Below are 56,662 nucleotides of genomic sequence, written 5' to 3'. Positions count from 1 at the left end.
ACGTGCATCCGTGGCAGCCCGCCAGCCGCTCGACGCCACATCACCCAGCACACGACTAAACGAAACGAACGAGGCTCACCATGTTGCGCAACCCTGCCGAGAAATATCGCCCCTTCCCCGCCGTCCGTCTGACCGGGCGCAAATGGCCCAGCCGCGCGATCGAGCGCGCGCCCATCTGGATGAGCACCGATCTGCGCGACGGCAACCAGTCGCTGATCGAGCCGATGAGCATCGAGCAAAAGACTGAGTTCTTCGAGATGCTCGTCCAGATCGGCTTCAAGGAAATCGAAGTCGGCTTTCCGTCGGCGTCGCAAACCGATTTCGACTTCGTCCGCCAGCTGATCGACGAAAAGCGCATTCCCGACGACGTGACGATCGAAGTGCTCGTGCAATCGCGCGAAGAGTTGATCGCGCGTACGTTCGAGGCGCTCGAAGGCGTGCCGCGCGCGATCGTCCACCTGTACAACGCGATCTGCCCGTCGTTCCGCAAGATCGTGTTCGACCAGTCGAAGGAAGAGGTCAAGGCGCTGGCCGTCGCGGGCACGCGCATGATCCGCGAGCACGCGGATGCCCGTCCGCAGACGCACTGGACCTATCAGTACTCGCCGGAGACGTTCAGCATGAGCGAGCTGCCGTTCGCGCGCGAAGTCTGCGATGCCGTCGCGCAGACGTGGCGCCCGACGCGCGATCACAAGATGATCGTGAATCTGCCCGCCACCGTCGAAGCCGCGACGCCGAACGTCTTCGCCGATCAGATCGAGTGGATGGACCGCAATCTCGGCTACCGCGACAGCATCGTGTTGTCGGTGCATCCGCATAACGATCGCGGCACGGCCGTCGCGGCGGCCGAGCTCGCGTTGATGGCAGGCGCGGATCGCGTCGAAGGATGCCTGTTCGGCAACGGCGAGCGCACCGGCAACGTCGACATCGTGACGCTCGCGATGAACCTGTACACGCAGGGCGTCGATCCGGGGCTCGACTTCTCGGATATCGACGGAGTGCGGCGCGTCGTCGAGCGCTGCAACCAGATTCCCGTGCATCCGCGCCATCCGTATGCGGGCGATCTCGTCTACACGGCGTTTTCCGGCTCGCATCAGGACGCGATCCGCAAGGGCTTCGCGCAGCAGAAAGCGGGCGCCATCTGGGAAGTGCCGTATCTGCCCGTTGATCCCGCCGACGTCGGACGCAGCTACGACGCGGTGATTCGCGTGAACAGCCAGTCCGGCAAGGGCGGCGCGACGTATCTGCTCGAACGCGGCATGGGCTTCGCGCCGCCGCGCCGCGTGCAGATCGAATTCAGCCACGCCGTGCAGACAGTCGCCGACCAGTCGGGCGAAGAAGTGACGGGCGACGCGATCTGCGCGCTCTTCGCGCGCGAATACTTCCAGACGGAAGGTCCGGCGCAGCGCGTGAACGGATCGACGGTCCGCTGGAACAAGCGCGAGATCGGCGTGCCCGCGACGGCGGCGACCCGCGTCGACGGTCACGAGGCATATGCAAAGGCCGTCGCGCAGCAAATGTCGGTGGCGGCGAAGCAGCCCGTCGACATCACGTCGTTCGAGACCGCACGCACGACGGACGGGCGCACGGCCGTGTTTGTCGGCTGCCGTGTCGGCGAGCAGCCGATGCGGCACGGGGTAGGCGTCGCGGAAGATGAAATGGTGGCAGTAGTCGATGCCGTCGTCAGCGGCGTCAATCGCGCGGTCTGGCCGACGGTGGACCGGCGGGTTGCGGCGTAAAACTGGGGATAAACGCGAGGCCCCGCTGGCAAGACGCGCGGGTAGCAACGCCCAAGCGCCAGCGCCGACGGTTCACATCACCGCGGCGCACACGGCCCGCTCACGAGGCGGCGCCGTCAGTAACAGAGTGATTGCGCGATCCGCGTCACTCGATTGCGCAACGCGTCGCTTGCCAGGCGATCAGCCGCCACCTTCCGTCTTCCTGCGCCTGAATTGCGGTGTAAGCGATCGGAAAGAGCAGCGCGCCGCTGTTGGCCTCCATCTCGATCAGCGCGCGCCCCGTGACCACGCACGTCTCGCGGCCGACGGGCAGCACATCCTGCGACTGGATCTCGATCTGCCGATAGCGGCGGCGTCCGGCCGTGATCGCGTCGATGAACTGCTGCTTCGACTCGCGCTTGCCGTTCGTGTGGACGTAAATGACGTTGTCGGAGAGCAGCGCGTCGAGCTGCTGCCCATTGCCTTCGACCATCGCGCGAAAGCGATCGCGCTCCAGCCCGCGAATCGCCTCGATCACTTTTGCCGCCATTGCGTTCGCCCCCAGGACGACAGGGCCTGCAACGGCGGCCGTCGTCAGAAGTTGTACTGCACGTAAACCTGGTGGAAATTTATACCAGGATTCGGCTCTTTGATACCGCCGTTCGAGACATGCTGAAAACGATAGCCAAGCTCATACTGCTGATGCGAGCCGAATTGCGCGCCCGCGCCCACCATGTCGGCGAACTGGAACGCGGAGCCCAACGAGAAGGTCGAAGAAATTCGCGGACTGGTCAGCACGCGCACGCCGACGCCCGCCTCGACGAACGGCCGGAACGCTCCCGAGCCCTTGATGAACCGCACAATGGGCGTGACGCCGAATTCGCCGATGTTGTTGTGGACGTTGCCTTCGTCCGTATGCCACCACGCGGCGTGCGCCTCGCCGATCAGCGCGAAGTGCCAGCCGCCGATTTCCCACCAGGTCAGATTCGGGTCCCAGACGAAGCCCAGATCGAGCTTGCGCACATGGTGATCGCCGAGGCCGCTTGCAATCTGCATGCCCAACTGGTCCGCCAAAGCGGACTCGCACACGCCCAAAAACGCCACCGCTGCAGCGCACCTAAGTACCAGACCACACCAAGCCTTGTTCTTTTCTTCCATCGTGTGTCCACTGAGATTTCAGGGTTGAGCGGCAAAGCTCGCGCAGCGACATTTTAGAGACGGCAGCAATTATCGGACCCTTTAAAAACAACCGAAAAGTCGCAAATAACTGGTTCCGTTTCTGAAAAAATCTTACTGATGATTGCGATTTCCTGCTTCAGGCGATGGATGCTACGCGTTCGGTAGAGAACTAGCAGACGAGGTACAATACTATTGACATGTGAATTTCGATAGGCGATTGGGAACTTGGATATCCCTATGGGCTCTAAGTATTAGCACTCTGCATACGAGAGTGCTAACATCCATCGTGGTCTGGCTTTGCCATACTTTTGTCTGAATAAAGGAGTTTGCTACGTGAGCAACACATTGACCCTTCCGAGTACTCTGAGCCCGTCGTCGGCCAAGGCCGGTTCGGCAGGTGCGCTGACGCTCTCGCATGCTTCTCTTCTGCCCGGCCAGCTGGGCAATATCGACGCCTACATCCAGGCCGTGAACCGGATTCCGATGCTGACGCCGGCAGAAGAGCGCCAGTTCGCCACCGAATACCGCGAGCACAACAACTTGGACGCCGCGCGCCGGCTCGTCCTGTCGCATTTGCGACTGGTCGTGTCGATCGCGCGCAACTACCTCGGGTATGGTCTGCCGCACTCCGACCTGATCCAGGAAGGCAACATCGGCCTGATGAAGGCCGTGAAGCGCTTCGACCCGGAGCAGAACGTGCGCCTCGTGTCGTACGCGATGCACTGGATCAAGGCTGAGATCCACGAATACATCCTGCGCAACTGGCGCACGGTGAAAGTGGCGACGACCAAGGCGCAACGCAAGCTGTTCTTCAACCTGCGCAGCCACAAGCAAGGGTTGCAGTCGTTCACGCCTGACGAGATCGACGGTCTCGCGAAAGAGCTGAACGTGAAGCGCGAGGAAGTGGCCGAGATGGAAACGCGTCTGTCGGGCGGCGATATCGCGCTCGAAGGACAGGTCGAGGACGGCGAAGAAGCATTCGCCCCGATCGCCTACCTGGCCGATTCGCACAACGAGCCGACAGCCGTGCTGGCTGCGCGCCAGCGCGACCGCCTGCAAAGCGACGGTATCGCGAGCGCGCTGGAGTCGCTCGATCCGCGCAGCCGCCGCATCATCGAAGCGCGCTGGCTGCAAGTGGAAGACGACGGGTCGGGCGGCTCGACGCTGCACGAACTCGCCGACGAATTCGGCGTGTCGGCTGAGCGCATCCGTCAGATCGAAGCAAGCGCGATGAAGAAGATGCGCACCGCGCTAGCCGAGTATGCGTAACGTCGGAGAAACAGTCATAGAAGCATCGGGCGGCTGAAAGCCGCATCGAACCTCCGCCGAGCCCTGCCTTTCGAAAGAAGGCAGGGCTTTTTGTTTGGCATCGTCAGAAGCTGCATCACCGCGAGTCACCGGCGAGCGCTCGCCTTGACCTGATGCGGAAGGTGGCCTATTAGTGGTGAAGCATTGCCGGGCTCGCGACGCGATGACGCGCCTCCAACCGACAGACTATTCCTACAATCGTTATGCATGCGCCAGTGCGGCTGTCTCCGGCGCTGGGTCCTGCCGGAGCATCCGGCGCGGTGTCGTTGCCAATCGATCATGGCCATAACGCTCAATCATAGGAATCCTTCACGCCGCGCGCTCAGCAGCCGCATCGTCGCGTGGGCCCGCGGCCCGACCTTCGCACGCGATATCGCGATCGTCCTCGCCGTCAAATTCGCGCTTCTGCTCGCGCTCAAGCTCGCGTTCTTCGATCATCCGCAGGCGCAGCACATGTCACTGCCGCCCGCGCAGGTCGCCCAGGCACTGCTCTCCGTGCCCGTCTCGCCTCCCTCCCAAGGTGACAACCATGCCCGCTAGCGATGTCGTCGACCTTTCGCGTCTGCAATTCGCCGTTACGGCCCTGTATCACTTTCTCTTCGTACCGTTGACGCTCGGACTGTCGTGGCTGCTCGTCATCATGGAGAGCGTCTACGTGATGACGGCCAAGCCGATCTACAAGGACATGACGCAGTTCTGGGGCAAGCTGTTCGGCATCAACTTCGCGATGGGCGTCACCACAGGGCTCACGCTCGAATTCCAGTTCGGCACCAACTGGTCGTACTACTCGCACTATGTCGGCGACATCTTCGGCGTGCCGCTCGCCGTCGAAGGGCTGATGGCGTTCTTTCTCGAATCGACCTTCGTCGGGCTGTTTTTCTTCGGCTGGAACCGGCTGTCCCGCGTCCAGCATCTGATGGTCACGTTTCTCGTCGCGCTCGGCTCGAATCTGTCCGCGCTCTGGATTCTCATCGCGAACGGCTGGATGAATAATCCCGTCGGCGCCGAGTTCAACTACGAGACGATGCGCATGGAACTGTCGAGTCTCTTCGCCGTGATCTTCAACCCCGTCGCGCAGGTGAAGTTCGTGCACACGGTATCGGCGGGTTATGTGACGGCGTCGATGTTCGTGCTCGGCTTGTCGTCGTGGTATCTGCTCAAGCGCCGCGATACCGAATTTGCGTTGCGCTCGTTCGCAATCGCAGCGGGATTCGGCCTCGCGTCGACACTGTGCGTAATCGTGCTCGGCGACGAATCGGGCTACACGACGGGCGAAGTCCAGCAGATGAAACTCGCCGCGATCGAATCGGAATGGGAAACGGCACCGCCGCCCGCGCCGTTCACGATCTTCGGCATCCCGAATCAGCAGGAAGAACGCACCGACTACGCGCTGCGTGTGCCCTACGCGCTCGGCATCATCGCGACGCGTTCGCTCGACGAACCCGTCGTCGGGCTCAAGGATCTGATGGCGCGCAACGAAGCGCACATCAGGAACGGCATGATCGCGTACGGCGCGCTGCAAAAGATCAAGCAGGGCGATACGAGCGACGAAACGCGCGCGTCGTTCGACGCGCACAAGCAGGACCTCGGCTACGGCCTGATGCTCAAGCAGTTCACGCGGAACGTCACCGACGCCTCGGCTGATCAGATCAAGCAGGCTGCGAAGAAAACGGTCCCGCCCGTCCTGCCCGTGTTCTGGTCGTTCCGGCTGATGGTCGGCCTCGGCCTGCTGTTCCTCGCGACATTCGTGCTCGCGTTCTTCTTCTGCGCGCAGCGCACGCTGCTGCGCGACAACCGTCGCTGGTTCCTGCGCTGGGCCGTGTGGGCGATTCCGCTGCCGTGGCTGGCGGCGGAATTCGGCTGGGTCGTCGCCGAACTGGGACGCCAGCCGTGGACCATCGCGGGCATTCTGCCGACGTCGCTGTCCGCCTCGAGTCTGACGGCCGGCGATCTGTATCTGAGCCTCGCCGGATTCGTCGTGTTCTACACCGCGCTCTTCATCATCGAGATCACGCTGATGTTCAAGTATGCGCGGCTCGGTCCGTCGTCGTTGCACACGGGTCGCTATCACCACGAGCGGACCGAGACGACGACGGTCGGCGCGAACACGGCCGCATGAGCATGAACGGCATCGAGACGCTTGCATCACGGGACATGACGCCATGGATTACGCAACTCTCAAACTGATCTGGTGGGCGCTCATCGGCGTACTGCTGATCGGCTTCGCGCTCACCGATGGCTTCGACATGGGCGCGGGCATGCTGCTGCCGTTCATCGGCAAAACGGACGCGGAGCGGCGCATCGTCGTCAATACCGTCGGCGCGACGTGGGAAGGCAACCAGGTGTGGCTCATCACGGCTGGCGGCGCGATGTTCGCCGCGTGGCCGCTCGTTTATGCCGCGTCGTTCTCGGGCTTCTACTTCGCGATGCTGCTCGTGCTGTTCGCGCTGTTCTTCCGACCCGTCGGCTTCGACTACCGGGGCAAGCGCGACAACCCACGCTGGCGCAGCGCGTGGGACTGGGCGCTGTTCGCGGGCGGCTTCGTGCCCGCGCTGGTCTTCGGCGTCGCGTTCGGCAACCTGCTGCAAGGCGTGCCGTTCGCGTTCGATCAGGAACTGCGCGTCACCTATCACGGCAGCTTCATCGCGCTGCTCAACCCGTTTGCGCTGCTGTGCGGACTGTTGAGCGTGTCGATGCTCGCGGCGCACGGCGCGGCGTTCGTGAAGATGAAAGCGGATGGCATCGTCGCGCGGCGCGCGTCCGTCGCGTTGCGCATCGCGTCGCTCGTCGCCGTCTCGCTGTTTCTGATCGCGGGCGTGCTGATCGCGACGCTGATCGGCGGCTATCAGATCATCGAACCGGCCCCGCTCGATACCGTCGCGAATCCGCTGCTGAAAAACGTAATCGGCGCGCCGGGCCTGTGGCTCATGAACTACTCGCTGTATCCGTGGATGACTGCGGCGCCTTTGGCCGGCATCATCGGTGGCGTGCTCGCGCTGGTGCTCGCAAGCTCGCGCTTCGAGCGCACGGCGTTTCTGTCGACATCACTGATGGTGATCGGCGTGATCCTGACGGCGGGCTTCTCGATGTTTCCGTTCATCATGCCGTCGTCGCTGGATGGACGCAGCAGCCTCACTGTCTGGGATTCGACATCGAGTCAGATGACACTGCAGATCATGCTTATCGCCGTGATCGTGTTTCTGCCCGTCGTGCTCATTTACACAAGCTGGGTGTATCGCGTGATGCGCGGCAAAGTGACGGCCGAAGCAATCGAGCAGAACCATCACTCGATGTACTGACGCACGACTCGAAAAGAGGAGCCGACCATGTGGTACTTCAGCTGGATTCTCGGGATTGGTCTCGCGCTCGCGTTCGGCATCATCAACGTGATGTGGCTCGAAGCGAACCATGCCGTCGATGGCGACGCGAACGAGCGTTGAGCTGGCGGAGCGGCGTGGGTAAAGCCGTAGCTTCCGTTATCGTCTCATGACCTCGACACACTGAAAATCTGGCAGCCTCGCGCACTGCCATAGACGCTCGTTTCATGATCCTTGCCGAGCGTGCGCATGCACACACTGTCGCGAACAGTGTCGAAGCGGCCTATCACCGCCCCGATCTGCTTGAACAGAGACGCGCCATGATGGAAGCGCGGGCACGCTATGTCCGCAACATCCAACGAGATGCAGCCCCAACGGCCAAGCACATCTTGTGTCATAAATTGTCGTGGCGCACTTTTCCTCCCCGCTTCCGTGCTAGGTATACCCGCCCTTCATATAACGAGAGGAGGTCGGATGTCGTTTTATCTTGCCATCGAGCACTGCTCGCGTAGCGAACTGGCCGGTATGCGGTGCTGTGGGCGGATGTATGTCGTATAACTCGCTTCATGTGCCACTGGGCATTGGGACGTGGCAATGCACGCTCGTGCTCGCACGGGAATATTATCGGCATGGTAGTGGCTACTGGGATGCCTTCGCCGACTGGGGCACGCGCCGGGAGCGCGAACGCGAAATCGAAGATGACAGGCGCACCTTCAACCGGTATTTCCGTCCCAATTACGATTTCCGGCGGACGAGTGCCCCGGATATCGACGCAATCCGATCATTCCTGACCGATCACCTGAACGTCGTCCATTGGGACCTGCCGACCGATAACGCGGCTATCGAGCGTGCGCTCAAACGCGCCGTGCGCGACGGAATGATTGTGCCGGTCATCAACCGCGACTGGCGCTCACTTCCGATGACTTTCAGGCCTACGCCCGCGCCGCTGCGCTGGCCGGCGGCGTCAGGCGGTGGCGTGTTCGGCAGCGGTGGCGGCACGACGTGGGCCGTCTTCAGGAATGCGGGGCCGGGACCTTTGGTATGGGACGGCGAGCCAGTCCTGAGGGGACCATATGATCCGTCTACAGTAGAGGCGCAGTTGAAGGCCGCGCGCGCCGCGTTGAGCACTGCGAGCAGGAACGACGACGGCGGCGATGACGGCCTCAGCCTGCCCGGGGCATTCGAAGCTGTGGCCGGGACCGTGCTCGGCGGCGATTCGGGCCCGAATGATGGTGGCGACGGTACATCCGACTTGGCAAAGAGCCTGACCGACGGCTCCGATGCTGACGTCGAAACATCGACGCCGCTCAGCGATGCACAGCCGTTCGAGTACAGCGCCGATCAACTGTCGGGTGACACGACAGAATTGGCCGGAATCCCGTTTGACGGTGTACCCAATACGTGGGTAGAGAATGCGCCCGAGAAAAAGAAGCAATGGCGGATGTATGGCTTAGACGGCACGCCAGCCGTTGACATTGACTTTGACGACCACCACGGCCAACCAGACCCTCACGCCCACAACTGGGACGACCAAGGCCGCGACCACGGCTGGCCGGTTTCCATACTTCCCTAGGACACCTTTCCATGACGATCACAGATGCACTGGAACAGTTCGGCGGCTTTCACGACTGGTACCTGGACGTTATTGCGACGAGCAAGGAGGGCGGAGCCAATACGCCGAACACGCTGATACTTGGGCTATGCGATCAAAGCCGACGGGCGACCGTTACCTTTTGCGGTGTGACGCGCGCGAGCATCGTTGACGGTGGATTGCTGAACATCGTCAATTCTATCGAGGTGTTGACGGTCGGCAACGCGGCATACCCCGCTGCAATCGCGATGCTGAAAAAATCCGCGCATTTCGGGACGCATAGCGCGAACCATATTGCCTACCTCTTTTCAACTGTCGGCGCAGAAATAGCCGTCGAGTTTGACTCGCTCAAAATTGAGCCGTCGTGACACGGAGAACCGACCGCCCTCACGCAGTTGCACTTCGGCGAATTCACGGTAGGACATGCACCCGCGCTGGGCGCACAACGCAAATCGGCGCCCCAAGGGGCGCCGATTATTTACCGCAAGACGCTTAGACTGCCATGAGCATCAAGCCGTAGCCGTCAAACGCGTCGACAGTTGCTGCGCGTAACGCTGCGCCGAATCGCCGACGACGATATGGAACGTATCCGTCGAGACCCAGGCGACGTTCAGCGTATCGAGACGCTGACGATCGACAGCCGACGGATCGCGCACGACGATGCGCAGACGCGTCGCCGCTACTGCTTCGAGCGAGACGATATTCGTCGCGCCGCCGAACACGGCGAGCCAGCGCAGCGGGTCCGGATCGAGCGGACCGTTGCCCGCCGCAGGGAAAGCATCGGCAACCGTAGCCGTGTTGCCCGCCGAAGCAGCCGAAGCAGTCGAAACGACAGTTGTCACCGCTTCGCCGCTCGCGATCGTTGCGCGGATTTCATCGGCGATGATGTCCGCTTCCGGCCCGATGATGACCTGCACTGCGCCCCCGCCGCGCTTCAATACGCCGCGCGCACCGATCGACTTCAGTTCGTTCTCCGACACCTTGTCCGCATGGACAACCGACAGACGCAGACGCGTCGTGCACGCATCGACCACCGACAGATTTGCCGCACCGCCCAGTGCAGCGATATAGCGCTGCGCGCGCGTCGACGACGTTGCCGCTGCGCCTTCGACGGGCGCCACGTAACCGGCCGATGCGTACGATTCGGTGGCAGCATCCGCCGTTTCCGACTCGCGGCCCGGCGTCGCCATGTTGAACTTGCGGATGAAGAAGCGGAACAGACCGTAGTACACGACGGCATACGCAAGGCCGATGGGAATCGCTTCCCAGCCCTTCGTCGACAGGCCGTAGTTCAGCACGTAGTCGATCGCGCCCGCCGAGAACGTGAAGCCGAGCTTGATGCCGAGCGCCGAGCAGATCGCGAGCGACAGGCCCGTCAGCACCGCGTGAATCGCATAGAGCACAGGAGCGAGGAACATGAAGCTGAATTCGATCGGCTCCGTCACGCCCGTGAGGAACGACGTCAGCGCCATCGAGAACAGCAGGCCGCCGACCACCGCGCGGCGCTCCTTCGGCGCTTCATGGAGCATCGCGAGACACGCGGCCGGCAGACCGAACATCATGATCGGGAAGAAGCCCGTCATGAACGTGCCCGCCGTCGGGTCGCCCGCGAAGAAGCGGTGCAGGTCGCCCGTCACAGCCGCGCCGCCCGGCGGCGTGAACGTGCCGAATACGAACCATGCGAGCGAGTTCAGGATGTGATGCAGGCCCGTGACGAGCAGCAGACGGTTCAGCAAACCGAACACGAATGCGCCGATCGCGCCTGCCGTCGTCAGCCAGTGGCCGGCGGCGTCGATTGCACCCTGCACAGGCGCCCACGCGTATCCGAAGACTATGCCCAACACCAGACACGCGACCCCGGTGACGATCGGCACGAAGCGCTTGCCGCCGAAGAACGCGAGGTAGTCGGGCAGCTTGATGTCCTTGTACCGGTTGTACAGCATCCCCGCGACGATGCCGGCGATGATCCCCGACAGCACGCCCATGTTCAGCTTGTCGTTGATGTCCTTCATCACGGCGACTTCGATCAGATAGCCGATCGCGCCCGCCAGCGCCGCAACGCCGTTATTGTCCTTCGCGAAGCCGACAGCGACGCCGATCGCGAACAGAAGCGGCAGGTTGTCGAAGATCGCGCCGCCGGCATCGGCGATCATCTTGATGTTGAACACATCGGGCTGACCGAGGCGCAACAGCAGGCCGGCCACGGGCAGTACCGCAATCGGCAGCATCAGTGCGCGGCCAAGGCGCTGAATCTTCAGAAACGGATTCCCATCCATTGATACCTCCACTCCTTTGTCTCGTGTAATAGAGTCGTTGCTTTATTTGCAGGTTGAAATGTCGAGCCGACGGGCTCTGTCCGAAGACGAATCGCGCTTGCCGCGCGATCAGTCCTGCGGCCAGAGTTCGCGGCTCAGGGCTCTTACCGCTTGTGCCGATTCGAGCGCCAGAGCGTCCTGCGCGCGCTGACGGCACAGCTGATAATCGAGTTTGCGCACACGCGCCTTGATGCCCGGCACGGACACGGGATCGACGGACAACTCAGTCACGCCGAGGCCGACGAGCAGCGGCACCGCGAGCGGATCGCCGGCAAGCGCGCCGCACACGCCGACCCACTTGCCATGCTTCTGCGCGCCCTGCACCGCGACCGAAATGAGGCGCAGCACTGCCGGATGCAAACCGTCCGCTTGGGCGGCGAGATCGGCCTGGCAGCGGTCCATCGCGAGCGTGTATTGCGTGAGATCGTTCGTGCCGATCGACAGGAAATCCGCGTGCTTCGACAGCTGATCGGACAGCAGCGCAGCCGACGGCACTTCGATCATCACGCCGACTTCGATCTTGTCGGTGCGGCCGCTTTCGGCGGCAAGCTCGTCGATCCGCTTGCGCAGACGCACGAGCTCACCCACGTCCGTCACCATCGGAAACATGATGCGCACCTTGCCCGCCGGCTGAACGGCGAGCAGGCCGCGCAGCTGGTCTTCGAGCAGATCGGGACGCACCTGAGCGAGACGGACGCCGCGCAGGCCGAGCGCCGGATTCGGCTCGGGCGGCAGCGTCAGATAATCGACTTCCTTGTCCGCGCCGACGTCGAGCGTGCGGATGATAGCCGTGCGGCCTTGCAGCGCGTCGACGATCGACTGATAGCTCTGACGATGCTCGTCGACGGTCGGCGCCGCCTGGCGATGGATGAACAGCAGTTCCGTGCGCAGCAGGCCGATGGCATCCGCGCCGTTTTCGACTGCGGCCGTCGCATCGTCGAGCGTTGCGATGTTGGCGGCCACTTCGATCGCGCGGCCGTCGCTCGTCGCGGCCGCTTGCTGCGACGTGCGGCGATTCGCTTCGCGCACGCCGGCAAGACGCTGGCGTTCGGTGCGCGCGCGTTCGATATCGAGCGCGCTCGGCGCGTACTCCAGACGGCCCGCCGTCGCATCGACCACGACCTGGGTGCCGTCGGCAATCGTATGCAGCGCGTCGCCCAGTGCCACGATCGCGGGAATACCCGCCTGACGCGCGATGATCGCCGCGTGCGACGTCGCGCCGCCGCGCGCCATCACGAGCGCCGTGACGCGCGTGCGATCCAGCGACGACAGATCCGACGGCGTGAATTCATCTGCGCTCAGCACGGCCTCGTCGGGCAGCGAGCGCGCAGCCGCGTTCGAGTAGCCGAGCGCGCGCAGCACACGCTTCTCGATGTCGCGCAAATCGGCGGCACGCTCGGCGAGCAGCGCATCGTCGACCTTCGACAGCACGTCGATTTGCGCGCGAATGGTCTCGCGCCACGCGAAGCCCGCGCTCTTGCCGAGGCTGATCAGATCGCGCGCCGCGTCGATCAGCGTCGGGTCTTCGAGCAGCACGCGATGCACCGCGAAAATGCCCGCTTCGCCATGCGCGCCGCGTTGCGAAGCATCGCGCACGGTCGTGTTCAGTTCAGCATCGACGGCGGCGAGTGCCTTGTCGAGTTGGCGGCTCTCGGCGGCGGGCGTGTTGCCCGTCGTCTCTGGCGGATCGATGTCGGCGTCGTCCCAGCGCACGAGCTTGCCCACGGCAATGCCGGGCGCCGCGCACACGCCCGCGAGCGTGTCCGGCGCAAGCGGCGCGCCGCCTGCAGCAGGCGCGACCGCGACGGGCACGGGCGACATCTCGCGCGCCGGCTTTTCTTCCGCTTCGCCGTGTGCCTCGCGCGTCAGTTCGCGCGCGACGGCTTCGACGGCGGCCGCAGCCTGCGCGCCGATGCCGACGATCTCGACCGTCGCGCCCTGCCCCGCGCCCAGCCCCAGCAAACCGACGACGCTTTCGATCGCCGCCTTCTTGCCCTCGAAGCGCACTTCGACGCGCGCATCGAGACCGCGCGCCGCTTCGCGCGCACGCGCCGCCGGACGCGCATGCAGGCCGCCCGCATGCGTCAGCACGATCGATTGACGCGCTTCTTCGCTGACGCTCGACGCCTCGCGCGATGCCGCGACCGCATGGCCGTCTCGCGCACGCAGCGTCAGCAGCGGCGATTCGCCTGCCTTCAGCGTGCCGCTTTCGGCGCGCTCGACGATCTCGAACGCATCGGAATTCGCAATCGCAACAACCGACACGAGGCTCGGCGCATTGCGCGCGACCGTATCCTGGTCAAACTCGATCAGCACGTCGCCCTTGCGCACCTTCGCACCCTGTTCGACCATCGGCGCGAAACCGTTGCCGTTCAGCTCGACGGTGTCAATGCCGATATGCAGCAGCACTTCGGCGCCTTCTTCCGTCGTGATCGTGACGGCATGACCCGTGCGCGCGAGATGCATCACGACGCCGTCGCACGGCGCGACGAGCTTGCCTTCCAGTGGATCAATGCCGATTCCATCGCCGAACATGCCGCCTGAAAACACGGGATCTGGCACGCTCGCGAGCGGGACGACGGGCCCCGTCATCGGCGCTAGCAGAACAATTTGGCCTTCGGAATGGCTCTTCAAAACGGACTCCTCGACACGTCGCATCTGCATCTCTCGCTCAGTGAGTTTCGGTGACTTTCATCAGATGGCGCGGCGCATCGGGATCGCGTCCGCGGGCGGCGGCAAGACCGGCAGCCATCACGTAGAAAGAAAGGATTGCGGCAATCGGATCGAGCGCGGCATGCTCCGTCGATACGAGCGGCAATGCGGCTTCGGGCACGTCGCCGGGCGCGGAGAGCAGTACGCGCGCGCCGCGCGCCTGCATGTCGCGCGCGAGCTGCAGCAGGCCCGCCTGCTCCGGTCCGCGCGGCGCGAACATGAGCAGCGGATAGTCACGGTCGATCAGTTCCATCGGACCGTGACGCACTTCGGCGCTCGAAAACGCCTCGGCCTGAATGCCCGACGTTTCCTTCAGCTTCAGCGCCGCTTCCTGCGCAATCGCGAGACCGAGGCCGCGGCCGATCACGATCATCCGTTCTACATCGCGCAGTTCTTCGACAGCCTTCGACCAGTCGAGCGCGCCCGCGCGCGCGAGCGCATCGGGCAGCGACTTCAGTGCGCCGAGCAGCGCTTCGTCCTTTTGCCAGTGCGCGACGAGTTGCGCGGAGACGGACAGCATCGCGATGTAGCTCTTCGTGGCCGCGACGCTCAGTTCGGGACCGGCGACGAGGGGCAGATAGAACTCGCATGCTGCTTCGAGCGGCGAGCCGGGGACGTTGACGGCGGCCACGGTCAGCGCGCCCGCGTCGCGCAGCGCCTGCATCGTGCCGACGAGATCGGGGCTCTTGCCCGATTGCGAAAAACCGAGCGCAAGCTGGCCGCGCACTTTCAGCGGCGCCTGCTGGAGCGTCGCGACCGACATCGGCAGCGACGCGACGGGCAGACCGATGCGGCTCATCGTCAGCGATGCGAAGTAACTCGCTGCGTGATCCGAACTGCCGCGCGCGACCGTCAGCGCGACGTGGCGCGGCTCTTGCACGAGCCGTGCCGCGAGCGCTTCCACACGCGACGTATCGTTGAGTTGCGCGGCGACCACGTCGGCGGACGCCAGCGCTTCCTTAAGCATATTCGACAATCGATTCTCCTTCGACGTAGGTCGCCGTCAGCGCCAGCTCACGGTCGAACACGACGACATCGGCCCACGCGCCACGCGTGAGTCGGCCGCGGTCTTCGAGGCCGAGATAGTCGGCGGCGTAACGCGACATACGGTTTGAAACGTCGGCCATCGGCAGGCCGAGCGATACGAGGTTGCGCAGCGCCTGATCCATCGTCAGCGTGCTGCCGGCGAGCGTGCCGTCGGCAAGGCGCACGCCGCCGAGACATTTCGTGACGTGCTGGCTGCCGAGGCGGTATTCGCCATCGGGCATGCCCGTCGCCGACGTGCTGTCCGTCACCACGTAGAGACGCGGAATCGCGCGCATCGCGGCGCGGATCGCGCCCGGATGGACGTGCAGCAGGTCGGGAATGATTTCCGCGTATTCGGCATGCGCCAGCGCTGCACCGACCATGCCCGGATTGCGGTGATGCAGCGGCGACATCGCGTTAAACAGGTGCGTGAAGCTGCGCGCGCCGTGTTTCATCGCGGCGACGGCGTCGTCGTAGGTGCCGAGCGAGTGGCCGAGCTGCACGCGCACGCCGCGCGCGGCGATCTCCGAGATGATGTCCATGTGGCCGGAGATTTCCGGCGCGATCGTGACGACGCGGATCGGCGCAATCGACAGATACTTCAGCACTTCGTCGAGCACCGCCGACACGGCCGCGTCAGGCTGCGCGCCGAGCTTGCCGGGATTGATGTACGGTCCTTCGAGATGCACGCCGAGCACGCGCGAGCCGCCCGGCACGCGATTGCGCGCGACGTCGCCGAGGCCGGCCACGACGCTCATCAGTTCGTCGCGCGGCGCGGTCATCGTCGTCGCGAGCAGGCTCGTCGTGCCGCAGCGCGCGTGCGTGCGCGTGATCGCCTCGATCGCGTTGCCCGCTTCCATCACGTCGGCGCCGCCGCCGCCATGCACGTGCAGGTCGATGAAGCCTGGCAGGATGTACGGCGCGTCGTTCGTCGACGGATCGACGGCGTTGCCGTTGATCGCCTTGATGCGGCCGTTTTCGAATTCGATCGTGCCGTGGATCCAGCCTTCGGGGGTAAGTATGTTTCCGGTCAGCATGAGTCTCTCTGATGTTGCGTTATCCAGTGCGTGACTGATTCGTGCCGCGTGGGTTTCGTGCGTCCTGCTCTTTTGTACGTCGTGCATCAAGCCCGCTTCCTTTGCATGCGCGGTTCACAGCCGCAGTTCGGCGACGAAGTCGTAGTAGTCGTCCAGGCAATAGGTGTCCGTGAGTTCGATTGCGCGCTGGTCGGCGCTATAGCCGACGCGCGTGATCAGCAGAAGCGCGCAGCCAGGATCGATGTCCATTAGCGACGCGATTTCGCTCGACGCGTTGACGGCGCGAAAGTGCTGCAGCGCGCGCACGACGGGCGCGCCCCGCTGCTCGAGATAGCTGTAGAGCGAGCCGCCGATCGCCTGAGGGTCGGGCACGATCGAAACGGGCAGCGACGAATGCTCGACGGCCATCACGATGCCGTCGGCGCGCCGCAGACGACGCAGGCTCGCGACGGACGCACCCGGCGACAGGCCCAGGTGCACGATCTCGTCGCGAGTCGCCGTGCGGATGTCGCGCTCGAGCCAGACGGAGTCCGGCCGGAAGCCGCGCTGCTCCATCTTCTTCGTGAAGCCCGTGAGGCGCGACAGCGGATCTTCGACGCGCGGCGTGATGAAGCTGCCCGCGCCGCGCGCCCGCCGGATCAGCCCCTGCTCGACCAGCAGCGCGATCGCCTTGCGCGCAGTGATGCGCGACACGCCGATCGCGTCGGACAACGTGCGCTCCGACGGCAGCGCTTCCCCCGCCGACCATACGCCGCAATGGATCGCCGTCGCCATGTTGCGGGCGAGTTGCAGGTACATCGGGGTGACGTTGTGGACGTCGGGTGTCAGTGCGGACCAACGGGTTTCCATGGGACTCGGTCGGGATCGTGAGGAAGATGACCTACGAAATCGGAGCCCATTATATAACCACAATAATACCAGTCAACGAGCTGGTATCTAGCTGGTCTATCTCGACTAAACCCTTGTCGCAAAAGGCGCTGTGCGAATTAAGCGGATTTCCACTGACACCGATCTGGCATTAGGGCATACCCGGATTTGAGACCAGTTGGCGGATTGGCGTCCGTCAATCGTCTGTCAACTTGCGTGCGTTAAGCCGCAAATGTCATACCTCTTAATTAACAATCTGGTGCAAACTTCGGAATTCGGGCGCTATCACCAATCGACAGAGACACAGCGTGGTGAACAAATGACAGGTCAATACGGGGAACGGACACGGTGAACGATCCCGCTACAGTCCGGGCGGAAGCCGTCCGCCATTTCAATCGCTTTTACACGCAGCACATCGGCGTGTTGCACGAGCATTTGCAGAAAAGCCCTTTTTCGCTGACGGAAGTGCGCGTGATGCATGAGCTTTCGCGCGGCCAGCATCAGACGGCTGCCGCGCTCGCGCGCAACCTCGGCATCGATAGCGGCTATCTGAGCCGTCTGCTCGCGAGCTTCGAACGGCGCAACCTGATCAGGCGACGCCCGTCCGAGGTCGACGCGCGCCAGTCGCTAGTCTCGTTCACCGATGAAGGCCTCGCCGCCTGGCGGCCGCTCGATGCCGCAGCCGTCGACGAAGTCTCCGCCGTGCTGGCCCGGATCGCGCCGCAATCGCAGGAGCAGCTGATCGGCGCGATGAAGCTGATCGAGCGGCTGCTCGACGAGCGGCCGCGACGCAGCATCGTTACGCTGCGCGCGCCGCGAGCAGGCGATTACGGCTTGCTGATCTCCCGGCAGGCGCAGCTGTTCGCGGCCAGCCACGGCTGGGATCACACGTTCGAGGCGCTCATCGCGCAGCAGATCGGGCGATTCGCGCAGCGCCACGATGCACGGCGCGAGAACTGCTGGGTCGCCGAACAGGACGGGCTGATCGTCGGGTCGGCGCTGGTCGCGGCTGCGTCGGATGCGCAGGCTCAGGTGCGCATGCTGTATGTCGAGCCGGACGTGCGGCGGCTCGGCATCGGCACGCAGCTGATCGACGAGTCTTTGCGCTTTGCGAGGCGCGCCGGTTATCGCGCGCTATGCATCGAAAGCGAAAGCACGCTCGACGATGCGCGCCGCCTCTTCATTCAGACGGGCTTCTCGCTCGCGTCGGCGGCACCCGAGCGGCGCTTCGGGCGCGATCTCGTGATCGAGCGATGGGAGCGCGTGCTGTAAGTTCTCGCGTTCTGGCCTTTTCCGAGAGCGCAAAAAAAGCGCCACGGTTGCCCGTGGCGCTTCGCACATCGACAGGTCGACTGACGCCGCTCAGAACGACGGCACGACCGATCCCTTGAACTCGGTCTTGATGAACTGGCGCACGTCTTCCGACTGGTAAGCGGCGACCAGCTTCTTCACCCACGGCTGATCCTTGTCCTTCGTGCGCACGGCGATCAGGTTCGCGTACGGGCTGTGCACGTCTTCGAGCGCGATCGCGTCCTTCGTCGGCTGCAGGCCCGCGGCCAGCGCGAAATTCGTGTTGATGGCGGCGGCATCGACGTCGGCGAGCGAGCGCGGCAGTTGCGCGGCATCGAGTTCGACGAGCTTCACCTTTTTCGGATTGTCAGCGACATCGAGCGGCGTCGCGTTGCTGCCGTTCGTGCCCGCGCCCGCCTTCAGCTTGATCACGCCTTGCGACTGCAACAGCAGCAGCGCGCGGTTTTCATTCGACGGATCGTTCGGCACCGCGACCTTTGCGCCCTGCGGCAGATCCTTCACCGACTTCAGCTTCTTCGAATAGATGCCGAGCGGCGAGATGTACGTGAGGCCGGCGTTGACGATCTTGTAGCCGCGCTGCTTGATCTGGCTGTCGAGATACGGCTGATGCTGGAAGCTGTTCGCGTCGAGATCGCCGGCGTCGAGCGCGGCATTCGGCTGCACGTAATCGTTGAACTCGACGACCTTGACGTTCAGACCTTCGCGCTTCGCGACCTTTTGCACAACCGACCAGATTTGCGCGTCGGGGCCGCTGATGGTGCCGACCTTGATGACCTTGTCGTCGGCGCGCGCGCCGAAGCTGGTGACGAGTGCCGCCGAAGCGAGCGCTGCGGAAAAAACCTTGATGAGTGTTCTGCGCTGCATGTGATTCTCTCTTGACTGCCTTGTTTCAGATTCGTGTCCGACGGCGGGCGAACGGGTGTTGCCCACGGTCCGTCGAGCCCGAAATGGTCTCACAGGCATGCAGCGATGTGAAATACAGGGATCGCATATGGGTATGCGCATGCAGCGCGCCCGGCCGCGCGCGAAGAGTCCGCTGCGTGACAAGAGCGCGTAAAGGCGTGTTCACGAAGAATCACAGCAGCGCGATCGTCGATCGCAAGCACTGCCGCCTGCAATTCTGCGACGATGATTGCGATCGACGGATGCGCAACTGGTCAGAACGTCGTCCAGTCGTCGTCGGAAGACTGGACCTTCGCCGGACGCGCCGGCTCGGCGGACTTTGCGACGGGCTTCGTCGCGACGCGCGGCGTGGCGTCCGGCGTGGCCTTCATCATGGGAGCAGCCGGCGCGGACGGCGCCTTCGCGACGGCAGGCGCGGACTTCTTCGCCGCCGATGCAACCGTCTTCGATGCAACGGCGGCTTCGCTGCCGTTCACCCGGAACATGCCGATCGCCTGTCGCAGTCGCGCCGCCTGATCCTGCAACGACGAGGCTGCGGCGGCAGCCTGCTCGACGAGCGCGGCGTTCTGCTGCGTCACTTCGTCCATCTGCGTGACCGCGCGGCCCACTTGCGAAATACCGCCGCTCTGCTCTTCCGATGCCGCCGCGATTTCGCCCATGATGTCCGTCACGCGACGCACGGCCTGCATGATGTCGCCCATCGTCGTGCCTGCCTGCTCGACGAGCGTATAGCCGTTGTTGACGCGCTCGACGGATGCGCCGATCAGTTGCTTGATCTCCTTCGCGGCCGTCGCCGAACGTTGCGCAAGGCTGCGCACTTCGCCCGCGACGACTGCGAAGCCGCGCCCCTGCTCGCCCGCGCGCGCCGCTTCGACGGCGGCGTTCAGCGCGAGAATGTTCGTCTGAAACGCGATGCCCTCGATCACGCCGATGATTTCCGAAATCTGACGCGAGCTATCGTTGATCTCCGTCATCGTGCTGATCACGCGATTCACGACCTCGTTGCCCTTCGTCGCAATCTCCGATGCGTTGTTCGCGAGCCCGCTCGCCTGACGCGCGTTGTCGGCGTTCTGCTTGACGGTCGCCGTCAGCTCTTCCATGCTCGCTGCCGTTTCCTGCAGCGAGGCCGCCTGCTGCTCGGTGCGCTGCGACAGATCGCCGTTGCCTGCCGCGATCTGCTGCGTCGCCGTTGCGATCGATTCCGCCGATTGCCGGATTTCGCCGATCGCGCGCTGCAAGCGGCTTTGCATCTCGTTCATCGCGGCCATCATGCTCGACGAATCGTCGGCGCGCACGGACACGAGTTGCGTGAGGTCGCCTGTCGCGATATGCGACGCGAGCCGCGCCGCATCCTGCGGTTCGCCGCCGAGGCTGGCGCGCACGTTGCGGATGATCAGCAGCATCGCGAGCGAAATCACCGCGCCGATCACCAGTACGACGATGAAATGCTCGACGAGGTTCGCGTAGTAAGCGGTGTCGATGTCGCGCACGAACACGCCGCTCGTGATGTTCCAGTCCCACGGCGTGAAATGCACGACATAGCTGATCTTGGGCACGGCCTCTTCGCTGTGCGGCAGACGTCCGCGATAGGCGGCGAAGCCGTTGCCCGTCGCTTTCGCCGCATCGACGATCGTCACGTACAGCAGCTTGCCGTCCGGGTCCTTGAAGTCGCCGACCTGCTTGCCGACCATCTGCGGCAACGTCGGATGCATCAGCACGACGGGCTTCGAATCCATCACGAAGAGGTAGCCGGATTCACCGTAGCGCATCGTCGCGAGACGCGCGAGCGCGTCGCGCTGCGCATCGGCCTCGCTCATCTTGCCGGCCTGCGCGAGCGCGTGATAACCGCTGACGACGCCTTGCGCCGCTTCGACGAGATTCACCATGCCGGCCTTGCGCTCGGCGAGCATCGTCGAGCGCGTTTCGATCGCGCTCCACAAGCCGACACCCAGCAAACCCAGCCATACGAGCGCAAGCGACAGCCACAGCTTGCGGTTCAGACTCATCCTGCTCATTGTGTAGGTCTCTTTGATGTGGTCACTTCTTCGGCAGATCGCCGGCGCGCGGCTTTGGATGCGCCGCGATCGCAAACGATTGCCTTTCTGGATAACGGCAGCCTGGCGCACCGACTTGAGATGGCTTGTGAGGGACACAACGGGCCGCCGGGCCGCGTCAGCGGACGAGTCCGGCGCAGAATGAAAAAAGGCCGCACGTCACTGTGCAGCCTTTCATTGTCGAAACGCGAAATGAGGTTTTGCGCCGCTGGTCAGTCCAGCCCTAGCCCAACAACAGCTTGAGATCGTGAACCCACGGCGAGGCGCCCTGGCCGTCACGCGCAAAGAGGCGCAGCTTGCCGTCGGTGTCGAATACGTAGCTGGCGGCCGTATGGTCCATCGTGTAGCTATCGGGCGTCTTGCCCGGCACTTTCGCGTAATACACGCGAAAGTCCTTCGTCACCTTCTCCAGTTGCTGCTGATTGGCGGGGCGCAGGCCGACAAACGTCGGATTGAACGCGGGCACATATTGCGCCATCAGTTCCGGCGTGTCGCGCTCGGGATCGACGGTGACGAATAGCACCTGCACGCGCTTCGCTTCTTCGGGGCCCAACTGCTGAAGCGCTTGCGAGAGTTCGGCCATCGTCGTCGGGCAGACGTCTGGGCAATGCGTATAACCGAAGAACAGCACGACGACCTTGCCCTTGTAGTCTGCAAGCGAGCGCGTCTTGCCGCTCGCGTCGGGCAGCGAGAAATCCGCGCCGAACTGCTTGTTGCCCGTGATGTCGACGTTCGTGAACGCGGGCTGTTCCTTCCCGCATCCCGAGATCAGCGCCGCGCCGCCGAGCGCGCACGCGACAAGTGCAACGCGCGCCGCGCGCGCGAACCGTTTGGTGAGCATGGTATTACGCGCCGATCAAGGCACGCGCATAGTGGTCGATCAACAGCGCCGCGAAGAGCAGCGACAGATAAACGATCGAATAACGGAAGGTCTTACGCGCGAGGTCGTCGGAATATTCCCGATAAATCTTCCACGCGTAGGCGAGGAACACCGCGCCCAGCAGAACCGCCGATGCGAGATAGACGGTTCCGCTCATGCCCGAGATAAACGGCATCAGCGTGACGGCGAACAGAATGACCGTGTACAGGAAGATATGCAGACGCGTGTACTTTTCGCCGTGGGTATTCGGCAGCATCGGCAGACCGGCGTTCTCGTAGTCTTTGCGGCGATACAGCGCAAGCGACCAGAAATGTGGCGGCGTCCACACGAAGATGATGAGCACCAGAATCCACGCGTCGCCGGGCACGTGACCCGTCACGGCTGCCCAGCCAAGCGCCGGCGGCATCGCGCCCGACGCGCCGCCGATCACGATGTTCTGCGGCGTGGCGGGCTTCAGCAACAGCGTGTAGATGATCGCGTAGCCGACGAAGGTGGCGATGGTCAGCCACATCGTGAGCGCATTGGTGAACGTGTAGAGCGTCCACATGCCGAGCCCGCCGAGAATCGCGGAGAACAGCAGAATTTGCGTGGTGGTGATTTCGCCGCGCGCCGACGGACGCCACGCGGTGCGGCGCATCTTCGCGTCGACTTTCTGTTCGACGAGACAGTTGATCGCGAATGCGGCGCCCGCCAGCAGCCAGATGCCAACGGCCCCGCCGATCAGCACCGTCCACGGCACCATGCCGGGCGTGGCCAGGAACATGCCGATTACCGCGCAGAAAACGGCGAGCTGCGTCACGCGCGGCTTCGTCAGCGCAATGTATTGGGAGATCCGGCTACCGGGCGAATGGGGGAGAGTTGTGCTGTCCATGAAGATCACGCTGGCGCGGCATCGCGCGCAGGGAATACGGCGCGGCCGGGACGGCTATAAGCGATTCGAAAGTTTAGCATAACGAGCAGGAGCAGCAGGATTGCGGCCCCGCCGTTATGGGCGACGGCAACGGGCAATGGCCATTGCAAAACGATGTTCGACAGGCCCGTGACGAACTGGATCACGATCACGAGCAGCACGCCGTTCGCGGGCCGCCGCAGCGACTCAAAGCGGCGCATTCTCAGCGCGAACCAGAGGAGATACGCAACAACGACAAAGGCAAACGTGCGGTGCGTCCAGTGGATCGCGACGAGCGCATCCTGCGTGATCACGTCGCCGTCGCCCGTCATGCCGAGCGCGCGCCACAGATGGAAGCCGTGTCCGAAGTCCATCGGCGGAATCCATTGGCCGTTGCAGGTTGGGAAGTCGGTGCAGGCGAGCACCGCGTAGTTCGTGCTGACCCAGCCGCCGAGCGCGATCTGCACGATCAGCAGCGCAAGGCCGAACAGCGCCGCGGTGCGCCAGCGTGCAGTTTCAGGCTCGTATGCGGGCAGCGGCGTCTGACGCGCGGCGAACCAGCCGAGCGTGCCGAGCAGCGCGAGCCCGAGCAGCAGGTGCGTGGTCACGATCACCGGCTGCAGCTTCATCGTCACGGTCCACGCGCCGAACGCGCCTTGCACGCAGATCAGCAGCAGCAGCGACGTCGGCCACCACGGCGACACATGCAGCGGACGGCGCCGGATGCGCGCAACCCACGCGATGATGGTCTGCGCGACGATCAGCACGCCGATCGCCATCGCGAAGTAGCGGTGGATCATCTCGATCCACGCTTTGGTCATGCTGACGGGGCCCGACGGCATGGCCTGATAAGCGGCGCTGATGGCCGCGTGCGCGATGAACGGCGACGACGTGCCGTAGCAGCCCGGCCAGTCGGGACACCCCAGGCCCGAATCGGTCAGGCGCGTGAAGCCGCCGAACATCACGAGATCGAGCGTCAGGAACGTCGTGACCCAGACCAGCTTGCGGAACTTGTTGTCGTCGGCTTTCACCCACACGTACGACATCGGCAGCAGCGCAATGCACAGCCCGATCAGTCCCAGTTGCAATACGAACATCTATCTTTCCTTCTTCCGCCACACAGCGCGATTCAACGTGCCCGGGGCACTTTAGCCGATACCCGAATACTTCAGCAGTTTCGTGACGTCACCCTTGATCTTGCTCGGGTCCGGGTCCTTCGGGAAACGCATCATCAGATTGCCGTTCGGGTCGACCATGTAGATGTAGTCGGTGATCCGCGTGCCGTCGTCGACGGGCAGCCACGCTGTCACGTCCTTCGGATCGGCGATCAGCATCTCGGTGTCCTTGTATGCGTTATCGACGACGTCGGGCACCTTTCCGGCATCGGTGCGCAGAAACACGTTGACGATGCGCTCGCGCTCGGCCCCTTGGGTCGCGCGCACCTGGCGCATGAAGTACAGCTTTGTCACGCAAGCCTTGTCACACGCACTGCTGTCGACGGAAACCATCAGCCAGTGGCCGTGCAGCGACGCGAGTTTCATCGGCTTGCCGTCTTCGCCCGTCACGACCAGCGATTCGGGAATGGGACGCTGCGGCTCGATCAGCTTGCCGTAACTCGTCGTGCCGCCCGTGGGCTTGATGACGAAGTACGCAATGTAAGCGCCGATCGCGGGCGCCGCGCAGACGAACGCGATCAGCAGCATCATCCAGCGGCCGCGCTGCCATGAGCCCTTGCCGGCCGGCTGGCGACCCGTCGTGCCCTGCGCTGCCTTCTGTCCTGCTTGCTCGGAGCGGGGATTCTGCGTCGACACTACTCGATCCTCTTTCAATGATGGTGCTGTCGGCGGCGCCTTCGGATGTCGCCGAAGCGCTCGTCGAGCGTCATGCGTGCGGCGCCTTTTCGTTGCTGGCGCTGCCCTCGGGTCTCGCGTTCTGCGCGAGCTTTTCGTGCTTCGCGGCGCGTCGGGCCGCATACAGGCCGAACGCGACAGCGGCTGCGGCCATGGTCCACCACTGGAACATATAGCCGTAGTTGCGATCGACGCCGGATGTCGGCGCGGGCCAGTCGCGTACGAGCCCGTCGCCATCGTCGCTGATCTGCTGGATCACGAAAGGCTGGAGCGCCAAGCCCGTTTCCGCGGCATACGACGCGACGTCGAGGTTCTGACGAATCGCCTGATGCGCGGCCGAGCCGCCCTCGCCGAGCTCGAATGCGCGCGTCGCGTCGGCGCGCGCGATCCCCTCGATTGCGATCTCGCCGTTCGGCGTGCCGTACGGCGCGATTGTCGTGCGCTCGTTCATGTTGCGCGGCAGCCAGCCGCGATTGACGAGCACATAGCCGCCGTCGCGCAGTTTAAAGGGCATCACGACGTAAAAGCCCGGCTGGTCGTTATACGGGCGATTATCGAGGTACACCACTTGCTGCGGCATAAACTGTCCGACGGCCCGCACGCGGTGGAACTCAATCTGCTTCAACGCAATAGGCGCGGCGCCGATGTTCTGCGCGGGCGCGTTTTCGAACTGCGTAACTTGCGCCTGCAGCGCTTCCTTCTGATGCGCGCGGTCACGCTGCCAGAAGCCGAGCCACACGGTCACGGCGACAACGATCAAAATCAGCAGCGTAGGGATCAGACGAATCTTCATCGTGCAATTTCGGCGGACAGACGAACCATTGCTCGCGGTGCGATAATGAGTCTGTTGCCTTCGCTTTCCTGAATTTCAGTTGCTTCCATGCACATTCTCGTTCCCATCGCTTTCGCTCTGATCATCGCCAGCATGGTGTCTGCGCTGTACTTCATGATGCACGACCGCGGCAGGACGAAGCGCATGGTGTGGTCGCTGGCGACGCGTGTCGGTCTGTCGATTTCGCTGTTCCTGTTCATCCTGTTCGCGCACTGGATGGGTTGGATTCAATCGACGGGCATTCCGTACGGCCGCTGACACACCGCCAGTCCACGACGCGCGCTTCTGCAAACACCGCGACATGTCCCACGACATGCCCTGCACGACGCTTGCGCTACACGCTTGCCAGCGCGTGCCGTCTCAATTTGACGGCGAAGTATGCCACTTATTTTCGCGACGATCCGGCAATCTACCCTTTCGCGATCGCCGAAATTCCCACTCTAGCAAACAAAACGCCGCCCCGACGGAGTCGAGGGCGGCGCTGCTGAAACCCTTGCGTGACTGCTTTCGGTGCCGCGCACTCGACACTCGAGCCGCGTCAACTGCGGGATGCCTTCGGCATCTTCTTGCGTCGATATGACGCACAGCGCGCAGGCCTCCGAAGCTCCGAAAACAACGCTTACAGCCAGTACACGACGACGTACAGACCCAGCCATACGACGTCGACGAAGTGCCAGTACCACGCCGCGCCTTCGAACGCGAAGTGATGGTCCGCCGTGAAGTGGCCGCGGATCAACCGGATCATCACCACCGTCAGCATCGTGCCGCCGAGGAACACGTGGAAGCCGTGGAAGCCTGTCAGCAGGAAGAACGTCGAGCCGTACACGCCCGACGCGAGCGTCAGGTTCAGTTCGTTGTACGCGTGGAAGTACTCGAAGCCCTGCATGAACAGGAACGTGACACCCAGCACGACCGTCGCGGCGAGCCATGCGATTGCCTTCGTGCGATGGTTCTCGCGCAGCGCGTGGTGCGAAACCGTCAGCGTCGCGCCCGACGACAGCAGCAGCGCCGTGTTGATGGTCGGCACAGGCCATGGCGTCATCGACTTGAAGTGCGACACCAGATCAGCCGGGCCGATGTTCGGCCACACCGCCGAGAAGTCCGGCCAGATCAACTTGTAGTCGAGGCTGCCAAGCTGATGCATCGCGATTGCGCGCGCATAGAACAGCGCACCAAAAAACGCGCCGAAGAACATGACTTCGGAGAAGATGAACCAGCTCATGCTCCATCGGAACGACGTGTCGACGCGCTTGCCGTACATGCCGCCTTCCGATTCGGAGATGGCGTCGCCGAACCAGTGATACAGCACGAAGAGCAGCCACAGCAGACCAATCAGCGCCGTGATGGGCGCCCACGGCTCGCCGTTCACCCACGACGCAAACGATCCGAGCAGGATCAGCAGCCCAGCCGCCGCGCTGATCGGATGCCGCGACGGATGCGGTATGAAATAGTACGGGCTATCGTTTTGACCGCTCATTCTTGATTCTCCACTTCAGTCCAGTTGTTCCGCTTGGTCCGGTTGGCTCCGCAGCCGCCCGCGCCGCTCTCCGGCTCTCTTTGCAACGTCCAGCGGCGCGCTTCGCTGCGCCGCTCCTCTCCGGTCCGTCCGGGCGTCGAAACGACCGCCCTTGTTTCACCGCATCGTCTAGCCGACCACCACGCGCACGATCAGGATCAACACCCCGATAAAGACCGCCGCGCCAATCAGCGCCGCGATGATCACATGCAGCGGGTTGAGCTGCGTTGCGTCCGCTTCCAGGTCGCGCCGTTTGCGCACGCCGAAAAACGACCACATCACGGCTTTCATCGACTGGCCGAAACTGCTCTTCCTGCCGCCGCCACCGCTATCGCTCATATCCTCGCCTTCTTTGGGCAAGCGTTTCTGTTACGTGTCACGCGGGGTTCGACGCCTTCGCGTTGTCAGCCGCCTGACCTTCCGTGCCGCGCGGCGCCGCCGCCGGCGTGTTCAATTCGAAGAACGTGTACGACAGCGTGATCGTCTTCACGTCCTTCGGCAATTTCGGATCGACGAGGAACACCACCGGCATCCGCTTCGATTCGTTGGCCTTCAAGGTCTGCTGCGTAAAGCAAAAGCACTCGATCTTCCTGAAGTACTCGGTGGCCTGCTTCGGCGCGTAGCTCGGGATGGCCTGAGCCTGAATCGTGCGCCCCTGCTGGTTCGTCACGTCGTACATCACCGTCGTCACTTCGCCCGGATGCACGTCGATGCTGTTCTGCTCCGGCTTGAAACCGAGCAGGCCGCGCGCGTTTGCATCGAACTCGATCGAAACCGTGCGGGTCATATCGACCTGCGTGTTCTTCGCCTCGCGCGCCGTTGCGTCGCGCTGCACGAGATTGTTGATGCCCGTGACCTCGCAGATCGCGCGATACATCGGTATCAGCGCAAACCCGAAGCCGAACATCAGAAACGCGACGACGACGAGCTTGAACAGCATCGAACGGTTAAAAGAACGATCGGCCCCAGCGGGCGGTTGCGTCGACATCGAACTTCCTCAACAGATCGCGTGCACGGGTGATCAACTCGTCACGACAGGTCAGGAAAACCAGACCTGCTTGATGATGGCACCCAGAAAAAAGACGGCGACGATAACAAGCAGAATCAGACCGAGTCGCAGATTGCCAGCGCGAATTTCTTCGGGCGTGCGTCTTTTTTGTGGATTCCGGGTCATGCTGAACTTCTCGAACCTTCGTTGCCGCGCAGTGTTTCGGTTCATCGCTCCGCTCCGGCGCTGCGTTTGCCGGAGCGGAGCTTCGAAGACTGCCTGATCGCTTATTCGACCGTCGGCGGGTTTTCGAACGTGTGGAACGGGGCCGGGCTCGGCACGGTCCATTCGAGACCCGTTGCGCCGTCCCACGGCTTGTCCGACGCCTTTTCGAGTTCACCGCCGCCACGGTAAGCGGGCAGCGCGACCGCGAACAGGAAGTACACCTGCGCAAGACCGAAGCCGAACGCGCCGATCGTGATGACCTGGTTCCAGTCGGCGAACTGTGCCGGGTAGTCAGCGTAGCGACGCGGCATGCCTGCCAGACCGACGAAGTGCATCGGCAGGAACGCGAGGTTGAAGAAGATCAGCGATGCCCAGAAGTGGATCTTGCCGCGCGTCTCGTTGTACATCCAGCCCGTCCACTTCGGCGACCAGTAGTACCAGCCGGCAAAGAGCCCGAACAACGAGCCCGCCACCAGCACGTAGTGGAAGTGCGCAACCACGAAGTACGTACCGTGATACTGGATGTCGAGCGGCGCCATCGCGAGCATCAGCCCCGTCAGGCCGCCGAACGTGAACACGAACAGGAAGCCCACCGCGAACAGCATCGGCGTTTCGAACGTCAGCGAACCGCGCCACATCGTCGCGACCCAGTTGAACACCTTCACGCCCGTCGGCACCGCGATTAGCATCGTCGCGTACATGAAGAACAGCTGGCCCGTGACAGGCATGCCCGTCGCGAACATGTGGTGCGCCCAGACCATGAACGACAGGATCGCGATCGAAGCCGTCGCGTACACCATCGAGCTATAGCCGAACAGCGGCTTGCGCGCGAACGCCGGGATCACCTGCGACACGATCCCGAACGCCGGCAAGATCATGATGTACACCTCGGGGTGTCCGAAGAACCAGAAGATGTGCTGGTACATCACCGGGTCGCCGCCGCCTGCCGCGTTGAAGAACGACGTGCCGAAGTGGCGGTCGAACAGCACCATCGTGATCGCGCCCGCGAGCACCGGCATCACGGCGATCAGCAGGTAGGCGGTGATCAGCCACGTCCATACGAACATCGGCATCTTCATCAGCGTGAGGCCGGGTGCGCGCATGTTCAGGATCGTGACGACGATGTTGATGCCGCCCATGATCGACGACGCGCCCATGATGTGGACCGCGAAGATCGCGAAGTCCATGCCCGGGCCCATCTGCGTCGACAGCGGCGCGTACAGCGTCCAGCCGGCAGCCGTCGCGCCGCCCGGCGTGAAGAACGAACCGACCAGCAGCACGGCAGCGACGGGCAGCAGCCAGAAGCTGAAGTTGTTCATCCGCGCGAAGGCCATGTCCGATGCGCCGATTTGCAGCGGAATCATCCAGTTCGCGAAGCCGACGAAGGCCGGCATGATCGCGCCGAACACCATGATGAGGCCGTGCATGGTGGTCAGCTGGTTGAAGAACTCGGGACGCATGATCTGCAGACCCGGCTCGAACAATTCGGCGCGGATCGCCAGCGCCATCACGCCCCCTGACAGGAACATGATGAACGAGAAGAGCAGGTACAGCGTACCGATGTCCTTATGGTTGGTCGCGAACAGCCAGCGACGCCAGCCGTGCGGCGTCGCGTGCGCGTGATCGCCGTGGACGTGCTCGTGCCCCGCGGTTACATCGTGTCCGATGCTAGACATGACAATCTCCTAAATCGAATGCTGCTTTTCTCTGACCGTGACACGTCAGGCCGCTGGGCTGATCTCGACCCGGCGCGCTTCCTTCGCGTCCGCGCCGCCCGTGATCGTCTCCGGCTTCTTCAAAATAATATGGTCTTCGGCGATGCCTGCTGCCTTGAGCGCATCGCGCACGGCTTCGGCACGCGCCTTCGCGAGCTGCGCGTTCTTATCGGCCGAACCCGTTGCGTCCGTGTAGCCCGACAGCGTGAACTTCGCATCCGGATGCGCCTTCGCGTACGCGGCGGCGGCATCGACAGCGGCTTTCGCGTCGGCGGGCAGCGTGCTCTTGTTCGTTTCGAAGTAGATCGTGGCGGGCAGCGACGCCTGGGGCGCCGATGCCGCTGCATTGTTCGAAGCGCCGGTTGAACCTGACGCCGCCGCGGGAGCCGATGCGCCCGTTTCGCCACTTGCCGCCGCCGCGCCGCTCGCACCTTCCGCGCCGCTCGCAGCCGTTGCGTCCGACGCGGCTGCCGCCGCTGCGCCCGCGAGGTGATCGCCACCCGACGGCAGACGGCCATTGCGCGCATCGGCGACCTGCTTCGGCTGCAGGATGTCGCCCGTGTGGTTGCCCCACGAATTGCGCTCGAACGTGATGACGGATGCGATCTCGACATCGTTCAGTGTCGGCGCCCAGGACGGCATCGCGTTCTTGCCCTTCAGCACGATGCTCACGTGATCGGCGAGCGGGCCGTTCGCGACCTTGCTGCCATCGAGCGCCGGGAACGCGCCGCCGCCCTTGCCTGTCGGCTGGTGGCAGACCGCGCAGTTCGACGCGTACACCTTGCCGCCGCGCTCCGTCAGCTCGGCGAGCGTATAGGTCTTGTTCGGATCGTCCTGGCCTGCGGCCATTTTCTTCTTCTCGTCGTCGACCCACTTCGCGTAGTCGTCATCGGACAGCACGTTCACGACGACGGGCATGTACGCGTGCTCCTTGCCGCAGAGCTCCGTACAGAAGCCGCGATACGTGCCGACCTTCTCCGCCTTGAACCACGTGTCGCGCACGAAGCCGGGAATCGCGTCCTGCTTCACGCCGAACGCGGGCACGTACCATGAGTGAACCACGTCGTTGGCGGTGGTGATGATGCGGATCTTCTTGTTGACAGGTACGACGAGCGGGTTGTCGACTTCCTGCAGATAGGTGTCCGTGATCGGCTGCTGGCCGTTGACTTCGCTACGCGGCGTGGTCAGCGTCGACAGGAAGCTGATGCCTTCGCCCGGACCCTTCACGTAGTCGTAGCCCCACTTCCACTGGTAGCCAGTGACCTTGACGGTCAGATCGGCGTTGGACGTGTCCTTCATCGCGACGACGGTCCGCGTGGCAGGCAGCGCCATCAGGACGACGATGATGAACGGGACGATGGTCCAGATGATTTCGACGGTGGTGCTTTCGTGGAAATTGGCGGCCTTGTGGCCCTTCGATTTGCGGTGCGCGAAGATCGAATAGAACATCACGCCGAATACGCCGACGAAGATCAACGTACAGAGGATCAGCATCAGCGTATGGAGGCTGTAGAGCTCCTCAGCGATTCTGGTCACTGGCGGCTGGAGATTGATCTCGTTGACGCTGGGGCCGCCTGGACTGTCGCCGACAGCAAGGGCGGCGCCGGCGAAGAGCAGCCCGCTACACGCCAGCACGCCCGTGAGGGCTCGCTTGATTGTTTTCATAGCTTCCTTACCCAAAATTTCCATTCAAACCCTCGACCCCGCTGGAAGGCTGCCCCTCGTCCTCTGGAATGGCGCGTGATTCAATGCGCAACTTTTGACGCCTAACACTGCCTGAGCCACAGACGCAGTTCGTCGGCGAATTGCGCGCGCCGATATTGCGCAAGATGCTGCCCGACCGAGACCGTCTCGCCCCGCGACACCAGCTTGATGTAATCGCGCGGCGTTGCTCCCCGTTCGACCCGCACCCAGCGCGGATTGAATTCGAACTGCGTGAGGTGCTCGGCGCTGACCTGTTCGATCACGAGCCGGTTTGGAAACAGCCGGATGCGTTCGTAATCGACGGCATGGCGCGCATAGACCGCAAATGCAGCGCCGACAGCGAGCAACTCGATACCCGTGAACGGCAACACCAGCCACGCGCCGCACAGGACCAGCAGGAATGCTATCAACAGCGAGAATGCCGCGAGCGAGACATAGAAGAACACGAATTGCCGCGGCGACACCGAACAATTGCGCTTCATCGTCCAGTCCTTGAGGACGGGTTCCGACTCAGCAAGCAGATCGGTTGCATTCATCGCTGCCTCCCGCGAACTGCCAGTCATCGCATACAGCCAATGCCATTCACGCCCAGCAACTACGGCTGCCCGAACCGCAAACGCCCCGGGCCTGTCGCTCTAATTGTGGGAACATTGAGCGACAAACTGACGCATTATAGGGCCGATCCAGGGCATCCACAAGCAACGCTCTATCGGCCGCCAAGCCAAGCTGCACAAGCCTCTGCGCCCTTTTGACGCAGTTTTTGACGCGGTAATCCCAGACATAACAGATGTCGTCTTTACCGCCTCAACGATTCTTCTGCCGACCCCGCCCTATGTCTTCGATTCGCACGATTCCGTGCCCTTCAGGGGTCGTCCGGGGCACGGCCTTCCATGCGTGTCCGTAGATCACCTCGAAGGTCAGAGGGATCGTGCCATCGACGCGCCGGCGCGCTTCGAGCGCGGCGAGCAGCGCCTTGTGCATGCGCCTCGACGCGACGCCCGGCAACCCTTCGCGCCGCGACGGATAGGCGCCCCAACGGCGCACATCGGCGAGCAGCGACTCGGGTGACTTGTAGGTGATGGTCAGCGTCTCCTGGTCCATCACGGGGATTTCGAAGCCACTTTCGACAAGCATATCGCCCAGATCGTGCATGTCTACGAAGTCGATTACATGTTTGTGCGTATTGACGCCGTGCGCCGCTTCGATCTCTGCATAGGCGCCGCGCAGTTCTTTCAGCGTGTCGGGTCCGAGCGTGCTGAACATCAACAGGCCGTTGACCTTCAGCACACGCTGCCATTCAGGGAAAACGAGATCGGGTCGCGAGTGCCAATGCAGCGCGAGGTTCGACCAGATGAATTCGAATGCGCCCGATACGAAAGGCAGCGCGGAGAAATCGGCTTGAGCGAAGCGCGGACCGCGTGAGCCGAGCGCCTTGCCGAGCGACGCGGGCAAAAAGCGCCGCCAGCTGGTGTCGGTGGCGTCGTGCCTGACGGCGCGCGCGAGCATCGCTTGCGAGAGATCGGTGCCGAACACGGGCGCCTCGGGAAAGCGCTCGCGCAGCGAAGGGAGATCGTCGCCGGCACCGCAGCCCGCATCGAGCACCTGCGCCGGATTCACCTTGATGTAGTCGAGCCGTTCGCGCATGCGCTGCGCGATCTCACGCGGCAGGAACGCGACGTCGTCGAACGTGGCGGCCCGGCGGTCGAAAATCTTCCGGATGCGGCGCGAATCATAGGCCGGACGGCTAGTTTCGGTGACAGACACGGTCATTGGAGTCGTACGGACGAAGAGTGCGAAGTATACTCGCTCGATTCCGTCCCTTCAGTGTCAGCGGCCTTCGGAGGCGTATCGATATGCCAAATCGGGCTTTCCGGTGGTCCCGCTCCGGCGCTTCGTGCCACAGGTTTCGCGAACGGTTCGTCCGCGTCGCGCGACGTTCGATCTCGACACTGCCGGCGCTCGCGCGGCTCGCGTTGCCGAATCTCTGCGCGTTATGCGGCAATATGTCGCATCGCACGCTGTGCCGGTTTTGCGACGAATCATGGTGGAACGAAGCGCGACTGCGCTGCACCGTCTGCGCGGTTCCGCTAAGCGGCTTTCGGCGCGCGAGCGTCACGCGATATCGCTGCGGCAACTGCATCGCGACACCGCCTGCGTTCGACGCGACGCTGGTGGTCGCCGACTATCGCGCGCCACTGGATGCGCTCGCAGTCGGATTGAAGTTTCGCGCGCGGCTCGCGCTCGCGCACGAGTTCGCGCGGCGCCTCGCATGGTCCGCTGCAGATGCACTCGACGAACGTGACCGCCCCGACGTCGTCGCACCCGTTCCGCTTTCGGCGCGACGGCTCATCGATCGCGGCTACAACCAGGCGTGGGAAATCGCGCGGCCCTGCGCGAAAGCGATGGGTGTTCGCAGCGACGCTGCGCTCGTGCGGCGCATGATCGATACGGCGCCGCAATCGAAGCTCGATCGCGACGCGCGCAGGCAGAATGTCGGCCGCGCGTTCGAGGTCGTCAAGCCGGTGCAGGACCTGCATGTCGCGATCGTCGACGATGTGATGACGACGGGCGCCACGCTCGACGCGCTGGCCCGCACGCTGAAGGCAGCAGGCGCACGCCGCGTGACCAATCTGGTCGCGCTTCGGACGCCGAAAAACTAGTTTCCAGTTCACCCGCTTATGTTCAACGTCGTTCTCGTCGAGCCTGAAATTCCGCCGAACACCGGTAACGTGATCCGCCTGTGTGCGAATACGGGCGCGCGCCTGCATCTGATCGAGCCGCTGGGCTTCCCGCTCGATGACGCTAAGATGCGCCGCGCCGGTCTCGACTATCACGAATACGCGCAGATGCACGTGCACCGCGATTGGGATGCGCTGATCGAAAGCGAGTCGCCTGACCTTGCGCGCATGTTCGCGTTCACGACGCGCGGCTCGAGTCCCTTTCATTCGCATGCATTCAAGCCGGGAGACTGGTTCGTGTTCGGCGCGGAAACACGCGGCCTGCCGGACTCCGTACTGAACCGCTTTCCGAACGAACAGCGCGTGCGCCTGCCGATGCGCCCCGGCAATCGCAGCCTGAATCTGTCGAACACCGTCGCCGTCGTCGTGTTCGAAGCGTGGCGTCAGGCGGGGTTCGATGGCGGCGCCTGACGGCGTCGTTCGAGTTCGGCCCGATAGCGCGAGAACATCGTTTCGTCGAAACACGCGAAGATCACGCGTTCGACGAAAGGCGCTTTGGGCAACATGTCAATCGTGGCTTGAACGGCGATGCGCACGGCGTCGTCGGCGGGGAAGCGATAGACGCCGCAGCTGATCGCGGGAAACGCGATGCTCTTTGCGCTCGCGTCGTGCGCGAGTTCAAGTGAGCGCCGGTAGCACGAAGCCAGCAGTTCCGCCTCGCCGCGCTCGCCGCCGTGCCACACGGGGCCGACGGCGTGAATCACATGACGCGCCTTCAACCGGTAGCCGCCCGTTATCTTCGCGTCGCCCGTCACGCATCCGCCTAGCCGTTCGCATTCGCGCAGCAGATCAGGGCCCGCCGCGCGGTGGATCGCGCCATCCACGCCACCGCCACCCAGCAATGACGTGTTCGCCGCGTTGACGATCGCGTCGACGTCGAGCGTCGTGATATCGACGACGCGCGTCTCGAGCGTGCAACTGCCAATGGTGAGCATGGGAAAACCTCCAGATCCGATACAGCCTCGATAGGAGGTGGACAGCAAAAGAAGCGAGCCGTTCGGCGTGAAGCGTTACCGGCTGCGTAAAACACTTTCAGGAGATTCGCAGCGGTAAGGCTTGTACGCGCCAATCGCCAACAGGCGCACTGCGTTTCTACTCGGCCTTGGCGTCGCGGCGCAGCAATGCATTTACGGCATCGCGCGGCGCCACGCCGTTGAAGAGAACATCGCAGACGGCCGACGTGATCGGCATGTCGATACCATTGGCCTGCGCGATCGCGAGCACGCTGCGGGCGCAGCGCACGCCCTCGGCGACATGCCCGAGCGCGTTGAGAATATCGTCGAGCGAGCGGCCGCTTGCGAGCTGCATGCCAACCGTGCGGTTGCGCGACAGATCGCCCGTCGCCGTCAGGATGAGGTCGCCGAGGCCGGTGAGACCCGTGAACGTTTCGGCGCGGCCGCCGAGCGCCGCGCCCAGACGAGCCATTTCCGCCAGACCGCGCGTGATGAGTGCCGCGCGCGCGTTCAGACCGAGCCCGAGGCCATCGCCGATGCCCGTCGCGATCGCGAGCACGTTCTTCACCGCCCCGCCGACTTCCACGCCGATCACGTCGTCGCCGCTATAGATGCGCATCGCGCCGTGATGGAACGCCGCGACGGTCCGCTCGCGACACGCCGCCGACGCGCTCGCCACGGTTAATGCGACGGGCAGTCCCTTCCCGACCTCGCGTGCGAAGCTAGGCCCGGACAGCGTGCCATTGCTCGTGTGCCCGCTCAACTCCTGCGCGACGACCTGATGCGGCAGCAGTTGCGTATCCGCTTCGAAGCCCTTGCAGAGCCACGCGATATGCGCCGGCACCTTACCCGAGTCGCGCATCGTGCGCAGCATCGTGCGCAAGCCCGCCACGGGCGTCGCGATCACGCACAGCGCGTCATCGGCGAGCGCGTGATCCAGTGCGGCATCGAGATTCGCTTCGAAGCGAAGCGTGGGCGGCAACTTGACGCCCGCCAGATAGCGGGCGTTTTCGTGCGATGTGGAGAGTTCGGCGATGAGCGCGGCATCGCGCGCCCAGAGCACCGTATCGTGCCGCGCGGCCAGATGGCCGGCGAGTGCGGTGCCCCATGCACCGGCGCCGAGAACGGCGACCTTCATACCCGGCACCGCCTGCATGCGTCAGTGCTTGGCGGTGCTCTGCGCGCCGCCTTCCTGCGCAGCGATCTGCGCGATGCGCTGCTCGTACAGCGCCTGGAAGTTGATTTCGGCGAGATGGATGGGCGGGAAGCCTGCGCGGGTGATCGCGTCAGCGATGTTCGAGCGCAGATACGGGAACAGGATGGTCGGGCATGCAATGCCGACGAGCGGATCGATCTGTTCGGCCGGGATGTTGCGGATGTCGAAAATGCCAGCCTGCTTCGCTTCGATCAGGAACGCGACCTTGTCGCTGACCTTTGCTGTCACCGTGCCCGTGACGAGAATTTCGAACACCGTGTCCGCGAGACGCTCGGCCTTCACATCGACTTCGACTTCGACCGACGGCATTTCCTGCTCGAGGAAAATAGCCGGCGAGTTCGGCTGCTCGAGCGACATGTCTTTCAGGTAGATGCGCTGGATATTGAAGAACGGCTGGTTGTTCTCGTCGGACATGGTTCTACTCCCTAAATTTCGTTGCGGCGGACGGTTGCCGCCAGATCTCTTGTGCTGCGTGCCGCCCCGAGGGACGGCATCAAACCGGTCAGTACAGACGTTGCAGCCGTATTGCCCGACCTTCTGTTGTTCGCGACCGCGTGCCGCGATGGGACGCGGCGCGCAAGACGTGCGATTGGCGCATCGAAGCCGCCTTCTTGCAACTGCCTCGTTACGCGGCAGCTTCGAGCAGCGGCGTCAGACCGCCCGCGCGATCGAGCGCGGACAGATCGTCATAACCGCCGACGTGCGTGTCGCCGATGTACACCTGCGGCACCGTGCGACGGCCCGTACGCGTCATCATTTCCTGACGGCGCGCCGGGTCCTTGTCGATCAGCACCTTTTCGATGTGCTCGACGCCGCGCGACTTTAGTAGACGTTCGGCCATCTGGCAATACGGGCACACCTGCGTGCTGTACATGATCACTTTGTTCACTTCGCAACTCCTTGTTTGACGACGGGCATGCCCGCTTGCTGCCAGGCGTCGACGCCGCCTTCCAGCACGTGCACCTCCGCGTAGCCTGCGTCGCGCACGATGCGTGCCGCCTTGTTCGACTGCTGTCCGTTCTGGCAAACGAGCAGCACCGGGTTGCTCTTATTCTTCACGAGTTGGCCCACTTTCGCTTGCAGCTCGCCAAACTCGACGTGACGCGCCGACGGCAGGTGTCCCTTCGCGTAGTCCGCTGCGGGACGCAGGTCGACGACGACGGCGTTGCGCCGGTTGATCAGCTGCGTGGCGGAAGCCGCCGAGAGGCCGCCGCGTCCGCGGCGCGAAATCGTCGGCCATAGGAGCAACGCCCCGGAGATGAGGGCGACCGCGATCAGTACAAGGTTCGTGTAATCGGTGAAAAACTTCACGGAAGATCCGCCGGAAAAAAGGAAGAAATCGGGTTAAACCGGAAAGGGCAATCCGACCATTATAAAATAACCGTCTGACGCGATGGCGACCGCCAGCAGCTGGCTGCGATGGCGCCACGATTTCGCCCCGATTACCGCTTCCTTACTACCGACCGGCACGACATGTACAAACTCGTTCTCATCCGCCACGGCGAATCGACGTGGAACAAGGAAAACCGCTTCACCGGCTGGGTCGACGTCGACCTGACCGAACAGGGCAACTTCGAAGCGCAGCAGGCAGGCACGCTGCTCAAAGACTCGGGCTACACGTTCGACATTGCGTACACCTCGGTGCTCAAGCGGGCGATCCGCACGCTGTGGCACGTGCAGGACAAGATGGACCTGATGTACCTGCCCGTCGTGCACTCGTGGCGCCTCAACGAACGCCACTACGGCGCGCTGTCGGGCCTGAACAAGGCCGAAACGGCGGCGAAGTTCGGCGACGACCAGGTGCTGGTCTGGCGCCGCAGCTACGACACGCCACCGCCCGCGCTCGAGCCGACCGACGAGCGCACGTCGTACAACGACCCGCGCTACGCGAAAGTGCCGCGCGAGGAGCTGCCGCTCACCGAGTGCCTGAAGGACACGGTGGCGCGCGTGATGCCCATCTGGAACGAATCGATCGCGCCCGCGATCAAGTCGGGCCGCAAGGTGCTGATCGCCGCGCACGGCAACTCGATCCGCGCACTGGTCAAGTATCTGGACAACATTTCCGATTCGGACATCGTCGGCCTGAACATTCCGAACGGCGTGCCCCTCGTCTATGAGCTGGACGAAGACCTGAAGCCGATCAAGCACTACTACCTCGGCGACCAGGAAGCGATCGCGAAGGCGCAAGCCGCTGTCGCCAAACAGGGCAAGGCGGGCTGATACGGACATCGCCACGGCTCTCCGCGACACGCGGCGAGCCGTTTTTTTCATGGTTTTCCGGCGCTTTCACGTGATTTCCGCTCTTTCCCACGCTCGCGCGCCCCATGATTCACGGCTGCTCTTTCCTGACGGCATTGCCACGTATGGGCCATGTTCCTGCCATCCCGATGCCGCATGATGAAGCCGTCGCAGACAACGCTCCGGCAATCGATACCGGTGCGCACGCAACGGTATCGGCAAATGTGGCACGCTTCAGGCCGTTTTTTGGCTCTGCGGACGTCCGCCAGCGCACATTGCTTCCCGCCCGTGCCAGCGATCCTTAGAACCTGGCTGCGCAATCGCTGTCGAATCCCGATCAACCCTCAGGTACGGGCCGTGCGAGCGTCACGTTATACTTGTCCGTCCTTTTCCTTTGACGCTGCCACCCGCATCCGACCGCAACATACTCTATGCGAAAGAACCTGAAAAACATCGGCCTTATCGCCGCGGGCCTCGCTACCGGCGTTTTTGCAACCCTGCAACTGAGCGCCTCGGCCCAGCAACCCGCGTCCGCGCCGTTGCCGCTCGACCAGTTGAGGCTCTTCGCCGAAGTCTTTGGGCAGATCAAGCATGAGTACGTGGAACCCGTCGACGACAAGAAGCTGCTGACGTCCGCGATCAAGGGCATGGTGTCGAGCCTCGATCCGCACTCGTCGTATCTCGACAAGACCGATTACGAAGAGCTGCAGGAGCAGACCAAGGGCCGCTTCGCGGGCCTCGGCATCGAGATCTCGCAGGAAGACGGCCTGATCAAGGTCATCTCGCCGATCGAGGACACGCCCGCGTTCCGCGCCGGCATTCGTCCGGGCGACCTGATCACCCGCATCAACGACAAGCCCGTGCGCGGCATGACGCTGGATAAAGCCGTCAAGCAGATGCGCGGCGAGCCCGGCACCAAGGTCACGCTCACCATTTTCCGCAAGACCGACGACCGCACGTTCCCGCTCACGGTCACGCGCGCGGTCATCCGGGTTCAGAGCGTGAAGTCGAAGATTCTCGCGCCGGGCTACGCGTACGTGCGCATCACGAGCTTCCAGGAACGCACGACGCCTGATCTCGCCGCGAAGCTGCAGGACATCGCGCGCCAGCAGCCGAACCTGAAGGGCCTGATCCTCGACCTGCGCAATAACGGCGGCGGCCTGCTGCAAAGTGCCGTCGGCGTCGCGGGCGCGTTCCTGCCGCCGGATTCCGTCGTCGTGTCGACGAACGGCCAGATTCCGGATTCGAAGCAGGTCTACCGCGACACCTTCGACAACTATCGTCTGCCGTCCTTCGACGGCGATCCGCTGAAGAATCTGCCGCCCATCTTCAAGACCGTGCCGATGATCGTGCTGACCAACGCCTACTCGGCGTCGGCGTCGGAAATCGTCGCGGGCGCGCTGCAGGACCAGCATCGCGCGATGATCGTCGGCAAGACGACGTTCGGCAAGGGCTCGGTGCAGACCGTGCGTCCGATGACGGCGGATACCGCACTGCGTCTGACCACGGCGTACTACTACACGCCGAGCGGCCGCTCGATCCAGAACAAGGGCATTCGGCCTGATATCGCGGTCGATCAGTACGCGGACGGCGATCCCGACGACGCACTCGTCACACGCGAAGTCGACTACTCGAATCACCTTGCGAACACGCAGGACCCGAACGAGAAGAAGGAACAGGAACAGCGCGAGCAGGAGCGCATGGACCAGCTGCGTCAACTCGAAGAGCAGAACGACAAGAAGTCGCCGGAACAGCGCGCGAAAGATCGCGATCGCAAGCCGATCGAGTTCGGTTCCACTGACGACTTCATGCTGCAGCAGGGCCTGAACAAGCTCGAAGGCAAGCAGGTGGTCGAATCGAAGTCGCTGATGGAGCGGCGTCTCGCGCAGAACAAGCCGGCGCAATCGGCTTCGGCGCCCGTCGCCGTGAAGCCCGCGCTGCCCGCCACGCCGACGGCGTCGAGCCCGGCGGCGCCCGCTTCGGCAACGGCGCCTGCTTCGCAACCTGCTACGCCGACCAAGTAAGCGCTACGGCATGCCCGGTGTCTTCGCGGCCCGCGCCGCGAAGACACCTTCCTCCGCGCGATTAGAATAACGAGAACCGCGCCGCTTCCCCTCTCGAGCCAGCGCGCACATACGACACATGCCGCGCCCCGCCATGAACGACGATCAACTTCTGCGCTATTCCCGTCATATCCTTGTCGACGAACTCGGCATCGAAGCTCAGCAGCGCTTTCTCGACGCGCATGCGATCGTGGTCGGCGCGGGCGGCCTGGGCTCGCCGGCGGCGATGTATCTGGCGGCGTCGGGTGTCGGCAAGCTGACGCTCGTCGACGCCGATACCGTCGACCTCACCAATCTGCAGCGGCAGATCCTGCACGTCACGAAGTCGGTGGGACGGCTGAAGGTCGAATCGGGACGCGATGCGATCGCGCAATTGAATCCGGATGTCGAAGTGAACGCGGTGGCCGAACGCGTCGACGATGCGTGGCTCGATCGCACCGTGCCGCAAGCGACTGTCGTGCTCGACTGCACGGACAACTTCGAGACGCGCCACGCGATCAATCGCGCGTGCGTCGCGCACGGCGTGCCGCTCGTATCGGGCGCGGCGCTGCGTTTCGACGGCCAGATCAGCACATTCGATTTCCGCAACGACGACTCGCCGTGCTACGCGTGCGTGTTTCCGGAGGATCAACCGTTCGAGGAAGTCGCGTGCTCGACGATGGGTGTGTTTGCGCCGACGGTCGGCATCATTGGCGCGATGCAGGCGGCGGAAGCGCTGCGCGTGATTGCGGGCGTCGGCGAGCCGCTGGTCGGCCGCCTGATGATGCTCGATTCGCTGCGGATGGAGTGGAACACGATGCGCATCGCGCGCCAGCGGGATTGTCCCGTGTGCGGCGAGCGCCATCGATCCCATCAGTCATAAGAAAGAGCCGCTTCAACGACTCGTTTCATTCCGGGCGCTCGACGACGACGCCGGAGCGCCCGAACGAACAAACACTACACATCAGGCCCGCGCGACCCGTTCCAGCGCCGACTGCACCTCTTCCGGCTCGAAAGCCGCAAGCACATCGGCGACGGGCTTTTCCAGCGTTTTCAGATGCGCGCGCAGGATCTCCTGCTTCACGAGCAGCAACTGGCTCGGATGCATCGAAAATTCCGTCAGCCCCATGCCGAGCAACAGACGCGTCAGCGACGGATCGCCCGCCATTTCCCCGCAGATCGATACCGGCACGCCCACCCGCTTCGCCTCGCGCAGCGTGAACGCAATCAGATGCAGCACAGCGGGATGCAGCGGATCGTACAGATGCGCAACGGCGTTGTCGGCGCGATCGATTGCGAGCGTGTACTGGATCAGGTCGTTGGTGCCGATCGACAGGAAATCGAGCCGCTTCAGGAACAGCGGCAATGCGATCGCCGCAGCGGGAATCTCGATCATCGCGCCGACGCGCACGTTCGGGTCGTAGGCGAGTCCTGCATCGTCGAGCTGGCGCTTGGCTTCCTGGATCAGATCGAGCGTCTGGTCGATTTCGCGCGCGTGCGCGAGCATCGGAATCAGAATCTTCACCGAACCAAACGCCGACGCGCGCAGGATCGCGCGCAACTGCGTGAGGAACATATGCGGCTCGGACAGGCTCCAGCGGATCGCGCGCAGGCCGAGCGCCGGGTTGGGTGCCGTTTCGTATTCATCGCCGATTGAATCGAGCGGCTTGTCCGCGCCGACGTCGATCGTGCGGATCGTCACGGGCATGCCGTTCATCAGCTCGACTGCGCGCCTGTAGGCGGTGAACTGCTCTTCCTCTTCCGGCATCCCATGCTTCTGGTTCATGAAGAGGAACTCGGTACGGAACAGGCCGATGCCCGTCGCGCCCGCGTCGAGCGCCGACTGCGCGTCCTCAGGCAGCTCGATGTTCGCGCACAGCTCGATGCGCGTGCCGCACACCGTCTGCGTCGGCGAGAACTTCAGGCGCTGCAGCTTGCGCGCCTCAAGCGCCTTCTCGCTCTGCCGGTACGAGTACTCTTCGAGCACGATCGGCGCCGGATCGACGATCACGATGCCATGATCGCCGTCGACAATGATCAGATCGTCCTGGCGGATCAGCGCGCTCGCGTGCTGAACGCCGACCGTCGCGGGAATCCCGAGGCTGCGCGCGACGATCGCCGTATGCGACGTGCGGCCGCCCAGATCCGTGACGAAGCCCTGGAAGGTCTGCGTCTTGAACTGCATCATGTCGGCGGGCGCGATGTCGTGCGCGACCACGATCATTTCGTCGCAACGCCCGTGGATGCTGACGAGTGAGCCCGTCGCGCCCGCAAGCGCCTTCAGCACGCGCTCGACCACCTGTTCGATATCGGCTTTGCGCTCGCGCAGATACTCGTCCTCGACTTCGTCGAAGTGGCGCGTCAGGCGTTCGAGCTGTTCCGTCAACGCCCATTCGACGTTGTAGCGGCGGGTGCGGATGAGGTCGATGGTTTCCTGAACGAGCATCGCATCGTTCAGGATCATTGAATGTACGTCGAGAAACGCGCCCATTTCGGTGGGCGCGTCGGCAGCCAGATCGGCGCGCAGTTCGTCGAGTTCCTGATGCACGACCTTTTGAGCCGCGCGAAAGCGCTCCACCTCGTCCTCGATCTGGGTGGGCTCGATCAGATAGTGGTCGACATCCAGCGCAGCCGGGGCGATCAGATATGCCCGCCCGATGGCGATACCGCGTGACACGGGAATTCCATGCAGCGTGAACGACACGCGCACCTCCTCTAGTTGTGTGATGCCGCGGCAAACCGCTGCAGTGCTCTCAGACCCCGCCGATCATTATAAATTCCGAAACGCGCCACGGTGCTGTGCAGCGCAGCATCTTGAGGCACGCGCCTTCGAGCGCTATGCCGTCGCCCGGCTTGTCGTGCGCTGCGCCGGGCATACGTCGGCGCAACATCGGTCTTCGGAAGACGCGCGGCGGCGCGAAGGTGTAGCAAGCCGGCAGCAAGCCGCGTCCGATCGACAGGCAAAATGCGACCGTCAAAAAGAAAACGCCGCGACATCGCGCGGCGTCTCTTCCAGAACGAAAGCGGAAGCGGATTTTTAAGTTTCCTTATTGGCCTTCGCCGAATTTGTCGGCGATCAGTTGAAGCAGCGCGTCCATCGCTTCCTTCTCGTCCTCGCCTTCCGTCTCGATCAACACCGTACTGCCGATGCCCGCTGCCAGCATCATCACGCCCATGATGCTCTTTGCGTTGATGCGCCGGCCGTTGCGGCTCATCCAGATTTCCGCCTGGAAGTTGGCGGCAAGTTGCGTCAGCTTCGCCGACGCGCGAGCGTGCAGCCCCAGCTTGTTCACGATCGTCGTTTCCTGTTGCAGCATGTGTTGTTCCGATGCGCTGGTGTTGAAGTTATCGAGGTAAACGGAAAACCCACCGCACGCGGCGCGCTTGCCGTGTCGCAGATGATGATGCGGCGCTCACGCGTCGTTTGAATCGCAACCGGACCCGTTGCCGGCCTTGCAGGCTTCGGCAAGCGCCTTGTCCGGCGGCAATGCGGGAATGCAATCAGCCGTGCTCGCGACGGGAACGGCAGGCGGCGGCGTCGCCGGTCCAACGGCTTGAATGCCTTTGGTCGCGCCCGCCAGTGCCTTGTCGACGAGCACGTCGAGCGGCGTCGCGCGATAGCAGACGGCGCGCACCAGCATCGGCAGATTGACGCCCGCCAGCACGCGTACATCGGGAAGGGACGCAAGCCGGCCAGCAATGTTCGCCGGCGTCGCGCCGAACATGTCGGTCAGCACGAGCGTGCCGTTTTCTTCCTTGAGCCTGTCGATCTCCGCATAAGCGGATGAAACGACCTGTACGGGATCGCAATCGGGCGACACGTCGATGACGCCGATGCGGGCGGGCAAGCCGCCGTAAATGTGCGCGACACACTCGCGTAGCGCCGTGGCGAAGGGAGCGTGCGCAATGATCAGAATGCCTGCCATGTCAGCCTTGCTGCAGAAAACCGCCCGGAAATCGCTGCCCTGCTTCCCGTGCGCCGCGCGTCAGATGGAAAGCCGGCGCGGCAGGCGGGAAACGAGGCCCATCGAACTCGCCTGAGATCGGGCCGCCAAGGGGCCGGATCATGCTGACCCTCGCGGGCCGCTATCGGGCGAGCGGGCATTGTAACAGCCTCATTTTCGCGCTTTCGGCCTTTTCACGCCTGGCAGGCCGACAGCGCGAACCTTCGTTGCCTTCATTGCAGAACATGGCGGCGCACGAGCGCCGCTTCAACCGACGGCCTTCTCTAGCGCATCGATGAACATCGCCGCGACATCGAACCCCGTCTGATCCATGATCTCGCGGAAGCACGTCGGACTCGTGACGTTCACTTCCGTCAGCCAGTCGCCGATCGCATCGAGCCCGACGAGCAACAGACCGCGCGCGTTCAGCACCGGCCCGAGCGCTTCGGCGATCTCCCGATCGCGCGCCGTCAGCGGTTGCGCGACGCCCAGACCGCCCGCTGCGAGATTGCCGCGCACCTCGCTGCCCTGCGGAATGCGCGCAAGCGAATACGGCACCGGCTCGCCGCCGATCAGCAGAATGCGCTTGTCGCCCGTTTTGATCTCGGGGATGAACTTCTGCGCCATCACCGAACGCGCGCCGTCGTGGCTCAGCATCTCGACGATCGAGCCGAGATTCATGCCGTCCGCCTTCACGCGGAACACGCCCATGCCGCCCATGCCGTCGAGCGGCTTCAGGATCACGTCGCCGTGCTCTGCATGGAACGTGCGCAGACGGGCTGGATCGCGCGTGACGAGCGTCGGCGCGACGAACTGCGGAAACTCGCCGATCGCCATCTTTTCCGAGTGGTCACGAATCGCCTGCGGCTTGTTGAAGATGCGCGCGCCCGCGCGTTCCGCAAGTTCGAGCAGCCACGTCGACGTCACGTATTCCATGTCGAACGGCGGATCCTTGCGCATCAGCACGGCGCCGAAGCCCGCCAGCGCGCGCGCTTCGACGGGCTGCGCCTCGTACCAGACATCGCGATGGCCGTCCGACTGATCGCCGACGATCTCAAAGCGGTACACGTTCGCCTCGACGCCGGAGCCCGTCCACGCCAGATGCTGCGGCTCGCATGCATAAAGCGTGTGGCCGCGCTTCGCGGCCTCGGCCATCATCGCGTAGGTCGAATCCTTGTAGATCTTGAAGCGGGAAAGCGGGTCGGCGATGAAGAGAATATCCATGGAGTTCCTGATGCGCCCTCGCGGGCCGCGCGTTGTTCGTTATAGCGTACGGCAAACGCGCCGATGCCGTGCGTCTGCGTGCCCGTCCGGCGGCATTCGATTTCGCCGGGGCAACAGCCTACCGTGAGTGCGCCCGACGTGCTTGCCGCGCGCCCGCTCGCGTCACGTTCACGCGACGGGCTTGCGCGCCCTGGCGCAAGCAACGGGCGCGCCCGCCGTCAGACCTGGATTGCCTCGGGATCAGTCTTTTCCAGTTCAACCGACGCCGCCAGCAGCCCAAGCCGCCCGACCACGCCATACATGTAGAAGCGGTTCGGCGGCGCGGCGCCCGGCTTCGCATGCGCATCGGGGAGCGCCGTATGCTCGAAGCCGAGCGGCACGAAGTGCATGCCCGGCGCGTTCAGGTTCTGGTCGCGGTCGCGGCTGCCATGCACGCGATAGAAGCCGCCCACGACGTACCGGTCGATCATGTACACGACGGGCTCGGCCACTTCTTCGCCGATGCGCTCGAACGTATAGACACCTTCCTGCACGATCATGTCGTGCACTTCGAGCCCTTCCTTCGTGGTCGCCATCTTGGTGCGCTCGCGCTTCGTGAGCGCGGCCACTTCCGACGCGTCGTGCACCGTCATCACGCCCATGCCGTAGGTGCCCGCGTCCGACTTGATGACGACATACGGCTTTTCCGAAATACCGTACTCGCGGTACTTCTTCGCGATCTTCTTCAGCACGCCGTCGATCGCGTCGGTGAGCGCTTCCTCACCCGTGCGCGCCTCGAAATCGACCCCTTCGACATGCGCGAAGTACGGATTGATCATCCACGGATCGATCTCGACCATCTTCGCGAACTTCTTCGCGACGTCGTCGTAGCAGGAGAAGTGCGTCGACTTGCGGCGCACAGCCCAGCCGGCGTGCAGCGGCGGCAGCACATATTGCTCGTGCAGGTTTTCGAGAACCGGGGGAATGCCGCCCGACAGGTCATTGTTCAGCAGGATCGAGCACGGATCGAAGTTCTTCAGCCCGATCCGGCGCGCCGAGCGCTCCAGCGGCTCCAGCACGATTTTCTGGCCGTCGGACAGCGAAATGGTGACGGGCCCGACGATGCTTTCGTCGAGCGTGCCGAAGCGGACGTTCAAGCCCGCCTGACGCATGATCGTCGCGAGCCGCGCGACGTTTTCCAGGTAAAACTCATTGCGCGTGTGACGCTCGGGGATGACGAGCAGATTCTTCGCGTCCGGGCAAATCTTTTCGATCGACGCCATTGCCGCCTGCACGGCGAGCGGCAGCGTTTCCTGCGGCAGATTGTTGAACGCGCCGGGAAAAAGGTTGGTGTCGACGGGCGCGAGCTTGAAGCCGGCGTTACGCAGATCGACCGAGCAATAGAACGGCGGCGTGTGCTCCTGCCATTCGAGGCGGAACCAGCGTTCGATGGCGGGCGTCGCGTCGAGGATCTTCCGCTCGAGATCGAGCAGCGGACCGTTTAACGCCGTAACTAAATGCGGAACCATTGATCACTCGCAGACTGGAGAAAAAAGATTGTAGAGCAATTGCCCTGCCCATTTGGGGACGCTTTCTCCATTCGCAAGCTGTGGGTGGATGCATTCTCCCTATATCAACGATAGCCGGAAAATCTGCTGTTTGTGAGACAAGATTGCGGCGCGCGGTCGCGGGCATGTCGTGGCCTGCCACGCGATCGCCGCGCGGCTGGGACGAACTGCCGCAGCACGAAAAAAGCCCGCCATGAAGGCGGGCCAAAGTCGCTGTGCTTAAACCTTTTGCAAATCCCGTTGCCGGGAGACGCCTGCCTTACTCGACGTGCTCGCCGTGCAGGATCACGTCCAGACCTTCGCGCTCTTCTTCTTCCGTCACACGCAGGCCGATCGTCACGTCGATGATCTTCAGCAGAATGAAGCTGATCACGCCGCTGTAGACGAGCGTCGTCAGAACGCCCTTCAGCTGGAGGATGACGCTGCCGTCGAAGCCGCCGATGTCCTTGACGGCGAACACGCCCGTCAGGATCGCGCCGACGATACCGCCGATGCAGTGCACGCCGAATGCGTCGAGCGAGTCGTCGTAGCCCATCTTGTGCTTGAGCCACGTGGCCGACCAGAAGCAGACCACGCCCGCGATCAGGCCGATGGCGAGCGCGCCGCCCACGCCGACGAAGCCCGACGCCGGCGTGATCGCCACCAGACCCGCCACCGCGCCCGACACGATGCCGAGCACCGACGGCTTACCCTTCGCGATCCATTCCGCGAACATCCAGCCGAGTGCCGCGATGGCCGTTGCAACCTGCGTCGTCAGCATCGCGAAACCGGCACGGCCGTCCGCTGCCACTGCCGAACCCGCGTTGAAGCCGAACCAGCCCACCCACAGCATCGAGCCGCCGATCATCGTCAGCACGAGGTTGTGCGGCGCCATCGAGTCCTTGCCGTAGCCCGTGCGCTTGCCGAGCACGAGACAGCAGATCAGGCCCGCGACACCCGCGTTGATGTGCACCACCGTGCCGCCCGCGAAGTCGAGGATGCCCGCGCTAGCCAGCCAGCCCGTCGGTTCCCAGACCATGTGCGCGATCGGCGAGTAGACGATGATCGACCACAGCGTCATGAAGATCAGCATCGCGGAGAACTTCATGCGGTCCGCGAATGCGCCCGTGATCAGCGCCGGCGTGATGATCGCGAACGTCATCTGGTAGACGAAATAGACGGATTCCGGAATGGTCGGCGCGAGGTGGCTGACGGTGAGCGTCGTCGCCTTGTCGCCCTTGATGAAGGCCATGCCGTGCAGCATCACGCGCGAGAAGCCGCCGAGGAACGAGCCGCCGGGCGTGAACGCGAGGCTGTAGCCGATCACCGTCCAGATCACCGTCACGAGACAGGTGATCGCGAAGCTCTGCATGACGGTCGCGAGCACGTTCTTCTTGCGGACCATGCCGGCGTAGAAGAGCGCGAGACCGGGGATCGTCATGAACAGCACGAGTGCCGTCGAGGTCAGCATCCAGGCGGTATCGCCGGAGTTGAGCTTCGACGAATCGACCGAAAACGGTGCCGTCGGCGCAGCGGGCGCCGCTTCCGAAGCCGCCGCCGCTGCCGATGCGTCAGCGGGAGCGCTGGCGGCAGGCGCCGCGGAGGCGTCCGCAGCAGGCGCGCTCGCAGCGGGCGCCGCGGCAGCGTCCGACGAAGCCGGCGCGCTCGCCGTCGTGTCCGGGGCGGAAGCCGCGGCAGGCGCCGACGCGTCATCCGCGAGGGCAGCGCCGATGCCGACCGACAGCAGCGAGCCGGCCATCAGCAGGGACATCAATAATTTACGCATCTTCAGTTTCCTCTTGTCGCTGTTTTTTACAGTGCGTCCGCGCCGGTCTCGCCGGTACGAATACGAATCACCTGTTCGATCGGCGTGACGAAGATCTTCCCGTCACCGATCTTGCCCGTCCGCGCCGCCCGCTCGATAGCTTCGATCGCCTGGTCGACGATGTCGTCCGACACGGCCGCTTCGATCTTCACCTTCGGCAGAAAGTCGACGACGTATTCCGCTCCCCGATACAACTCCGTGTGGCCCTTCTGACGTCCGAACCCCTTCACTTCCGTCACCGTAATGCCCGAGACGCCGATGGCCGACAGGGCTTCGCGCGCCTCATCGAGCTTGAACGGCTTGATGATTGCGGTAATGAGTTTCATGAAATCCTCGCTGTAGTGACTCAACCCGTTGCGTGACTTGCATTTGCCTTGCGCCGTGCTTTCGGTCTCAGCCCCCGGAACCGCAGCAAAGGCGCATCTCCAGACGGCGTCCCGCCGGTGCGCGCGGCAGTAACAGCAACGTCCATGCCATGTTTGTGGCACACTCCCGCCGGGCCTTATGGCACAAGGGTTTGCGCGTTTACTTGTCCGGATGGCCAGTTCCGTTCGCGAGCGGTAGCGCGCCCTCGGGATCGTTGCTAGAGTGTTTGCAGGCTTGGGCCACGGGCGTACGCACCAAAGCCGTCCACGCCGGAGCGTGGCGGCTGCATGTCTGCACCATAAACGATCATTCAGTGTTGCGAGGCACGCACGTAACGACACATGCACATTCTTTGTGCAACAAGGGGAATGAAATGAAACAACCAAATGACGTCTTCAACGACTTTCAGGCGCGCGTGAGCGAGCTGTTCAAGAACTCACCGGCCAAGGATGTCGAACGCAACGTGCGTGCAATGCTGTCGCAGGGCTTCTCGAAGCTCGATCTCGTGACGCGCGAAGAATTCGATACGCAGACGCAGGTGCTCGTGCGCACCCGTGCGCGTCTTGAAGAGCTCGAGCGGCGCGTCGCCGAACTCGAACAGAAGCTGCCCGTGACGCAATCTTCCTGAGCACGCCCATCTGATCTGCACATCACAGGCAAGCGGCCCGTGACGTCGTCAGCGCTTTAAGGTGAACGCGCCCGCGAGGCGCGTCTGGACGGGAGAAAACATGTCGCTTGCCGTGGTGCGCAGTCGCGCGCCGGCCGCTGGCCGCGCGCCCGAAGTTACCGTCGAGGTTCATCTCGCCAACGGGCTTCCTTCTTTTTCCATCGTCGGCCTGCCCGATCTCGAAGTGCGCGAAAGCCGCGAACGCGTACGCGCGGCGCTGATCAATTGCGGGCTCGATTTTCCCGTCCGACGCATCACCGTCAATCTCGCGCCCGCCGACCTTCCCAAGGAATCCGGACGTTTCGACCTGCCGATTGCGCTCGGCATCCTGGCGGCGAGCGGGCAGATCCCCGCCGAATCGCTCGCGCATCGGGAATTTGCGGGCGAATTGTCGCTGACAGGCGCGCTTCGGCCGATGCGCGGCGCGTTCGCGATGGCATGCGGCACGGCGCGCGGTCATCCGTCGTCGGCCGATGCTTCTTCCGACGCACAATTCGAGCGGGACGATGACCGCACGCCCGAGTTGTATCTACCGCTTGCCAGCGCAAAAGAGGCGGCGCTCGTGCCCGGCGTCGCTGTCTATGGCGCGGCGGATTTGCCGTCGCTTTGCGCGCACCTCGCTGGTGAAGCCGATGCGCGCCTGTCGCCCGTCGCAGCGCCCACGCTACTCGGCGACGCAGCCGCAACGCCAGCCGACATGGCCGACGTCATCGGGCAGCGCGGCGCTCGGCGCGCGCTCGAAGTGGCGGCGGCGGGCGGCCATCACATGCTGATGATCGGTCCGCCCGGCGCCGGCAAGTCGATGCTCGCCGCGCGCCTGCCGAGCCTCTTGCCGCCGATGACCGACGACGAAGCGCTCACGTCCGCCGCCCTGCTGTCCGCCAGCGCGGCGGGCTTCACGCCCGCGCAGTGGCGTCAGCGGCCGTTTCGCGCGCCTCACCATTCGTCGAGCGCAGCCGCTCTGGTCGGTGGACGCAATCCGCCGCAACCCGGCGAGATAACACTCGCTCATCTGGGCGTACTCTTCCTCGATGAGCTGCCCGAATTCGACCGGCATGTGCTCGAAACCCTGCGCGAACCGTTGGAGAACGGCCGCATCACAATCTCCCGCGCGGCGCTGCAGGCCGATTTTCCTGCAGCGTGTCAGCTGATTGCGGCGATGAATCCCTGTCCCTGTGGCTGGCGCGGCGACCCAGGTGGCCGCTGCCGATGCACGCACGAGGTCGCCGCACGCTATTTGCGCAAGCTGTCGGGGCCGCTGCTCGATCGCATCGATATTCAGATCGAAATTCCAGCGCTGTCGCCCGCTGAACTGTCCACGCGCTCGACAACGCAAGGCGAGGTGAGCGCGTCGATTGCGCAACGGGTGGAGGCGGCGCGCGAACGCCAGCTTCGGCGGCAAGGCAAGACGAATCGCGAGCTGAACGGCCGCGAAGTGGACGAAGTCTGCCGGCCCGACGACGACGGCGAGCGGCTCTTGCGCGAAGCGGGCGAGCGCTTCGGCTGGTCTGCGCGCGCTTACTACCGCGTGCTCAAGGTCGCGAGAACGATCGCGGATCTCGCGGGCAACGACGTCCCGAACGCCGCTCAAATATCCGAAGCAGTGCAATATCGGCGGGCGTTCAGTACCCAGTAAAAGCTGCAAATGACAAAAAAGCGCATGTCAAGACTTGACTTATGCACATTTTCCGCGCTCTGATAACTTTTGATACATCTGAAAGCCTATTGTGAGATGGCGCGGCAATGTCTTTGATTTTATTGAATTTTTCAAAATGCCAAGTTTCAGGGCAAAGTGGCAACCTGCCCGCCGGATGGGCATTTGCGGCCTGCCGCACAGAGTTACCAACAAAGTTATCCACAGATCCTGTGAGTAACCGAAAAAGTCCCATGTAAACGCGAGATTAGCGGTCTTTTCTGCGAAGGAACTTTCACTTGATCGGGCGTTCGCGGGCCGCCTACCCGGCCCAGATCAGTAAAGTTTGAACGATTCGAAGAATTGCTCGACCTGGTCCGGTGGCGGTTCCTTGCTCGCGATCACGGCCGCCTGATACACATGCCGACCCTTGGCGACGAGACGCGCGTGCATCGTCCGAGCTTCCTGTTTGGGTCCCGCCTTGCCGCTGAATGTCATCTCCAGCCCTTGCACCTGACCGCCCGCTGCGAGCGGAATCGCTTTCGCGTGCGCGTTGGGCGCGGTGCCGAGATTGCGCGCGAGCCCCGCGCGCAGATAGTCGAGCGCCATGCGCTGCACCTGCGGATCGTCGCTGGGCAGCATCACCGTGCCGACGGCAAACACGGCGTCGCCGGCCTCGGCGATTTGCATCGCCATTTTCATCGGCGTGCCGTCGATGTCGATCTGCCGTTCGTCCGACGTCGGCTTGGCGGGCAAATCGACCGTGTAGCCGTTGTCGTTGTTCATGATCGTGCGCCAGTCGTAGGTCGGCGAGCATGCGGCGACCAGCCAGCCGGCCGCCAGCACGACGACGACCGCCAGCAACGAACCCAATGCAGATGAAGAAGCGGACGACTGGACGGAACGAGCGAAGCGGCGAGCGGATACGCGGAGAATGGAGCGGAGCATGACGCGGCAAACGGCGATTACATGACGGAAAGCATCATTATCCGCTGTCGACGAGAGTTAGCGCTTTAGCGCTTACTCTCGTCCCATGCAAGGCGGTCGACGAGAGTTGGCGCTTTAGCGCTTACTCTCGTCCCATGCAAGGCGGCCGACGAGAGTTGGCGCTTTACCGCTTACTCTGGTCCCATGCAAAGCGATCGACGAGAGTTACGACCTCAGCGCCCCATTCCTCCCCATACAACCCCGTTATCCACCACTTAACTGCGCCGTGAGCCATGTCACGGGATTGCCGCTACAATATGAGACAAACCCCGGCTGCTCGTATCCGCTGTTGTTCCCGCAACGTACGGGGCGCCGCAAGGTGTTGTTCCGGCGTGCCTTCCGCGCGTTTCCGAGGTCCCGTTCATGAGCCAAACCATCCAAAGCAACGTCTCCCGGCGCTCGAGCCCGGTTCGGTATATCGCCGCGGCTGTCGTTGCAGGCGCGATCGCCGTCGCGGGCTATTTCGCGTTCGGCAGTCAGCAGCATGTGCCCGACGCGACGTTCACGCTGCTGTCCGGCCAGAAGGTGTCGACCGCCGATCTCAAAGGCAAGGTCTATCTCGTCAACTTCTGGGCGACGAGCTGCGACACCTGCATGAAGGAAATGCCGCAGATGATCCAGACGTATAACCGCTTCAAGGATAAGGGCCTCGAATTCGTCGCCGTCGCGATGAGCTACGACGCGCCGATGTACGTGACCAACTACACGGAAACGCGCCGCCTGCCGTTCAAGGTTGCGATGGACGACGGCTCGGCTGCGAAGCAGTTCGGCAACGTGCAGCTTACGCCGACCACGTTCGTGATCGACCGCGATGGCAAGGTGCTGAAGCGCTACGTCGGCGAGCCGCAGTTCGCGGAACTCGATCAGCTGCTGCAAAAGGCGCTGGGCACGACCTGATCGCCCGAATCACTCTTCTCGGCGGCGGGCCTCGCGCTGAATCGTCACAGCGCACCCGCCATCAGCAGAACCTCCCGCTTCAGCGCTCCCCTTCGCCACGCACAGTCAGGCCATAACGCTTGATCTTCTCGTAGAGCGTCGCCTTGCCGACCTGCAGCCTGTCTGCCGCAATCGCAACGGCGCCGCCCGTCTGCTCCAGCGCCTCGGCGATGACGGCGCGCTCGAACTGCTCGACGCGCTCCTTCAACGGCTGTGTAACCGACGTAAGTGCATCGTCGTCCGTCGCCGCCGTATCGTCGCCGACGCCCAGCACGAAGCGATCCGCCGCATTGCGCAATTCGCGCACGTTGCCGGGCCATTCGCGCTGCATCAGGTTCGTACGCTGCCGATCGGTGAGAATCGGCGCGGGCCGTTGATAACGCACAGCGGCGTCGAGCAGGAAATGTTCGAAAAGCGGCACGATGTCCTCGCGCCGCTCCGACAGCGGCGGCAGCGCGATCGTCACCACGTTGAGCCGATACAGCAGATCGCGCCGGAACGTGCCCGCCGCGACGTGCCCGGTCATGTCGCCCTTCGCCGCCGCGACGATGCGGCAATCGACACGTATCGGCTGGTTCGATCCGAGCCGTTCCAGCACGCCGTCCTGCAGCACGCGCAGCAGCTTGACCTGCAACGCGAGCGGCATGCTTTCGATTTCGTCGAGAAAGAGCGTGCCACCCGACGCGTGCTCCAGCTTGCCGATGCGCCGCTTCGCCGCGCCCGTGAACGCGCCCGGCTCATAGCCGAACATCTCCGATTCGAACATCGGCTCGGGCAGCGCGCCGCAGTTGACGGCAAGAAACGGCTTGTCGCGACGCGGCGACAACTCGTGCAGACTGCGCGCGATCAGCTCCTTGCCCGCGCCCGTATCGCCGTTGATCAGCACGGAAGCGTCCGTCGGCGCGACGTTCGCGATCAGCTTGCGCACCTGCTCGATGGCGGGACTGCGTCCGATGATGCGCGGCGCAAGCGTGCCCTGCTCCGCGAGTTCGCGGCGCAGCGCAAGGTTTTCGAGCACCAGCGTGCGGCGCTCCAGCGCGCGGCGCACGGTTTCGATCAGCCGTTCCGACGCGAACGGCTTTTCAATGAAGTCATACGCGCCGTCGCGCATCGCCTGCACGGCCATCGAAATATCGCCGTGCCCGGTGACGAGAATCACGGGCACATCGGGCACGCGCTCGCGGCATTGCGCAAGCAGGTCGAGACCGCTTGCACCGGGCAAGCGGATGTCGCTGACGATCACGCCCGAAAACTCCGCGTTGATCAGCCGCGCCGCCGATTCCACCGACGCGTGCCCCACCACTTCGAACCCCGCGAGCTGCAGGCTTTGCACGCTCGCGCGCCTCACGAGTTCGTCGTCTTCGATATAGAGGACCTGCACGCCCTTGTTCACCATGTTCCCTACCAATCTAACCATCCGTTGAATCTGCGCCGAATCACGAGCCCGTCGTGACGGAGTCCGCGATATCCGTTGCCTGCGCGCCCGCGCGGCGCAGCGTCAGCACGAACGCGGCGCCGCCCTGCGCATTGTTGCGCGCGATGAGCGAACCGCCGCAATCGCGCGCAATAGACGAGCAGATCGCAAGCCCAAGTCCCAGCCCCTGGCCCATTTCCTTCGTCGTGAAGAATGGCTCGAAAAGCTGCGGCAGCACGTCGTCGGGAATGCCGGGACCATTGTCGCTCACGGTGATCGTGAGCAACGCCTGAGCCGTCTCCACGTCGATCGCGATGCGCGGCGCCGGCGCGCCCGCCACGGCGTCGAGCGCATTGCCGAGCAGATTGATCAGCACCTGTTCGAGCCGCAAGTCGTCGCAATGCGCGACCAGTTTCGGATCGTCACGCTCGACATCGAGCCGCACGGGCGCCGCGCCCTCGTCGATCAACGAGATATCGACCGTCACGCCTTGCAAGCGTTTCTGCAACAGCGTCAGCACGTTGCGCAGCGCCCGCGCGACGCCCGCGCGCGCATTGCGCGGACGCGCACGGCCGACGAAGAGCTTCAGCTGATTCGTGATCTTGCCCATGCGCTCGGTGAGCGCGGCGATCGCTTCGAGGTTGTCTTTCGCCGATGCATGGTCGCCGCGTTCGAGAAACACGCGCGTGTTATCGGAGAAACCGCGCAACGCGGCGAGCGGCTGATTCAGCTCATGCGTGATGCCCGCCGCCATCTGACCGAGCGCCGCGAGCTTGCTCGCCTGAATCAGTTCGTCGTGCGCGGCGCGCAGCTCCTGTTCCGCGCGCGTGCGCTCGCTCACTTCCTTCTTCAATTGCTCGTTTGCCTGCGACAGATCGGCGGTGCGCTCGGCGACGCGCTGGTTCAGTTCGGCGTAGGCCTTCTGCAACAGCGCGCGGCTGCGCATCACTTCGCGCACGCGCGTGCGGCGCATACGCCAGTAAAACAGCAACAGGCACAGCGACACATACCCGAAG

At 63.6% G+C, this 56,662-nt stretch carries 55 protein-coding genes (1 of these 55 cut by a window edge); 18 read left to right on the top strand and 37 right to left on the bottom strand.

What is annotated here, in order from left to right; genetic code table 11:
- The first annotated feature begins 80 nt into the window (after positions 1–80).
- The gene (leuA, locus tag BMW76_RS04265) at positions 81–1,739 is read left to right on the top strand and encodes a 2-isopropylmalate synthase (protein ID WP_090863347.1); all 1,659 of its coding nucleotides are present in this window, start codon (positions 81–83) and stop codon (positions 1,737–1,739) included.
- Between the two features lie 145 nt (positions 1,740–1,884).
- Here the strand turns inward: leuA and BMW76_RS04260 are convergent, their stop codons facing one another.
- Both BMW76_RS04260 and BMW76_RS04255 read right to left on the bottom strand, forming a co-directional pair.
- Positions 1,885–2,268 (bottom strand): nuclear transport factor 2 family protein, encoded by a 384-nt coding sequence (locus tag BMW76_RS04260; RefSeq protein WP_090863346.1) that lies wholly within the window; start codon positions 2,266–2,268, stop codon positions 1,885–1,887.
- Positions 2,269–2,312: 44 nt separating this feature from the next.
- The gene (locus BMW76_RS04255; protein ID WP_090863343.1) at positions 2,313–2,876 is read right to left on the bottom strand and encodes an acyloxyacyl hydrolase; all 564 of its coding nucleotides are present in this window, start codon (positions 2,874–2,876) and stop codon (positions 2,313–2,315) included.
- 354 nt (positions 2,877–3,230) lie between these two features.
- Here BMW76_RS04255 and rpoH point away from each other — a divergent pair, with 354 nt between their 5' ends.
- From rpoH to BMW76_RS04215, 7 genes are all read left to right on the top strand, one after another.
- Positions 3,231–4,166 (top strand): RNA polymerase sigma factor RpoH, encoded by a 936-nt coding sequence (gene rpoH / locus BMW76_RS04250; RefSeq protein WP_090863340.1) that lies wholly within the window; start codon positions 3,231–3,233, stop codon positions 4,164–4,166.
- Positions 4,167–4,484: 318 nt separating this feature from the next.
- Positions 4,485–4,745 carry a cytochrome oxidase putative small subunit CydP gene (cydP, locus tag BMW76_RS04245; protein ID WP_090863337.1) on the top strand — a complete coding sequence of 87 codons (261 nt, stop codon included), beginning with the start codon at positions 4,485–4,487 and terminating at the stop codon, positions 4,743–4,745.
- Entirely contained in the window at positions 4,735–6,324 is a 1,590-nt protein-coding gene (locus BMW76_RS04240) for a cytochrome ubiquinol oxidase subunit I (protein WP_090863328.1), read from the top strand. The genes cydP and BMW76_RS04240 overlap by 11 nt, the downstream gene beginning before the upstream one ends.
- Positions 6,325–6,367: 43 nt before the next feature.
- Positions 6,368–7,504 (top strand): cytochrome d ubiquinol oxidase subunit II, encoded by a 1,137-nt coding sequence (cydB, locus tag BMW76_RS04235; protein ID WP_090863326.1) that lies wholly within the window; start codon positions 6,368–6,370, stop codon positions 7,502–7,504.
- A gap of 27 nt (positions 7,505–7,531) precedes the next feature.
- A complete protein-coding gene (cydX, locus tag BMW76_RS04230) occupies positions 7,532–7,645 on the top strand; it encodes a cytochrome bd-I oxidase subunit CydX (RefSeq protein WP_090863323.1) in 114 nt (37 codons plus the stop codon).
- Positions 7,646–8,069: 424 nt separating this feature from the next.
- The gene (locus tag BMW76_RS04220) at positions 8,070–9,095 is read left to right on the top strand and encodes a hypothetical protein (protein WP_090863317.1); all 1,026 of its coding nucleotides are present in this window, start codon (positions 8,070–8,072) and stop codon (positions 9,093–9,095) included.
- Positions 9,096–9,106: 11 nt separating this feature from the next.
- Positions 9,107–9,481: a hypothetical protein gene (locus BMW76_RS04215; RefSeq protein WP_090863314.1), complete on the top strand. Its 375-nt coding sequence runs from the start codon at positions 9,107–9,109 to the stop codon at positions 9,479–9,481.
- A gap of 141 nt (positions 9,482–9,622) precedes the next feature.
- On the opposite strand, the gene nagE is transcribed toward BMW76_RS04215, so the two are convergent.
- The 5 genes from nagE to BMW76_RS04190 form a co-directional block, all read right to left on the bottom strand.
- Positions 9,623–11,389, bottom strand: a complete 1,767-nt coding sequence (gene nagE / locus BMW76_RS04210) for an N-acetylglucosamine-specific PTS transporter subunit IIBC (protein WP_090863311.1) — start codon at positions 11,387–11,389, stop codon at positions 9,623–9,625.
- 108 nt (positions 11,390–11,497) lie between these two features.
- Positions 11,498–14,086, bottom strand: a complete 2,589-nt coding sequence (gene ptsP / locus BMW76_RS04205) for a phosphoenolpyruvate--protein phosphotransferase (protein ID WP_090863614.1) — start codon at positions 14,084–14,086, stop codon at positions 11,498–11,500.
- Between the two features lie 13 nt (positions 14,087–14,099).
- A complete protein-coding gene (locus tag BMW76_RS04200; RefSeq protein ID WP_090863308.1) occupies positions 14,100–15,107 on the bottom strand; it encodes an SIS domain-containing protein in 1,008 nt (335 codons plus the stop codon).
- Positions 15,100–16,203 carry an N-acetylglucosamine-6-phosphate deacetylase gene (nagA, locus tag BMW76_RS04195; protein ID WP_090863305.1) on the bottom strand — a complete coding sequence of 368 codons (1,104 nt, stop codon included), beginning with the start codon at positions 16,201–16,203 and terminating at the stop codon, positions 15,100–15,102. The genes BMW76_RS04200 and nagA overlap by 8 nt, the downstream gene beginning before the upstream one ends.
- A 114-nt stretch (positions 16,204–16,317) precedes the next feature.
- Entirely contained in the window at positions 16,318–17,052 is a 735-nt protein-coding gene (locus tag BMW76_RS04190) for a GntR family transcriptional regulator (RefSeq protein ID WP_090863302.1), read from the bottom strand.
- A 366-nt stretch (positions 17,053–17,418) separates the two neighbouring features.
- Between BMW76_RS04190 and BMW76_RS04185 the strand changes: the two genes are divergently transcribed.
- Positions 17,419–18,342, top strand: a complete 924-nt coding sequence (locus BMW76_RS04185) for a bifunctional helix-turn-helix transcriptional regulator/GNAT family N-acetyltransferase (protein ID WP_090863298.1) — start codon at positions 17,419–17,421, stop codon at positions 18,340–18,342.
- Positions 18,343–18,432: 90 nt separating this feature from the next.
- Here the strand turns inward: BMW76_RS04185 and BMW76_RS04180 are convergent, their stop codons facing one another.
- The 7 genes from BMW76_RS04180 to BMW76_RS04150 all read right to left on the bottom strand — a co-directional run bounded on the left by BMW76_RS04180 (position 18,433) and on the right by BMW76_RS04150 (position 25,750).
- Positions 18,433–19,245 (bottom strand): MetQ/NlpA family ABC transporter substrate-binding protein, encoded by an 813-nt coding sequence (locus tag BMW76_RS04180; RefSeq protein WP_090863295.1) that lies wholly within the window; start codon positions 19,243–19,245, stop codon positions 18,433–18,435.
- Between the two features lie 293 nt (positions 19,246–19,538).
- A complete protein-coding gene (locus BMW76_RS04175; protein ID WP_090863292.1) occupies positions 19,539–21,299 on the bottom strand; it encodes a methyl-accepting chemotaxis protein in 1,761 nt (586 codons plus the stop codon).
- A gap of 262 nt (positions 21,300–21,561) precedes the next feature.
- A complete protein-coding gene (locus BMW76_RS04170) occupies positions 21,562–22,179 on the bottom strand; it encodes an SCO family protein (protein WP_090863289.1) in 618 nt (205 codons plus the stop codon).
- 4 nt (positions 22,180–22,183) lie between these two features.
- Positions 22,184–23,089, bottom strand: a complete 906-nt coding sequence (cyoE, locus tag BMW76_RS04165; RefSeq protein WP_090863612.1) for a heme o synthase — start codon at positions 23,087–23,089, stop codon at positions 22,184–22,186.
- Positions 23,090–23,094: 5 nt separating this feature from the next.
- Positions 23,095–24,204, bottom strand: a complete 1,110-nt coding sequence (locus BMW76_RS04160; protein ID WP_090863286.1) for a COX15/CtaA family protein — start codon at positions 24,202–24,204, stop codon at positions 23,095–23,097.
- Positions 24,205–24,255: 51 nt separating this feature from the next.
- A complete protein-coding gene (locus tag BMW76_RS04155; protein WP_090863283.1) occupies positions 24,256–24,918 on the bottom strand; it encodes an SCO family protein in 663 nt (220 codons plus the stop codon).
- Between the two features lie 70 nt (positions 24,919–24,988).
- Positions 24,989–25,750, bottom strand: a complete 762-nt coding sequence (locus BMW76_RS04150) for an SURF1 family protein (RefSeq protein WP_090863281.1) — start codon at positions 25,748–25,750, stop codon at positions 24,989–24,991.
- Positions 25,751–25,837: 87 nt separating this feature from the next.
- On the opposite strand from BMW76_RS04150, the gene BMW76_RS04145 reads away from it, so the two are divergent.
- Entirely contained in the window at positions 25,838–26,047 is a 210-nt protein-coding gene (locus BMW76_RS04145; RefSeq protein WP_087734172.1) for a twin transmembrane helix small protein, read from the top strand.
- A gap of 361 nt (positions 26,048–26,408) precedes the next feature.
- Here the strand turns inward: BMW76_RS04145 and BMW76_RS04140 are convergent, their stop codons facing one another.
- The 8 genes from BMW76_RS04140 to BMW76_RS04105 form a co-directional block, all read right to left on the bottom strand.
- Complete coding sequence (locus BMW76_RS04140) at positions 26,409–27,266, bottom strand: cytochrome c oxidase subunit 3 (RefSeq protein WP_090863278.1); 858 nt, start codon at positions 27,264–27,266, stop codon at positions 26,409–26,411.
- Positions 27,267–27,434: 168 nt separating this feature from the next.
- Positions 27,435–27,644: a DUF2970 domain-containing protein gene (locus BMW76_RS04135; protein WP_087734323.1), complete on the bottom strand. Its 210-nt coding sequence runs from the start codon at positions 27,642–27,644 to the stop codon at positions 27,435–27,437.
- A 37-nt stretch (positions 27,645–27,681) separates the two neighbouring features.
- Entirely contained in the window at positions 27,682–28,293 is a 612-nt protein-coding gene (locus BMW76_RS04130) for a cytochrome c oxidase assembly protein (RefSeq protein ID WP_090863275.1), read from the bottom strand.
- Positions 28,294–28,344: 51 nt separating this feature from the next.
- Positions 28,345–28,479 carry a cytochrome oxidase small assembly protein gene (locus BMW76_RS41625; protein WP_090863272.1) on the bottom strand — a complete coding sequence of 45 codons (135 nt, stop codon included), beginning with the start codon at positions 28,477–28,479 and terminating at the stop codon, positions 28,345–28,347.
- 101 nt (positions 28,480–28,580) lie between these two features.
- Positions 28,581–30,194: a cytochrome c oxidase subunit I gene (gene ctaD / locus BMW76_RS04120; protein ID WP_090863270.1), complete on the bottom strand. Its 1,614-nt coding sequence runs from the start codon at positions 30,192–30,194 to the stop codon at positions 28,581–28,583.
- 45 nt (positions 30,195–30,239) lie between these two features.
- Entirely contained in the window at positions 30,240–31,922 is a 1,683-nt protein-coding gene (coxB, locus tag BMW76_RS04115) for a cytochrome c oxidase subunit II (RefSeq protein WP_090863267.1), read from the bottom strand.
- Between the two features lie 77 nt (positions 31,923–31,999).
- Positions 32,000–32,473 carry a DUF2244 domain-containing protein gene (locus tag BMW76_RS04110; RefSeq protein ID WP_090863264.1) on the bottom strand — a complete coding sequence of 158 codons (474 nt, stop codon included), beginning with the start codon at positions 32,471–32,473 and terminating at the stop codon, positions 32,000–32,002.
- Between the two features lie 268 nt (positions 32,474–32,741).
- Positions 32,742–33,707: a methyltransferase domain-containing protein gene (locus BMW76_RS04105; RefSeq protein WP_090863261.1), complete on the bottom strand. Its 966-nt coding sequence runs from the start codon at positions 33,705–33,707 to the stop codon at positions 32,742–32,744.
- An 83-nt stretch (positions 33,708–33,790) separates the two neighbouring features.
- On the opposite strand from BMW76_RS04105, the gene BMW76_RS04100 reads away from it, so the two are divergent.
- Together BMW76_RS04100 and trmL are read left to right on the top strand one after the other, a co-directional pair.
- A complete protein-coding gene (locus tag BMW76_RS04100) occupies positions 33,791–34,597 on the top strand; it encodes a ComF family protein (RefSeq protein WP_090863258.1) in 807 nt (268 codons plus the stop codon).
- Positions 34,598–34,615: 18 nt separating this feature from the next.
- The gene (trmL, locus tag BMW76_RS04095; protein WP_090863255.1) at positions 34,616–35,086 is read left to right on the top strand and encodes a tRNA (uridine(34)/cytosine(34)/5-carboxymethylaminomethyluridine(34)-2'-O)-methyltransferase TrmL; all 471 of its coding nucleotides are present in this window, start codon (positions 34,616–34,618) and stop codon (positions 35,084–35,086) included.
- On the opposite strand, the gene BMW76_RS04090 is transcribed toward trmL, so the two are convergent.
- The 5 genes from BMW76_RS04090 to BMW76_RS04070 all read right to left on the bottom strand — a co-directional run bounded on the left by BMW76_RS04090 (position 35,059) and on the right by BMW76_RS04070 (position 38,155).
- Entirely contained in the window at positions 35,059–35,610 is a 552-nt protein-coding gene (locus tag BMW76_RS04090; RefSeq protein ID WP_090863252.1) for an O-acetyl-ADP-ribose deacetylase, read from the bottom strand. The two genes, trmL and BMW76_RS04090, sit on opposite strands and share 28 nt — an antisense overlap.
- 157 nt (positions 35,611–35,767) lie before the next feature.
- A complete protein-coding gene (locus BMW76_RS04085) occupies positions 35,768–36,766 on the bottom strand; it encodes an NAD(P)H-dependent glycerol-3-phosphate dehydrogenase (protein ID WP_090863609.1) in 999 nt (332 codons plus the stop codon).
- 21 nt (positions 36,767–36,787) lie between these two features.
- Positions 36,788–37,258, bottom strand: a complete 471-nt coding sequence (gene secB, locus BMW76_RS04080) for a protein-export chaperone SecB (protein WP_090863249.1) — start codon at positions 37,256–37,258, stop codon at positions 36,788–36,790.
- Between the two features lie 211 nt (positions 37,259–37,469).
- On the bottom strand, positions 37,470–37,733 hold the full coding sequence (gene grxC / locus BMW76_RS04075) for a glutaredoxin 3 (protein WP_090863247.1): 264 nt from the start codon (positions 37,731–37,733) through the stop codon (positions 37,470–37,472).
- Entirely contained in the window at positions 37,730–38,155 is a 426-nt protein-coding gene (locus tag BMW76_RS04070; RefSeq protein WP_090863244.1) for a rhodanese-like domain-containing protein, read from the bottom strand. Before BMW76_RS04070 ends, grxC begins: the two co-directional genes overlap by 4 nt.
- A 162-nt stretch (positions 38,156–38,317) precedes the next feature.
- On the opposite strand from BMW76_RS04070, the gene gpmA reads away from it, so the two are divergent.
- The 3 genes from gpmA to BMW76_RS04055 all read left to right on the top strand — a co-directional run bounded on the left by gpmA (position 38,318) and on the right by BMW76_RS04055 (position 42,007).
- On the top strand, positions 38,318–39,064 hold the full coding sequence (gpmA, locus tag BMW76_RS04065) for a 2,3-diphosphoglycerate-dependent phosphoglycerate mutase (RefSeq protein ID WP_090863241.1): 747 nt from the start codon (positions 38,318–38,320) through the stop codon (positions 39,062–39,064).
- A 449-nt stretch (positions 39,065–39,513) separates the two neighbouring features.
- On the top strand, positions 39,514–41,106 hold the full coding sequence (locus BMW76_RS04060; protein ID WP_090863238.1) for a S41 family peptidase: 1,593 nt from the start codon (positions 39,514–39,516) through the stop codon (positions 41,104–41,106).
- 133 nt (positions 41,107–41,239) lie between these two features.
- Positions 41,240–42,007, top strand: a complete 768-nt coding sequence (locus tag BMW76_RS04055; RefSeq protein WP_090863607.1) for a HesA/MoeB/ThiF family protein — start codon at positions 41,240–41,242, stop codon at positions 42,005–42,007.
- Positions 42,008–42,088: 81 nt separating this feature from the next.
- On the opposite strand, the gene ptsP (BMW76_RS04050) is transcribed toward BMW76_RS04055, so the two are convergent.
- From ptsP (BMW76_RS04050) to BMW76_RS04015, 7 genes are all read right to left on the bottom strand, one after another.
- Positions 42,089–43,828: a phosphoenolpyruvate--protein phosphotransferase gene (gene ptsP / locus BMW76_RS04050; RefSeq protein ID WP_090863235.1), complete on the bottom strand. Its 1,740-nt coding sequence runs from the start codon at positions 43,826–43,828 to the stop codon at positions 42,089–42,091.
- A gap of 343 nt (positions 43,829–44,171) precedes the next feature.
- Entirely contained in the window at positions 44,172–44,441 is a 270-nt protein-coding gene (locus tag BMW76_RS04040; RefSeq protein WP_090863230.1) for an HPr family phosphocarrier protein, read from the bottom strand.
- 96 nt (positions 44,442–44,537) lie between these two features.
- On the bottom strand, positions 44,538–45,050 hold the full coding sequence (locus tag BMW76_RS04035; protein WP_090863227.1) for a PTS sugar transporter subunit IIA: 513 nt from the start codon (positions 45,048–45,050) through the stop codon (positions 44,538–44,540).
- A 285-nt stretch (positions 45,051–45,335) separates the two neighbouring features.
- On the bottom strand, positions 45,336–46,292 hold the full coding sequence (gshB, locus tag BMW76_RS04030; protein ID WP_090863224.1) for a glutathione synthase: 957 nt from the start codon (positions 46,290–46,292) through the stop codon (positions 45,336–45,338).
- 218 nt (positions 46,293–46,510) lie between these two features.
- Positions 46,511–47,800: a glutamate--cysteine ligase gene (gshA, locus tag BMW76_RS04025; RefSeq protein ID WP_090863221.1), complete on the bottom strand. Its 1,290-nt coding sequence runs from the start codon at positions 47,798–47,800 to the stop codon at positions 46,511–46,513.
- Between the two features lie 298 nt (positions 47,801–48,098).
- Entirely contained in the window at positions 48,099–49,604 is a 1,506-nt protein-coding gene (locus tag BMW76_RS04020; protein WP_090863218.1) for an ammonium transporter, read from the bottom strand.
- 26 nt (positions 49,605–49,630) lie between these two features.
- Positions 49,631–49,969: a P-II family nitrogen regulator gene (locus tag BMW76_RS04015; protein WP_020566534.1), complete on the bottom strand. Its 339-nt coding sequence runs from the start codon at positions 49,967–49,969 to the stop codon at positions 49,631–49,633.
- 413 nt (positions 49,970–50,382) lie between these two features.
- Between BMW76_RS04015 and BMW76_RS04010 the strand changes: the two genes are divergently transcribed.
- Together BMW76_RS04010 and BMW76_RS04005 are read left to right on the top strand one after the other, a co-directional pair.
- On the top strand, positions 50,383–50,637 hold the full coding sequence (locus BMW76_RS04010) for an accessory factor UbiK family protein (protein WP_087734194.1): 255 nt from the start codon (positions 50,383–50,385) through the stop codon (positions 50,635–50,637).
- Positions 50,638–50,737: 100 nt separating this feature from the next.
- Positions 50,738–52,312 carry a YifB family Mg chelatase-like AAA ATPase gene (locus BMW76_RS04005; protein ID WP_090863605.1) on the top strand — a complete coding sequence of 525 codons (1,575 nt, stop codon included), beginning with the start codon at positions 50,738–50,740 and terminating at the stop codon, positions 52,310–52,312.
- A 333-nt stretch (positions 52,313–52,645) separates the two neighbouring features.
- Here BMW76_RS04005 and BMW76_RS04000 read toward each other — a convergent pair whose 3' ends face one another.
- Entirely contained in the window at positions 52,646–53,257 is a 612-nt protein-coding gene (locus tag BMW76_RS04000) for a hypothetical protein (RefSeq protein WP_090863215.1), read from the bottom strand.
- Between the two features lie 402 nt (positions 53,258–53,659).
- Here BMW76_RS04000 and BMW76_RS03995 point away from each other — a divergent pair, with 402 nt between their 5' ends.
- Positions 53,660–54,193, top strand: a complete 534-nt coding sequence (locus tag BMW76_RS03995) for a TlpA disulfide reductase family protein (protein WP_090863213.1) — start codon at positions 53,660–53,662, stop codon at positions 54,191–54,193.
- 79 nt (positions 54,194–54,272) lie between these two features.
- On the opposite strand, the gene BMW76_RS03990 is transcribed toward BMW76_RS03995, so the two are convergent.
- Both BMW76_RS03990 and BMW76_RS03985 read right to left on the bottom strand, forming a co-directional pair.
- Complete coding sequence (locus tag BMW76_RS03990) at positions 54,273–55,628, bottom strand: sigma-54-dependent transcriptional regulator (RefSeq protein WP_090863210.1); 1,356 nt, start codon at positions 55,626–55,628, stop codon at positions 54,273–54,275.
- A 40-nt stretch (positions 55,629–55,668) separates the two neighbouring features.
- Positions 55,669–56,662 carry the 3' end of a sensor histidine kinase gene (locus BMW76_RS03985; protein ID WP_090863207.1) on the bottom strand. 1,130 nt of this gene lie beyond the right edge of the window, so the window shows 994 of its 2,124 coding nt (coding positions 1,131–2,124); its start codon lies off the right edge, out of view; it ends in the stop codon at positions 55,669–55,671.

This window comes from Paraburkholderia diazotrophica (assembly GCF_900108945.1).
Lineage (GTDB): Bacteria > Pseudomonadota > Gammaproteobacteria > Burkholderiales > Burkholderiaceae > Paraburkholderia > Paraburkholderia diazotrophica.
The sequence above is the reverse complement of the archived record's forward strand: the minus strand, read 5'-3'. Positions and strand labels throughout refer to the sequence as shown.

Coding starts and splice junctions, on each gene's coding strand:
- cydX (WP_090863323.1), top strand. CDS start 7,532: ATGTGGTACTTCAGCTGGATTCTCGGGATTGGTCTCGCGCTCGCGTTC.
- BMW76_RS04010 (WP_087734194.1), top strand. CDS start 50,383: ATGAAACAACCAAATGACGTCTTCAACGACTTTCAGGCGCGCGTGAGC.
- BMW76_RS04060 (WP_090863238.1), top strand. CDS start 39,514: ATGCGAAAGAACCTGAAAAACATCGGCCTTATCGCCGCGGGCCTCGCT.
- BMW76_RS04015 (WP_020566534.1), bottom strand. CDS start 49,969: ATGAAACTCATTACCGCAATCATCAAGCCGTTCAAGCTCGATGAGGCG.
- cyoE (WP_090863612.1), bottom strand. CDS start 23,089: ATGGACAGCACAACTCTCCCCCATTCGCCCGGTAGCCGGATCTCCCAA.
- BMW76_RS03990 (WP_090863210.1), bottom strand. CDS start 55,628: ATGGTGAACAAGGGCGTGCAGGTCCTCTATATCGAAGACGACGAACTC.
- BMW76_RS04255 (WP_090863343.1), bottom strand. CDS start 2,876: ATGGAAGAAAAGAACAAGGCTTGGTGTGGTCTGGTACTTAGGTGCGCT.
- BMW76_RS04130 (WP_090863275.1), bottom strand. CDS start 28,293: ATGTCGACGCAACCGCCCGCTGGGGCCGATCGTTCTTTTAACCGTTCG.
- BMW76_RS04000 (WP_090863215.1), bottom strand. CDS start 53,257: ATGCTCCGCTCCATTCTCCGCGTATCCGCTCGCCGCTTCGCTCGTTCC.
- BMW76_RS04035 (WP_090863227.1), bottom strand. CDS start 45,050: ATGGCAGGCATTCTGATCATTGCGCACGCTCCCTTCGCCACGGCGCTA.
- BMW76_RS04180 (WP_090863295.1), bottom strand. CDS start 19,245: ATGCAGCGCAGAACACTCATCAAGGTTTTTTCCGCAGCGCTCGCTTCG.
- ptsP (WP_090863614.1), bottom strand. CDS start 14,086: ATGCGACGTGTCGAGGAGTCCGTTTTGAAGAGCCATTCCGAAGGCCAA.
- nagE (WP_090863311.1), bottom strand. CDS start 11,389: ATGGATGGGAATCCGTTTCTGAAGATTCAGCGCCTTGGCCGCGCACTG.
- BMW76_RS04190 (WP_090863302.1), bottom strand. CDS start 17,052: ATGGAAACCCGTTGGTCCGCACTGACACCCGACGTCCACAACGTCACC.
- BMW76_RS04200 (WP_090863308.1), bottom strand. CDS start 15,107: ATGCTTAAGGAAGCGCTGGCGTCCGCCGACGTGGTCGCCGCGCAACTC.
- BMW76_RS04170 (WP_090863289.1), bottom strand. CDS start 22,179: ATGCTCACCAAACGGTTCGCGCGCGCGGCGCGCGTTGCACTTGTCGCG.
- BMW76_RS04260 (WP_090863346.1), bottom strand. CDS start 2,268: ATGGCGGCAAAAGTGATCGAGGCGATTCGCGGGCTGGAGCGCGATCGC.
- BMW76_RS04090 (WP_090863252.1), bottom strand. CDS start 35,610: ATGCTCACCATTGGCAGTTGCACGCTCGAGACGCGCGTCGTCGATATC.
- BMW76_RS04040 (WP_090863230.1), bottom strand. CDS start 44,441: ATGCTGCAACAGGAAACGACGATCGTGAACAAGCTGGGGCTGCACGCT.
- BMW76_RS04105 (WP_090863261.1), bottom strand. CDS start 33,707: ATGACCGTGTCTGTCACCGAAACTAGCCGTCCGGCCTATGATTCGCGC.
- BMW76_RS41625 (WP_090863272.1), bottom strand. CDS start 28,479: ATGACCCGGAATCCACAAAAAAGACGCACGCCCGAAGAAATTCGCGCT.
- BMW76_RS04145 (WP_087734172.1), top strand. CDS start 25,838: ATGCACATTCTCGTTCCCATCGCTTTCGCTCTGATCATCGCCAGCATG.
- BMW76_RS04220 (WP_090863317.1), top strand. CDS start 8,070: ATGTCGTATAACTCGCTTCATGTGCCACTGGGCATTGGGACGTGGCAA.
- BMW76_RS04215 (WP_090863314.1), top strand. CDS start 9,107: ATGACGATCACAGATGCACTGGAACAGTTCGGCGGCTTTCACGACTGG.
- coxB (WP_090863267.1), bottom strand. CDS start 31,922: ATGGAAATTTTGGGTAAGGAAGCTATGAAAACAATCAAGCGAGCCCTC.
- nagA (WP_090863305.1), bottom strand. CDS start 16,203: ATGCTGACCGGAAACATACTTACCCCCGAAGGCTGGATCCACGGCACG.
- cydP (WP_090863337.1), top strand. CDS start 4,485: ATGGCCATAACGCTCAATCATAGGAATCCTTCACGCCGCGCGCTCAGC.
- BMW76_RS04240 (WP_090863328.1), top strand. CDS start 4,735: ATGCCCGCTAGCGATGTCGTCGACCTTTCGCGTCTGCAATTCGCCGTT.
- BMW76_RS04135 (WP_087734323.1), bottom strand. CDS start 27,644: ATGAGCGATAGCGGTGGCGGCGGCAGGAAGAGCAGTTTCGGCCAGTCG.
- BMW76_RS04100 (WP_090863258.1), top strand. CDS start 33,791: ATGCCAAATCGGGCTTTCCGGTGGTCCCGCTCCGGCGCTTCGTGCCAC.
- BMW76_RS04150 (WP_090863281.1), bottom strand. CDS start 25,750: ATGAAGATTCGTCTGATCCCTACGCTGCTGATTTTGATCGTTGTCGCC.
- BMW76_RS03995 (WP_090863213.1), top strand. CDS start 53,660: ATGAGCCAAACCATCCAAAGCAACGTCTCCCGGCGCTCGAGCCCGGTT.
- BMW76_RS04110 (WP_090863264.1), bottom strand. CDS start 32,473: ATGAATGCAACCGATCTGCTTGCTGAGTCGGAACCCGTCCTCAAGGAC.
- gpmA (WP_090863241.1), top strand. CDS start 38,318: ATGTACAAACTCGTTCTCATCCGCCACGGCGAATCGACGTGGAACAAG.
- secB (WP_090863249.1), bottom strand. CDS start 37,258: ATGTCCGACGAGAACAACCAGCCGTTCTTCAATATCCAGCGCATCTAC.
- trmL (WP_090863255.1), top strand. CDS start 34,616: ATGTTCAACGTCGTTCTCGTCGAGCCTGAAATTCCGCCGAACACCGGT.
- BMW76_RS04175 (WP_090863292.1), bottom strand. CDS start 21,299: ATGAGCAGGATGAGTCTGAACCGCAAGCTGTGGCTGTCGCTTGCGCTC.
- BMW76_RS04140 (WP_090863278.1), bottom strand. CDS start 27,266: ATGAGCGGTCAAAACGATAGCCCGTACTATTTCATACCGCATCCGTCG.
- gshB (WP_090863224.1), bottom strand. CDS start 46,292: ATGGATATTCTCTTCATCGCCGACCCGCTTTCCCGCTTCAAGATCTAC.
- ctaD (WP_090863270.1), bottom strand. CDS start 30,194: ATGTCTAGCATCGGACACGATGTAACCGCGGGGCACGAGCACGTCCAC.
- BMW76_RS04020 (WP_090863218.1), bottom strand. CDS start 49,604: ATGCGTAAATTATTGATGTCCCTGCTGATGGCCGGCTCGCTGCTGTCG.
- BMW76_RS04085 (WP_090863609.1), bottom strand. CDS start 36,766: ATGAAGGTCGCCGTTCTCGGCGCCGGTGCATGGGGCACCGCACTCGCC.
- BMW76_RS04160 (WP_090863286.1), bottom strand. CDS start 24,204: ATGTTCGTATTGCAACTGGGACTGATCGGGCTGTGCATTGCGCTGCTG.
- cydB (WP_090863326.1), top strand. CDS start 6,368: ATGGATTACGCAACTCTCAAACTGATCTGGTGGGCGCTCATCGGCGTA.
- leuA (WP_090863347.1), top strand. CDS start 81: ATGTTGCGCAACCCTGCCGAGAAATATCGCCCCTTCCCCGCCGTCCGT.
- BMW76_RS04055 (WP_090863607.1), top strand. CDS start 41,240: ATGAACGACGATCAACTTCTGCGCTATTCCCGTCATATCCTTGTCGAC.
- BMW76_RS04005 (WP_090863605.1), top strand. CDS start 50,738: ATGTCGCTTGCCGTGGTGCGCAGTCGCGCGCCGGCCGCTGGCCGCGCG.
- gshA (WP_090863221.1), bottom strand. CDS start 47,800: ATGGTTCCGCATTTAGTTACGGCGTTAAACGGTCCGCTGCTCGATCTC.